This is a genomic window from Turicibacter sp. St.80E1 (assembly GCF_059728495.1).
This window is the reverse complement of record NZ_AP039386.1, coordinates 173,014-230,684: the sequence shown is the minus strand read 5'-3', so window position 1 is coordinate 230,684 and position 57,671 is coordinate 173,014. Positions and strand designations below refer to the sequence as shown.

Genomic DNA, 57,671 nt, shown 5'->3' with positions numbered 1-57,671 from the left:
ACTCCTATCCTCCATTTTTTATTCAACTACCAATTTTGCAGACTTATCCCCATGTAAATAAGCTTGATAACGATTAATAATATCCATCATTTCCTGACGCGTCTTAACCGTTGTAATTAGACGTTTAACATGAGTTGCACCCTCTAATCCTTTAATATACCATGCCATATGCGATCTCATCTCAAGTAGGGCGACCTTTTCACATTTTAAATCAATTAATCTATCCATATGGTCAATAGCTAAGCGTAGCTTTTCATCTGCTGACGGTTCTTCAATTAACTCATCTGTTTTTAAATAGTGTACAATTTGCTTCATAAGCCATGGATTTCCAAGGGCAGCACGACCAATCATAATACCATCTACCCCAGACTCCTCTAACACCTTTTTAGCGACTTCTGGAGAATTAATATCTCCATTACCTATAACAGGAATCGTTTTAATTGCCTCTTTAACATCTTTAATAATTCCCCAGTCTGCTTTTCCTTCGTACATTTGCGAACGTGTGCGTCCGTGGACAGCAACAGCACTCGCCCCTGCTTGTTCAATTTTCAATGCATTCTCAATCGCATAAATATGCTCTTTATCCCATCCTGTACGCATTTTTACGGTTACAGGCTTTTTACAAACATCTACAACGCTTGCGACAATATCATAGATTTTTTCTGGTTCTAATAACAAACGTGCTCCCGCTTCATTTTTAGTCACCTTAGGAACTGGACATCCCATATTAATATCAATAATGTCGCAATCACAATTCGCATCAACATATTTAGCTGCCTCAATAAACGTTTCCTTATCTGCACCAAAAATTTGCATCGATAATGGACGCTCTGCCGGATCAACATATAGCATATCTAACGTTTTTTTATTTTGATACACAACAGCCTTATCACTTACCATTTCTGCATAAATTAATCCCGTTCCCATTTCTTTAATAATCGTACGAAATGCGGCATTACAAACACCAGCCATTGGTGCTAAAACAACAGGATTATCAATTTCAATTTCACGGATTTTAAAACTCATTGTTTCACCACTCTCCCTTTCAAAGGACTCTATATTTTTATAAACGAACATATCTTTAATTCTCATATCCTTACCTTAAACGATAGTCGCCAAGGCTTTGATTCCCCTACCACTTAAAAATCAGCTGTAGCTTCCTTTAGTAGGGCTTTAAAGGAGTTGAACATCTAACAACTTCTTTAGATATCTATTTAAAAGCACTAAAATTATCGACATAAAATCTCAAATCATTATACCGTATCCCGTTTAAAACTTCAAGTCACGTCTATTGATTCACTCTAGACGTCGCATATTAAAAGGAGGATTTATCCAATCCTCCTTTTGTATTTTTGTATGCAAACCGTTATCCCTTCCAAATAACAAAAGCCATATACGCTACATAAAGTGAAATTAATATAACTCCTTCTACTTTATTAATCTTACGTTTAGACACCGCAAATCCATAGGCAATTAGTGAGGTGATCAACATCAAGAACATGTCGAAAAATACGGACGTATTAATCGTAATCTCGTGAATAGTTGATGAAATTCCAAGAACAAAAAACACATTGAATATATTTGAACCAATTACATTTCCAAGTGCAATATCACTCTCACCTTTACGAGCGGCCACAACGGAAGTCACTAATTCTGGTAAGGATGTCCCAATAGCTACAATTGTTAAACCTACCATACTTTGGCTCATTCCGAATGTTAGGGCAATGGCTGACGCCGCATCAACGACCCAATCCCCACCAAGGACAATTCCAACAATACCAATTAAACATAATCCAATACTTTTAGGCATTGAATATACCTTAATCTCTTCTTCTGTCTCAGCCTCAACGCCATTCTTACGAGAAGTTAACGCTAATTCAATCAGATAATACATAAAGATAGCCATCAATAACAACAACATAATTCCATCTGCTTGTGTCAAGACATTATCAGGATAATTATGATATTTCGAATCATATCCTAAAAGAATTAAAACAAATGTCCCTAAAATCGCAAATGGGAATTCCTTCGCGATGATAGATCGCTTAACCTTTAACGGACAGATAAAAGCGGAAACTCCAACTACCACTAATAAATTAAACATATTAGATCCGATAACATTTCCTACTGTAATATCATTTGCACCAGCAAAGGCCCCTGTAATACTTACCGCTGCCTCTGGAGCACTCGTACCAAATGCTACAATAGTTAATCCGATAATCAAGCTCGGTATTTTCAATGTTTTAGCAATCGACGACGCCCCTCCTACGAACCAATCCGCCCCTTTTATTAACAAAATAAAACCAACAATCAACATGATATAACTCATTCATTTCACATCCTTTTTATTATCGATTTAAGAAAATGCTTAATCCGATAAGAATTAAAATAATCCCACCGACAATCTCAGCATAATTACTCAGATATTTTCCGATCTTCTTCCCAAGTAAAACACCGATATAACTGACGATAAATGTAATAATACCGATGATGGTAATAGCTAGAACAATATTAACATCAAAAAAGGCAAAGGTAACTCCCACGACCAATGCATCTATACTTGTTGCAATGGCCAAGATTGTTAAAGATTTTACACTTAATGAGCCTTGATTTTCCTCCTCCTCTCCATCGTGAGAAAATGCCTCATAGAGCATCTTTCCCCCAATCGCCCCTAATAAGATAAGGGCAATCCAAGGTGTAAATGTTTGAATGTACTTCGCAAAACTTTGACCACAAATCCAACCGATTAAGGGCATCAAAGCCTGAAAGCCACCAAAAAATACAGCGACTTTTGCTGCCTGACATGAATTAGAACGCTTAAGACTCATTCCCTTCGCAATAGATACCGTAAAAGCATCCATGGCTAGGCTAACCGCAATAAAAATCAACGTTAAAATTCCCATCCAAAACCCTCCTTTCTATAACCTCTTTAATCCAAGTCGTATGAAAGCAATAAAAAAACGAGATTCATACATAACAAAAAAGTTATGTATGAGTCTCGTCATTTAATATTAAGCCAGAAATTAATTTCGCGATTGTTGACCTAATCACATCAAAGATGCTAACTACTCCCTCATTCTTAAACAGGTTTTAATTAATAACGAGATTAGTATACTATATTCATAGGTTATATTTCAAGAACGACATTCCAATTTTTGAAATGTAATCTTATTATTTACAAACTATTAAAAATTAAACCAAGAATTATAAATTAAAACTCTATTAACACGTAAAAGTAAACTTTTTAAAGGGAGATTTATCTTGGTGCTAGTATAGTTTTATGGACACACTTAAGTTAAGTCGTTACAATAGACTTAATAAAAGGATGTGTCTGTATGAAAAAATATAATAATGAATTTAAATCAATGATTGTTGAACTTTATAAAAATGGACGTTCAGTTAAAGATCTAAGTCGTGAATATGGTGTTTCAGAAGTAACAATTTACAAATGGATTAAACAAATTTCTCCGATTGCCTCGGTAGATGATACAGAAATTACCCTAGAGGATATTAAACGCATGAAGCAAGAAATGTTACGTCTGCAAGAGGAGAATGAAATATTAAAAAAGGCTATGACCATATTCGCGAGAAAGTAAGTCAATCTGAATTATGTCAGTTTATTAATCAACACCATCAGGAACACGATATTAAGCAACTTTGTGAGGTCTTAAGTGTTCCAAGAAGTACTTATTATCAATCGAAGCATCAAACTGAATCAAAATGGGAACGTGAAAATCAGAAACTACTTGAACGTATTAAAGAAATTTATTTTGAAAGTAAGTGTCGGTATGGTGCTATTAAGGTACACCATCAATTGATTAAAGAGGGATTCACTGTTAGCTTGAAACGTGTTCAACGGTTAATGAAATCAAGCGGTTTAGCTTCGATTATTCAAAGAAAATATACTCCTTATAGACAGTCTAAGGAACTTGTTTTAGAACGTAATAACATTCTAGAACAGGATTTTTCGACGACTTCAATTAATCAAAAATGGGTATCCGATATTACTTATATTTACGTTCAAAAAGAAGGTTGGTGCTACTTAGCTTCAGTGATGGATTTACATTCAAAGAAAATTATTGGTTATCATTTTTCAAAACAAATGACCACAGATATTATCGTAAAAGCTTTAAAGAATGCCTATGTTTCTCAAAAACCTAAAGATGAGATTATTCTCCACACTGATTTAGGATCACAGTATACTAGCCAAGAGTTTAAAGACTTAACTTCAGACTTTAAGATGATCCAGTCTTTCAGTCGTAAAGGATGTCCTTATGATAATGCTTGTATCGAATCTTTCCATGCCACTCTAAAGAAAGAAGAAGTGTATCAAACTACATATGTGACATTTGAACAGGCTAGAATGGCCCTATTTCAATATATTGAAGGCTGGTATAATCGCAAAAGGATTCATGGTTCCATTAATTATTTAACGCCAGAAGAATGTGAGCAACTTGCACGACAAATTGCTTAAAAACTTAACTTTTTTGTGTCCAAAATATTGACCTAGATCCAATCTTTTAACAACCGGACGACGTAAATCTAACTTTTTCGTCTACTTAAATATGTATAATAAAAAAATCATAGGGGGGTGAGGCTATGAGCCGTTATCAAAAAAGGCAACAAAAAATTTGGCTTAATCTAATCAAGATGAATCTTTTATCTCTAATCATCGGTGGTAGTATTTTTTATTATTATGAAACACAAACAGTGATTGAGACGCTCAATAAAAAAATTAACCAACAAAACCAAACCATTAATCAACAACATCATGCACAAACATCACTAATTAATGCTAATCACTCTTTACAAGAACAATTAGAATTAGCTCTGCAAACAAAGGCAACATTAGAAAATGAGGCGACGTCTCAAGAAGATCAACTCGTTGCATTAAATGAACAAAATGAACAATTAAACCAAAACATTAGCAGCCTAAGTAAACAACTAGAGGACTTAACAAAGTTAAACGAACAGTATATCTCTGAAAGGCCTCTTAGTGTAAATGAATTAGAAGTTAAATATCGAAACCTCCTTGGCGAGGCCCAGATCAAAGCAAGCGAATTGGAAAATGCTAAAAATGATGTTCAAAAGGAAAGGGATGAAATACAAAACTACTATAATACCCTTAACGAGCATTTTTACGTAAAAGATGATTTAAAGGTTAAATTAGTTGAAACGCGAACAACCGATCAGCATTACTGGTTAGCAGAAGTTGTCGCCTCAAACGAAACACCACTTAAGGGAGCCATGGCAAATAATACTTATAATGGGGAGCGAGAAACCATTTCCTCAATGGCCAAACGTTTAAATGCCATTCTTGCTATTAATGCATCTGGATTTTATGCTAAAACAAATCGTCCGATGGGGGCTGTTGTACGAAATGGAGAGTTAATTAGTCTAGACACCTCTTATACTGAAGAAATTTTATCCTTAAAATCAGATGGCGATTTAACTTTTACAACGATTAATACAGAAGAGGAATTTAAAAACGCTGATATTCAGCAGACATTCACGTTCGGTCCTATTTTAATTCGTGACGGAAAACCTCTTGAAATAAAGGATACTAGTTATCACCCAAGAACGGCAATCGGACAATTAGATGATAATAGATACGTCCTACTTGTTGCTGAGGGACGTATGGAAGGGGCAAAGGGAATGAGCCTTCAAGAGGCTCAACAAATCTTTTTAAATTTAGGTTGTGAAACTGCATATAATTTGGATGGTGGAGGTTCAACAAGTCTTTACTTCCAGGGAAAACTTATCAACACTCCTTCAGACGGAAATGAACGGTCTGTGGTAGATATGATTTACTTTTAAAAGGGAGGTTTTATCTTCAAAGATAAAACCTCCCTTTTAAATTCATCTTAACTTCACTCTATTGAGCCTATCTGCAAGAAAATCACATCTAGACAATATTATCATGCTACCACAAAGTTACTCTCCTAGAGTGTGAGATACTTTTTTAATTGCCATCGCATTAAACTTTTTACTCCATTCGTGGGCTTGCTTTCCTTTAATCTTGTACTGAGGATTAATTTCAGCTAAAGGAATCATCACAAAATCCCTATCAGTCATATATGGATGAGGAACAACTAATCTCTCTGTCATAATATTTTCTTTTCCATAAAGTAGTATATCTACATCAATAACACGCGGACCCCATTTCATCTCACGAATACGACCAAGATCGCTTTCAATTAACTGACAAACCTCTAATAATCCAAATGGGTTTAAAGAAGTTTCGATTTCTACCACGAGATTCATAAAAAGATCCTGTTCCTTATATCCCCACGGTTCCGTTTCATAGAGGGATGAAACACGAGTTATTCCAATCCCCTCATGACGATTTAATAGTTGAAGAGCATCATATAAATATTTTTTTTTATCTCCTATATTAGATCCAAGCCCTAAGTAGGCAATCTGCATCCCTATCACTCCTATCTTGTAACTAAAAGACTGACAGCGGCCGTTCCATTAAAGTTTGTAATAGGCGGTTGCATCTTTCTTACTTCAACTTTTACGTTCTCAATCGTGCGGTAAGTTTGAATTAAACTATTTCCAATTCGATACGCTAACGTTTCCAACAAGTCCACATGTTCACCGTACATAATATCTTCAATAATAGCATAAGCATCTGCATAGTTAATCGTTAAATTTAAAGCATCCGATGCTCCAGCTCTAGCAACACAATTTGTCTTCATCCAAACATCGACCTTAAACTTCTGATCAAATTCATATTCATGGGGACACGCACCATGTCTTGTTACAAATATCATATCATTTAACATAATTTGTTCCATTTTTAACACTCCTCTTTCTATTAGCCAATCAATGCCTCCATTACCCGGGCTGCACGAGCATTTTCAAGAACATCATGCACTCGAACAATATTTATATTCTTACTTACCGCAAAGCAAGTGGCTGCTATTGTTCCCTCTGCTCTTTGATTTACTCCTAACCCCCCTAATAAATGACCAATTGTTCCTTTTTTACTTACACCTAGTAAAATGGGATACCCCAAGTCGTGTAACTCTGTAATTCGTCGTAATAATTCAATATTTCCCTCAACGGTTTTGGCAAAACCAATCCCAGGATCAATAATTATTTTATCTTGATTCACCCCTGCAGCTTTTACTAAATCAATACTCTCCATTATTTCTTTCTTCACGGTTAAAACGATATCCTCATACTCAGTCAATGACCCGCTAACCGCTGTTATACAATTTGTTTTCTCTAAATTTGGTTTACGATTATGCATCAAAACAACATAGGCACCTGTTTGTGCCATCACCTCAGGCATTAATGGATCAAATTTGGCTCCACCGATATCATTAATTATTGTTGCACCCGCTAGGACGGCTTGCCTTGCCACCTCAGCCTTATACGTATCAATAGAAATAGGAACGTCAATTTCAGTAACTAGTCGTTTAATAACCGGAATAACTCGACTTAACTCCTCCTCTAAACGAACAATACTAGAACCCGGACGTGTTGACTCACCCCCAACATCAATAATATCAGCACCATCTAAAACCATTTGTTTAGCTCTTTCCACAATTTCATCAAGCTGTGAATAACTCCCACCATCGGAAAAACTATCCCGCGTAATATTTAAAATACCCATAATTAACGGCTTCTTTTGATTAAATAACATAGTAATCTCCCCTGTTTTTCTATTTAACTTATTTATAAGTATAAGTCATATCAAACGTCAAGTAAATACAAAAAAAGTCGTGTTCTCCAATCACACGACTTTTTCTCTTTTATTTAATTAGCGTTCTCTAACGCTTTAAAGAAGCCTTTAGGATGTTTACAAACAGGACACATAGCCGGCGCTGCTACTCCGAAATGGATATGTCCACAGACTTGACATTCCCACGCAATAGGAGTTGCACGCTTAAACATTGTATCATCTTCAAATTCCTTGGCTAATGTAGCGAAACGTTGGCGATGAGTTTCTTCAATCTTTCCAATAAAATTAAAAGATGCCGCAATCTGTGGAAATCCTTCATCTTTAGCAACTTGAGCAAATGCCGGATAAACCTCTTCATGCTCGTGTGCCTCTGCACGCACCGATGCCATTAAATTTTGCATCGTATTCTCTTGATATAAGTCTACGGGATAATTCGCATCAATTTGAATTTCCTCTCCATTAAATTCATCCATCAAATGTTGAAAAAATATCTTCGCATGCATCTTTTCCTGTTCCGCTGTTAATTTAAAGACATCAGCAACTAATGGATATCCTTGCTTTCTAGCAATACTCTCATAAAAATTATACCTATTGCGTGCTTGAGACTCCCCTGCGAATGCTCGCATTAAATTTTTATGTGTTCCAGTTCCCTTTAACGTTGCCATTCTATCTAACCTCCATTAAGCTTTGAAATATAATTTTATTGTGGAGGATTAGATTTAAAATATTCTAACAAACTAAAAGTTAGGTTTAATTTGCAACCTTTTATTCTAGAACTTATGTTATCTCCTTTATTATTTTCACGTTTTATTTCTTATTTTCCTTTTTCTTGTAAATATTTGCAAATTAATATTAATTGAGAATTAAATTCTTTAACGTAAGGCGGCGTCGTATCCATTTTAGGATATAAATAGATAATCTCGTCCTCAAACATCAAACTGAGTTGACTTTCTTGATTAGATATAAGATATTGACTTTTAATTAAATGATTTAAGTCTCTTGTTATCATCGATACGGTTTCAGCGTCGTAACTCAACCTAATCAACTGATAGTCCGAAGTAAAAATATAAAGGATTAAAGATTTATCCCTACAATATAAATTTTTAGGATAAATGACGGTTTTATGATCAAAAACAAGACATTCATCAATAACCTTTAACAGGTAAATAAGAGCTACAGATTGGGAGTCAATATATCGCATTGAATTTTCCCTTAATTGATTAATGGTAATCATAAAAACCCGCCTTTCACAACAAGATATGTCTTAAAAGGAGGAAAAAGAACACTAGACAATAATTCTTAATAAATAATTATAAATAATGAGCTGTTCCTGATCAATTGGGGTCATAATCATTTCTCTTAAAGTATAAGGAACTTTCACTGCATCACGGATAAACTTCATTCGTTGTTTAGCGACTGCCTCGTAGAATTCCTCTTTATTATGCGTTCTTAAGTAATTTTTTAATGGTAATCCTAACTCTTTTAACTGTGGATACTCTTCATAATAAAAGATAACTAAATCTATTGTTGCAACGTGAGCTCTATCATATTTCATATTTTTAGGATTAAGGAGTTGGGTATAGTAATAATTAAGTTCTGTTACTTTGCTTACATCTTCTCCGTCTTTTGCTAGACGTTTAGCTGACTGACTCATATATTTTTGACTCTGTAAGCTACGAATAAGATGTCGGGATTCTCGAAAATGAGTATTTGTTACATCCTGCGCCATTAACCAGTTATATACACTATAAAAATTAGCTAACTCTAAATACCCTAATCTTGCTAACGACGTCGCAATACGACTTCTCAAATGGCATCGTGCCTTTTGATCCTCCTCATTTTGATATAAAAAGATATACACACTTAATCTTAGCTTTAAGGGTAGATAATCGAGTGGTGTTGTTGGGTACACTCTAAATTTCCCCTGATATATCCATGCTATCCTTTGTATTAAAAATTTATTTAACTCCTCCAATTGGCCATTGTCTTCCACTAATAGCTTATGAAATTCCGAATTAAAAAATTTTTCTAATTCTGTAAAGCGAGTATTTGCTAAAGACATGTACCACTCTGGTAAGACATCTGCACCCTTTAACATCTGATAAGTATATAAATACTTAATATTAAATAAGTAACTCCTACTTTTCAAATCTGCATGTAGCCTCTTAAAACTGTTTAATCGTGTTACACTTGGTTCCTTTTGATATTGATTGAAAAACATTTCAGCACGGTGAATAGCTTTTTGAAATTTCATACTCATCCCTCCATCAGCTAACAGTATCCCTAATATACTATATGCACCGACCCCACCCTTTTTGTTATCTCAATTTAAAAAATAAAAAAAACCTTACAGCTATTAGCTACAAGGTCACTTTATTTCGACGTTAACTTTCCTCTCTATATTTAAAGTGAGACACGCTCTCCTTCCAAACGTGGAAGGATCTCTTTCAACAAATAATCCCTTACCTGTTGCCCAAGGTCTTCACGCTCTAGCGCAAAGTCAATCGTCGCTTTAATGAATCCAAATTTATCTCCAACATCATATCGCTTTCCTTGAAAATCATAGGCATATACCGCCTGACGATCCATTAATCGATCAATAGCATCCGTTAATTGAATTTCACCCCCTGTACCAGGCTCTTGGTCTTCTAACATTTCAAAAATTTCAGGTGTAAGTACATATCTTCCCATAATAGCCAAATCTGAAGGTGCTTCATCAATCCGTGGCTTTTCAACCATTCCTGTTAACTTTACCATTCTAGAATCACCGTTAAACCTTTGAGACTCAGCAGGGTGTACAATCCCGTACTTATAAACTTCCTCATGAGGAACCCTCTGTACTCCCATAATAGAACATCCAATTTTATTATATGCTTGTACAAGTTGCTTTGTAGCCGGATTTTCATCATTGACTACCACATCGTCACCTAATAAGACAACAAAAGGTTCATCTTTAATAAAGGTTTTAGCACATAAAATGGCATGTCCTAATCCCTTTGCCTCCTTTTGACGAACGTAATGAATTTGAACTAAATTAGAAATCTCTTTCACCATCTCTAACATTTCTAATTTTCCCTTTTTCTCTAGTGTATCTTCTAATTCATATGATTTATCAAAATGGTCCTCAATTGGTCGTTTCATAGAACTTGTTACAATTAAAATTTCCTCAATTCCGGATGCAACCGCCTCTTCAACAATATATTGAATGGTCGGTTTATCCACAAGAGGCAACATTTCTTTGGGCTGTGCCTTAGTTGCAGGCAAAAACCTTGTTCCCAACCCTGCCGCTGGAATAACCGCCTTCCTTACTGGTTTCCGCATGAATTCATCTCCATTTCCAAATATCCCATTAATTATATATCTATTATATTATAAATAGTTTTTCCAAATTTTATAACAACAATGTAGGAGGAAATTAGAAAGTTTTTACTAATGCTTTCCCTCACAAAATCAGAAAACGTTCATACACTAAATTAGGTAGTAAATCTACCGAGATTAAATGAGGTGAATTATTTATGTGTGGAAATGGAAATTGTTGTTTTATTTTAGTTTTATTTATCTTATTAGCTATCATTGCTTGCTGCTGTAACGGTGGATTCTAAGCCAAGAATATAAATTTTTTAAGGGTGGTCTAGACGGACCTCCCTTTTTTATTTTATACTCCGCTATCCATCATCGGTATAAAAAGAGTACATCCACTTGCTATTACTCTCTCACAAAATACGTTATTTTTCATACATTAAATTAGGTAGTAATTCTACCAAGACTAAATGAGGTGAACAATCTATGTGTGGAAATGGAAATTGTTGTTTTATTTTAGTTTTATTTATCTTATTAGCTATCATTGCTTGCTGCTGTAACGGCGGATTCTAAGATAAAAAAATAATAACAAAAGGGACCTTATACTAGGTCCCTTTTTCTCTTACCTCATTCATTAAAAAACAACTTCTTTGTAATCACCCTATCAGTATTCATTTTATTTAACTTGAATAAAGATACACGCTTATTGAAGATTAATAGTCTCTTTAAAACCTTACATAAAATTATCCTTGCATCTGCTCAACAACAAACAGGATCCATCGCTCGGACAGTAGCATTACAAAAACTATCATTTACGAAGGAGTATAGTTAATATCCTGATATTCCTACGAATTTTCACGAAAATTACTAGTCCCCTTGTTAGATAAATCTAATAATTTATGTTGCGCACATGCATAACGGGCGCTATCTATCTTATCAACCTTGCTATAATAATAATAAGCCATTTCAAAGTCTTGATTTTTTTCTGCCTCTTGTCCCTGGGTAAACTGAGATTTAGATATCATTACACGTTCTATTATTTCCATTTCTCTTTTTAAGGATGATAGGGGAATTTGGGCATAAGCTTTTTTATAACTTAAAAGTGCTCCCCTTAAATCATCATTTACAAATGATACCTCCGCATTTAACTTATATCTGTATACCTCAACACATCTTGGAACTAGGTTCACACCTATAATAGCCAGAGAAAAAAGAAAAATAAATAATTTATATCGCCATAATTTTTTCATACCTTTTAACCTTACTATCTAGTTCGCCTTTCTAAGCATCGAATTTATATTTCTATCTCTTAACTGTAGACAATTGGATGACTATATCGATAGACTTTAAAACTCCTATTAATCAAAATTCCCCCAAATCTTTCAATACGTCCCTGTAAAAAGTTTCTAAACTTCGAAATTCCTGATTTAAAGAGTTGATACTTAACGTCCTGAAACTCAGGATCACTTAAAATAAATCCAATAAAGTCATCTACATTATCCACTCTCATCAATGACTCGTAATCCCCCACGGTAATTTGTCTAAATGTTTGATTCAGAAATCTTTCCGCAGAAGTTACAGAATTATAATAATACTGATTATCTAAAGACTTTTCTCTTAATGACTGATCAAATTCTGCAAGTAATCGATAGACCGAGGCATAGTAGTCCTCAACTATCTTGATATAATAAAAAACTCCATCATCTTTTAATGCCCTTATTCCCTCTAAAAAAATATCCATTTGTTTTTCTTCACTACGTAAATCCAAATTACTAGAATAAACAATATCGGCTGTTTTACTCTCTATCTCTAAACCTTTTCCACGGTTTAGCATGATATTTATATCTGATGGGTTTACCAACATGCGTTTAATTCGTAAAATATTTTCTAATTGTTCATCGACTAAATATAATTGTTGAAATCGACGGCTTGGATAAAACCCACTTGTCCAATAAGATAACGATAAACATCCTAATTTAACAACAACCTCATTCCCATTCATATCACTATTGTACGTTAACCAAATATCACAATTATGATTGATGCCGTAGCGTTCAAACATATACATCAAGTCATATTTAATCGTTGGATAAAAAAATTCTCGTGATTCCATTTTCTTTAATGAGTTCACGACATGTTTTTCAACATTACAAATCGCATAAGGTATCACTTCCCATCCCCCTTCCTAACATTTATTATTTATAAACACCATTATCCACATTAATTAATCATCTATGTGGATAACTTAGATTCTATTTTTATCAGTTTAATAAGCATTTTATTGATAAAATATAAATTTATCCACAGAGCTGTGTATAATTATATTATAACATAATGTGGAAACAAATAAACAAATTTAATATCATTTTTTACATAATATTATCGATTTTTGAAACTTTACCATTGTTTAAATGTCCATTTTTGTCTTTTTTTATGTTGTTCCTTTACTTTCTAATAACTTATCTACTATTCTATCCTTTAAAAATACTTTCATCTAACTTCTATCAAATAAGTATAGCCCGTACTAGGAAGATAGATTTTTATTATAGAAATGGACTTATATATATTAATATCTCCTTCCTAATTAATTTTAATTCCTCATATAACCCCTCTTATCCGCATATAGTGGTATAAAAAGACTTACATCTAATGAAGGAGGATAATTATGAAATTTCAACTTGTTGATCCATCCTATTGTGTGACGACTGATTTAACCTACCACAAATATGCGATATCTGAAGGAATACATGCCCTTTATCCTAATGCATCTATTAACATCCATAGGTACTATTTTGAAATAGAAGATGAATCATCTCAAATTCTTGCGAATCTACCGTTAATTAATGAAGAAATTGCTGCAAGAGATCCTTACTTAAAGTCCCTATTTGAAAATTCTCCGATAGAAAAAGACAATGAGGTTTTACTATCACCTCTCTTATTCAAAAATGCATAAATTTAATACCACGTCTTCTAGGTTGACATAAGAAATATAATTTTTCTTACTAGTCGACCTTTTTTATAAGACGAATTGTCAATACAAATGCGACAGTTTCTCATGAAATAGCTCGAATGAAGTTTTCCAACCTAAGCATTTTCGTGGTCGATGATTAATGAGGAGGAGGGCTTCATCAATCTCTTTCTCACTAACTCGTGCTAAGTCCGTCTTCTTCGGAAAGAATTCTCGAAGAAGACCATTGGCATTTTCATTACTTCCTCTTTGCCAAGAGGAATAGGCGTCAGCGAAGTAAACAGGAACCTTTAAATCTGCTTCTACTTTGGAATAACAAGCAAACTCTTTTCCTCGATCAACGGTATAAGTTTTAAAGGTGTCTTTAGGGAAATGTTCATATAACTCACTAATCGCTCGGTACATTTCAGATGCTGAGCGATTTTCGATTTTAACGGCGACATAAAATCGTGTTTGACGTTCAATAAATGTAGCTAAACATCCTTTACTTTTACCACGGCTTGAAACAACTGTATCAAGTTCCCAATGACCAAATGCCTGACGTTTTTTTACCTCTTTCGGACGTTGATGAATTGATGTCCCAATGTTAAATCGTCCGCGTGTTTCTCGTGGTTTTCGGCGTTTTCCCTTTTGCCTTAAACAGCTTAAATCCCCTAACAAAATCGTTCCGTCATAAATCCAACGATAAATAGTTTTGAATGAAATAACACCCTTTAAAACCGTATTAGAAATTTGTTCAGGCGACCAGGTTAACTTTAAATAATGTTGGATGGTTTGAATAACTTCTTCAGATTTGGTCTCTGGACGATGACAAACTAAGCGACGTTGCTCGGCTAATTTATCTGCTAGCTCTGCTTGATACGTCTTTTGAGTATTTCGTTTTAGTTCACGAGCAATGGTTGAATGATGACGATTTAATTGCCCCGCAATTTGTCTCGTTGAATAACCCATTTTTGAAAGAACTTCTATACGTGTACGCTCAAATGTGTTAAGATGTTTATAACTCATAAATAGATCTCCTTGTTAAGAATTTGGTGTGGTAACTTCATTCTATAACAAAGAATTCTATTTATGAGCTTTTTTTATTTGTCGCACTTAATATTACAATCTGTCATAATAAAAAAAAGGATCAAATAGTTTAGAAAACTCTCTGATCCCTTTTGATATCATTATCCATGATAAATAAAAAAAACACCCCAAAGGATGTTAATTGGCTATTTGGAGCGGGTGAAGAGAATCGAACTCTCACAGTCAGCTTGGAAGGCTGAAGTTCTACCATTAAACTACACCCGCATTTTTTTATGGCCTAGCGACGTCCTACTCTCGCACTTGCGTACTACCCTCGGCGCTAAGGAGCTTAACTTCTGTGTTCGGTATGGGAACAGGTGTGCCCTCCTTGCCCTTATCACTAGACCTTCTGTCAGATCTTATCAATCTCACAAAACTAGATATCTTCTGCTTACTTCCTTATTAGTTAAGTCCTCGATCGATTAGTATCAGTCCGCTTCATCTGTCACCAAACTTCCACTCCTGACCTATCTACCTCGTCGTCTTCAAGGGATCTTACTTCTTTCGAATGGGAAATCTCATCTTGAGGGGGGCTTCACGCTTAGATGCTTTCAGCGTTTATCCCTTCCACACGTAGCTACCCAGCTATGCTCCTGGCAGAACAACTGGTACACCAGCGGTGTGTCCATCCCGGTCCTCTCGTACTAAGGACAGCTCCTCTCAAATTTCCTACGCCCACGACGGATAGGGACCGAACTGTCTCACGACGTTCTGAACCCAGCTCGCGTACCGCTTTAATGGGCGAACAGCCCAACCCTTGGGACCGACTACAGCCCCAGGATGCGATGAGCCGACATCGAGGTGCCAAACCTCCCCGTCGATGTGAACTCTTGGGGGAGATCAGCCTGTTATCCCCGGGGTAGCTTTTATCCGTTGAGCGACGGCCCTTCCATTCGGTACCGCCGGATCACTAAGCCCGACTTTCGTCCCTGCTCGACTTGTTGGTCTCGCAGTCAAGCTCCCTTCTGCCTTTACACTCTTCGAATGATTTCCAACCATTCTGAGGGAACCTTTGGGCGCCTCCGTTACTCTTTGGGAGGCGACCGCCCCAGTCAAACTGCCCACCTGACACTGTCCCCTGACCAGCTCATGGCCACGGGTTAGAACCCCAGTAACACAAGGGTAGTATCCCAACAGCGACTCCTCCAAGACTGGCGTCCTGGTCTCTTCGTCTCCTACCTATCCTGTACATGTGTCACCAGTGCTCAATATCAAGCTACAGTAAAGCTCCACGGGGTCTTTCCGTCCTGTCGCGGGTAACCTGCATCTTCACAGGTACTATGATTTCACCGAGTCTCTTGTTGAGACAGCGCCCAGATCGTTACGCCTTTCGTGCGGGTCGGAACTTACCCGACAAGGAATTTCGCTACCTTAGGACCGTTATAGTTACGGCCGCCGTTTACTGGGGCTTCAATTCAAAGCTTCGCTTGCGCTAACCTCTCCTCTTAACCTTCCAGCACCGGGCAGGCGTCAGCCCCTATACATCACCTTGCGGTTTAGCAGAGACCTGTGTTTTTGATAAACAGTCGCCTGGGCCTTTTCACTGCGGCTTGCTTTCACAAGCACCCCTTCTCCCGAAGTTACGGGGTCATTTTGCCGAGTTCCTTAACAAGAGTTCTCTCGCTCATCTTAGGATTCTCTCCTCGCCTACCTGTGTCGGTTATCGGTACGGGCACCTAATAAATTATCCCTAGAAGCTTTTCTTGGAAGCGTGACATCAGCTGACTTCACCCTTGCGGGCTTTCGGCATCACAGCTCAATGTTTCGCCATGCGGATTTGCCTACATGACCACCTCACTGCTTACACGTGAATCCATTCACACGCTCAACTTAGCCTTCTCCGTCACTCCTTCAGTTTATTAAGTGGTACAGGAATCTCTACCTGTTGTCCATCGGCTACGCCTTTCGGCCTCACCTTAGGTCCCGACTTACCCAGGGCGGACGAGCCTTCCCCTGGAAACCTTAGGCTTTCGATGGATAGGATTCTCACCTATCTTTCGCTACTCACACCGGCATTCTCACTTCTAACCGCTCCACAGCTCCTTCCGGTACTGCTTCTCCGCTGTTAGAACGCTCTCCTACCACTGACACTTCGTGTCAATCCGCAGCTTCGGCGGTCCGTTTAGCCCCGGTACATTTTCGGCGCAGAGTCACTCGACTAGTGAGCTATTACGCACTCTTTAAAGGATGGCTGCTTCTAAGCCAACCTCCTAGTTGTCTGTGCATCTCCACATCCTTTTCCACTTAACGGACACTTGGGGGCCTTAGCTGGCGGTCTGGGCTCTTTCCCTTTTGACCATGGACCTTATCACCCACAGTCTGACTCCCGATCATATCTATCTGGCATTCGGAGTTTGATTGAGATCAGTACCCCGAGGTGGGGCCATCACCCATTCAGTGCTCTACCTCCAGTAGACTCTTATCGAGGCTAGCCCTAAAGCTATTTCGGAGAGAACCAGCTATATCCGTGTTCGATTGGAATTTCACCCCTAGCCACAAGTCATCCAAGCACTTTTCAACGTGCCCTGGTTCGGCCCTCCAGTCAGTGTTACCTGACCTTCAGCCTGCTCATGGCTAGCTCACACGGTTTCGGGTCTACAACATCGTACTCCTCGCCCTATTCAGACTCGCTTTCGCTTCGGCTCCGTCTCTTCAACTTAACCTTGCACGATATCGTAACTCGCCGGTTCATTCTACAAAAGGCACGCCATCACCCTTTAACGGGCTCTGACTAGTTGTAGGCACACGGTTTCAGGTTCTCTTTCACTCCCCTTCCGGGGTTCTTTTCACCTTTCCCTCACGGTACTGGTTCACTATCGGTCACTAGGTAGTATTTAGCCTTACGAGATGGTCCTCGTTGCTTCCGACGGGATTTCTCGTGTCCCGCCGTACTCAGGATCCCTTCCCTGCTTCACACAATTTCACCTACGGGACTCTCACCCTCTCCGGTTGGCCTTCCCAGACCATTCGGCTATCATGTTCAGTCATTTCTGAAGGTCCTTCTACCCCGGATTACTCCGGTTTGGGCTCCTCCCTGTTCGCTCGCCGCTACTTGGGGAATCGATGTTTCTTTCTTTTCCTCCAGGTACTTAGATGTTTCAGTTCCCTGGGTCTGTCTCCTCTATGGCTATTGATTCACCATACGGTGCTAGCGTATGACCACTAGCGGGTTTCCCCATTCGGATATCCCCGGCTCTTTGCTTACTTACAGCTCCCCGAGGCGTTTCGCCGTTTGTCGCGTCCTTCTTCGACTCCTAGTGCCTAGGCATCCTCCGTGCGCCCTTTATTACTTAACTTTTCTTCTTCAGAAGATATCTAGTTTTCAAAGATCAATTCTTTTTGGTGGAGACTAGGGGGATCGAACCCCTGACCTCCTGCGTGCAAGGCAGGCGCTCTCCCAGCTGAGCTAAGTCCCCATTCTCTTTTTCTTTTTTATGGTGGGCCTAAATGGACTCGAACCATCGACCTCACGCTTATCAGGCGTGCGCTCTAACCAGCTGAGCTATAGGCCCATTCCACCTTAGGAAAATTGAAATTCTCCCAAAACTAAACAGAACGTCTCTTTCTCCATAGAAAGGAGGTGATCCATCCCCACCTTCCGGTAGGGATACCTTGTTACGACTTCACCCCAATCATCTACCCCACCTTAGGCAGCTCCCTCCTTGCGGTTAGGCCACTGACTTCGGGTGTTGTAAACTCTCGTGGTGTGACGGGCGGTGTGTACAAGACCCGGGAACGTATTCACCGCGACATTCTGATTCGCGATTACTAGCGATTCCAACTTCATGTAGGCGAGTTGCAGCCTACAATCCGAACTGAGATTGGCTTTATGAGGTTTGCTCCACGTCACCGCTTCGCTTCTCTTTGTACCAACCATTGTAGCACGTGTGTAGCCCAGGTCATAAGGGGCATGATGATTTGACGTCATCCCCACCTTCCTCCAGTTTGTCACTGGCAGTCTCGTTAGAGTCCCCATCTCACTGCTGGCAACTAACGACAGGGGTTGCGCTCGTTGCGGGACTTAACCCAACATCTCACGACACGAGCTGACGACAACCATGCACCACCTGTATCCATTGTCCCCGAAGGAAACCCTCTATCTCTAGAGGCGTCAATGGTATGTCAAGACCTGGTAAGGTTCTTCGCGTTGCTTCGAATTAAACCACATGCTCCACCGCTTGTGCGGGTCCCCGTCAATTCCTTTGAGTTTCAGTCTTGCGACCGTACTCCCCAGGCGGAGTGCTTAATGCGTTAACTTCAGCACTGAGGTTCGACCCCCAACACTTAGCACTCATCGTTTACGGCGTGGACTACCAGGGTATCTAATCCTGTTTGCTCCCCACGCTTTCGCGCCTCAGTGTCAGTTGCAGACCAGGAAGCCGCCTTCGCCACTGATGTTCCTCCATATCTCTACGCATTTCACCGCTACACATGGAATTCCACTTCCCTCTTCTGCACTCAAGTCAACCAGTTTCCAATGACCCTCCACGGTTAAGCCGTGGGCTTTCACATCAGACTTAATTAACCACCTGCGCGCTCTTTACGCCCAATAATTCCGGATAACGCTTGCCACCTACGTATTACCGCGGCTGCTGGCACGTAGTTAGCCGTGGCTTTCTCATAAGGTACCGTCAATTGATAGTCATTTCCTCCTATCACCTTTCTTCCCTTATAACAGAATTTTACAACCCGAAGGCCTTCTTCATTCACGCGGCGTTGCTCGGTCAGGCTTTCGCCCATTGCCGAAGATTCCCTACTGCTGCCTCCCGTAGGAGTCTGAGCCGTGTCTCAGTCCCAGTGTGGCCGTTCACCCTCTCAGGTCGGCTACGCATCGTCGCCTTGGTAGGCCTTTACCCCACCAACTAGCTAATGCGCCGCAGGCTCATCCATCAGTGATGCCAGGAGCATCTTTAAACTTTCGTCCTATCCGGTATTAGCGATCGTTTCCAATCGTTGTCCCCGTCTGATGGGCAGATCACCTACGTGTTACTCACCCGTTCGCCGCTTCCCACCGAAGTGGTTCGCTCGACTTGCATGTATTAGGCACGCCGCCAGCGTTCATCCTGAGCCAGGATCAAACTCTCCATAATTGTTTGTTTCCTTAGCTTGCGAAATTTCTTTCGCTCATGATTCTTGACGTTCTGTTTAGTTTTCAAAGAACTTCTCTCGCCTTTTGGCGACTTCTTTATCTTACCACATTCGACTTTTTCTGTCAAACATTTTTTATCTTTTTTGTAAGATTTCTTGTCTGCCTCTCTTGGCGACTTTTCTAGTTTATCATGTTCAACCATTTCTGTCAAACACTTTTTAACTTTTTTGTTTTCTTTTTCATCGTCTTTTTGACGACTCATTTATAATATCATTCCGACACAAGATTGTCAAAAGTTTTTTTTATTAATCTTTAGTTAATGTGGGGCCGATTCTTGGCCCCCCTTTACTTCAGTATCCTTTTTGAAAATAAATTAAAGAAAAATCCTTTTTTCACTACCTCTTTTGGCTTAGGTGCATCAATTTCTTCATTTTGATAGACTTTTAATGGATTCTCATAAAATAATTCCTCTACTAATTGCAAATCATGCTCTTTAATTACTTCTAAGGCCTCTTTAATTTTAGGCGACCTACGTTTAGTACTATGGGCATCTGTCGCAATAAAATGAATCATATTATGATCAATAAGCGTCATAACTGTCTTTTGAACTCGTTCCCCAAACAACCCCCTAATACTTCCTACATTAGCCTGACACAAAACTCCTAAATTTAAAAATTTTAATAGAAGATTCGGATTTTCCATTATCATTGGATAACGTTCAGGATGTGCCAAGATTGGTACTAATCCCATCAACCTTAATTCATAGAAAACATCCTCTGCGTAAATTGGTATGTCGTTCATTGGAAACTCAATTAAAATGTATCTTGAGTTATTTAAGGTAGCAACTTCACCTTCTCGCACTAGTTTAGGCAGATCCGGGGTAATATAAATTTCATGACCAACCGATAAGTTTAACAAAATTCCCTCTTTATATAGACATTTATTCACTTCTTGAACTAATCCTTCTAAGTGGTTTTTATTAGATGAATCATTATATTGGATATAGTGAGGGGTACAAATAATATTTTTTATTCCTTGACTGGTAGCAATCCGAGCCATTTCTAATGTTTCATCCATATCTTTTGCACCATCATCTATACCCGGTAAAATGTGACAATGAAGATCGATCATTTTATTTTCTCCTCCCTTTATCTATTACTTTTTATTATAGCATTTCCGTTATCAGCCCCTTTAGATTTTACATTAAAATGTGACTTATATCATATTTTTTATTCTATTTATCTGATAAAATTAGTATACCATTTAGGAAAGGATTGAAATTTATGCAAGAAATGATTTATATGAAGTGTGGTTGTGAATTTAAGGATGGACAGGCCGTTGCAGATAAAGTAAGAATGAAAGGATTTGCAGATCGAGAAATGCCTCAACCCGCTACCATTAATTGCAGCTGTGGAAAGAGTTATACTAAGACTAAACTAGTTGATAACTGCCCGAACTGCCAAATGACATACGCGGTTACGCCCTGTTCTGCTGACGATCATAAATACATTGTCCCCGCGGGAATTAATTATTAAAAACATCGGGTCATATCGCCCGATGTTTTTTTATTTTATATGCTTTTCAATTGCGCTCTAACAACAAAGCGTTGCGGCGTAGGTCCCATATAAATGAAAGGATAACATGTAACAAGTGTAATGGTCGGCTCCTGAGACTTTTCATAAATATATGGATCGTATGGATCCACAATCTGAATTTCTTTAACTTCAAACACCAACGTACTCTCTACCCCCTGAATCGTAATGTGGTCACCCACCTCAATATCTTTTAATTCCCATAGCACATTCTCCCTATGCCCATATAGAACAGAGTTTCCTATAGCACCCGGAAGAACCGTTAATTCATCTAACCCTATTCCCTGACTTAATTCCTTATCAGTTGTTCCTACATGGATGGGAATTTTTTTTTCATTATTACCTAATTGTAAAATTCCAATAATTCCATCCGTGCGCTCCGCTTTTTCCTCTTCTGGTGTTTTATCCTCTTTGACATCCTCCCACTTGTCTAAGGCCATGTTTATCCCCTGATGAACTTCTAAAATTGGATATACAGCATATACACAACACAATGTTCCCACAACTATGAGTACGGCAGAGACCCATTTTCTCAATACTCATCCCTCCTCTATATAATAAAAGAGAAACAAAAGTTTCTCTTTTATTATTGATTAAACTTCAAATTGTCAAACGTGACAATAGTCTTCGTTTTATTCTTTCCATCAATATACTCAATTTTTACTGGATCGCCTTCATAACTAATTGGAAGTTCTGCCGATATCGTTCCAGATCCCATTAATAACAATTCAGGATGCTCCTTTAAAAGAATCGTATAATAGGTATTTCCATCCGTTTGACTTGTCCCTATTCGCTCAATTGTTGCTTCTATAGTCTTATGTTCTCCAAGTGATGAGTCTAATAAACTTCCTTGAGTTCCAAATACTAATTTTGCATAGTTCGTTCTAGCCTCATCCAAAGTTTCTCCTGTCCCTACCTTTGAATAATCTTTCACATTAACAAAAGCATATTGTTTCACCAAGCCCTGGTTATCCTTTAAAGTCGTAAAATATGTAGGCTCATTTTCAATATTTAACAAGACAGGAAAACTAGCCTCATATCCTAAATGTTGCACCTTTCCTTCAGCGGATTTCATAGCAGCAGTTTCAGTTGCCCCTGCTATTTTATAGAAAGTTGTTTCCTTTGTTCGAGTGTTAGATAACATAAACCCTACTGTTGATTCATCCGATCCCGATGAAGTCATTCCTGTATAAAAATACCATTCACCATCAATAAACATGTAATTAGTTCCTGGCGTCGTTTGAATGATATCCTTTTTAGCAAATAAAGTATTCATAAAGCCGTTTTTGTACCATCCCCAGTCATTTATTTGATTGATAACAAAGGATTGTGGTTGAATTCGATCGATCCATTTTGGGGCATCTTCTACAGAATATTTATTGGTTTCACCGGTTTGTGCATCTACAACAACAACCCCTGTTGCATCTGATCCCCCATGAATTCCAACCTTTTTGGTGTAAGTAGTCACCACCCAGTATGGACGTCCACTATCATCTAATTCAAATGAATAATCGGTTAATCCACTAAACATATTCCCCTCAAAATAAACTTTACGACATATATCTTGATTAAAATAGGCTGAAGGTAGATACTTCAAGTTAATTGGATTTCCCTTTGAATCTTCTTGTACTAATCGTACATCTTGGGCATCTGTAGCTGAAACCATAATGTACCCTGGTGTTCCCTCTCTATTAGTAAACCATTTAATAATATCGATATGTTCAAGCGGGGCAACCCAGTATAAAGAATCCTTTATACTAATCAGTGTATAATCACCTACATAAACCTGTGATCCCAATCCGACGTCTTCGCCTAGCTTTTTATCCCCTAGTCGTCTAGCGTAGGCCTCATCGACAGTAGGAATCTTTTTTAAATCCATTTCAGGTATTTCCTGTTCAAACTCTTTCGTCTCAATATCCCCAATCAGATTTCGATATTGTTGACTTAAAAAAAGTGGCAGAGATGATACCTGATATCCCAAATAAATGAGCAATAACAGAATGACACATCCTTTAACCTTTTTACCCGGGAAATGAATCGGTTTTCCCTTGACCGCATCCTGAAAGATATAACGAACATCTTCGTAAAAATATGCAATGCATACAATAATAGCTAGACCAAAAAATAAATTAAATCCCTCTTCAAACTTAACATTTAAAGGAACTAGCAAGATATAGTCCGCTATAAAAAATAAAATTACCAAAGGGATAACGGTAACTAAAATATTCTTTAACCTCTTCACTTAACTCACTCCCTCTCATATAATGAGCCTATTATACCAAAGAGCATTCACCAATACCATAGTTTAGGTAAATTCTTCTTTAGTATTATTTACGCATCCAATTGAAAAATCTAAAATAAGAGAATTAACAAAAAAATCTGACATCCATTTTTAAAATCTACACTAATCCCTAACCAATCATCCCGCTAATAAACCTACTTCATCTAGATTCTAATCCTAATAGTAGAAACTAAAAAAAACCAGCGATCGCTGGTTTGGGGTTAAGAATTTAATTATATAGATAGTGCTATGATTTTAGTGTCTTTTAGATTTGTCATTTTAAATTTGACGGGCTTAATGTTAGTTTTATTTTATTTGAGGAGTACAAAACTAATTTATTAAATAAATATCATCGTGATAAGTTATTTAAAGTCATATATCAATAATATTTATAAATCTATTTTTCACACTACCCTAATATTCTTAACAATTAATATTATACTATAAAAATATTCATTATTGTGAAAAAAAACAAAAACTTTGTGATTTTTTTATATATACATCAATAAGAGGTAGATCTTAATCTACCTCTTATTGATTTACTTCTCGATTGCCCCTAATACCTCATCTACCATTTTAATTGTTGAATTAAATCCACCTGTTGCTGTGTACCAAATAGCGGCATCTAAATAAACAATATTATTATTTTGAGCGGCACTTGTTGAATTAATTAACTCATTATCAAGTGTACCTTGGGCATTTGAATCTCCACCAACAACAGCACCTCGGTCAATAACAAATAAGTAATTAGGATTTATATTTGAGATATATTCAAAAGATACTTTTGAACCATGTGTCGAAGATTCTCCTAAGTTTTCATCTGCTTCTTTAAATCCGAAATTTTGATGAATCATTCCAAAGCGTGAATTAGCACCATAAGCACTAACTGCTCCCTCATTTGTTAAAACAACTAAAGCATTTAATCCTTGCTCACTTACTTTCTTATTCAAATCCTCAATTTTTTCGTTAACCTCAGCTAATCCCTTTTCAACAATATCTGTTTTATCAAAAATATCGGCAAGTACCTTCATGTTTTTTTCAAAAGAGGCTAAATAATCTTCACTATCTAATCCCATGTAAAGCGTTGGCGCAATTTTGCTTAATTCTTCGTAATAGTCTGCCTGACGCCCTGAGATAATAATTAACCCTGGATTCATTTCATAGATTTTTTCTAAATCTGGTTCCTTTAATCCTCCAACATTCACATATTCATCCGATTCAAATTTTGATAAATGACTAGGAATAGCACCCGATTTAGGTAATCCTTTAACTTCTACCCCCATATAATCCAACGCATCTAAAATACCAAAATCAAATACAACGATGTTTTTAGGATTTTTTTCAACAACCGTCTTTCCGTACTCATGGGTAACTTCTACTGTTTGTTTCTCAGTTTCCTTAGGATCTTTTGCTTCTTGATCAACGGGCTGTGAGCACGCCACTAATGATACAACCCCTATTCCTGCAATAACATTCATAAATAACTTCTTAAGCCTAATCTTCATTTTTTATTTTCCACCTTTTCCTTAATATATTTTAAACTAATAATAAACACATATTTTTTTATTATTAATCTTTTGAACATTAAATTCCATTTCATATAACTTACTTAATATCGATTCCTTCATAATTTCATCTCTAGTTCCTGATATGACAACCTCACCCTCCTTTAGAGCGATAATTTCATCAGAGTAACAAGAGGCAAAATTAATATCATGGATCACAATAACAACTGTTTTTCCTAATTCATCGGTAATCTTGCGTAATATTTTCATAATCTGCACACTATGCTTCATATCTAAATTATTCAACGGTTCATCTAAAAAGATATAATCCGTATCTTGTGCCAAAACCATTCCAATGAATGCACGTTGTCTCTGACCACCACTCAACTCATCCAAAAATTTATGTTGGATATCTCCTAATTTCATATAATCAATCGCTTCATCAATTTTGTTGATATCTTCCTGAGTTAAATTACCCTGGCTATGTGGAAAGCGACCAAATGAAACTAAATCCCTTACACTTAAGCGGACATTTAAATGATTACTCTGTTTTAAAATACCTATTACCTTAGAAAGTTCCTTTGTGTTCCAATGGGAGATTTCTTTTCCTTCAATAAATACTTCACCCGCATCCATTTTGAGTAGGCGACTCATCATCCCAAGAACCGTACTTTTCCCAGCCCCATTAGGTCCAATAAATGACGTAATTTTTCCTTTTTTTATACAAAAAGAAACATCATTCACAACCGGCTTTGAGTTATACTTTTTCGAAATTCCTTTAACCTCAATCATGCACGCTCCTCCTTTAATAAGATGTAAATAAAATATAAACCACCTATAAAATTAATAATTACCCCTACCGTTGTACTAAAGTGAAAGACTCTTTCCACTAAAAACTGTCCACCAATCAGCGCTGCTAAACTTAAAAGAATAGCAGTAGGAACTATTACGCTATGACGATAATCCTTCACCAACTGATAAGCCAAGTTGGTTACTAAGATACCAAGAAAAGTAATAGGTCCTACAAGTGCAGTAGAAACAGAGACTAGAATTGACACGATAATTAAGATTTTTTTTACCATATAGTCATAGTTAATTCCAAGATTAACGGCTTGCTCTTTTCCTAATGACATAACATCTAACTTTTTAAAATCTTTACAAATGCATCCAATTGCAACACTTACTATAATAATTGAAATCATTAACAGGGAAGACTGAACATTATTAAAACTTGCAAACATTTTATTTTGAACAATGAGAAATTCATTCGGATCCATTACCATTTGCATAAAAGAAGACAGACTACTGAATAATGTCCCGAAAACCATTCCAACCATTAAAAGAAAGAATAAGTTCGTCCCTTCTCTTTTAAACATCATTTTAAAAAGGAATAATGAAAAAATAATCATCAATGCAGCAGAGAATAAAAAGTTAATATTAGACCCTGCAAGTGCAATATTGAGTGACCCAAAAACAAAAACAATTAACGTTTGGAACAAGTTATATAAAGAATCTAAGCCCAATACACTTGGCGTTAATATTCTGTTATTCGTTACGGTTTGAAAAATAACTGAAGAAAGTGCAATCCCACTTCCCGTGAGAGCAATAGCTATTAGTTTCGGTACCCTTAAAGATAAAGCATATTGATAAGAGTTTGGATTTAATCCATACATCAAAAACAAGAAACTACTAACAACAACTAAAACAATTAAAATAATCAATACCTTATGCCGACGCATTTGAACCCCTCCTCATCAGCATGTATAAGAAGATTATACTTCCGATAACCCCAACGGTTAAACCGATAGAAACTTCGTATGGATATATAACGATTCGTCCAATCACATCACAGGCTAATAGAAATAAGGCTCCCATCAAAGCTGTATGCCAGAGACCACGTTTTAAATTATCTCCTAAATACATCGACACCACATTAGGAACAATTAATCCAATAAACGGGATCGATCCAACCGTAATAATAATCACAGATGTAATCAGAGCAATAATTGTTAATCCAACGTTTACTACCCACTTATGATTTAAACCTAAATTTGCTGAAAAATCTTCTCCCATTCCTGCAATCGTAAATTTATTGGCATACAGAAACGCAATAAAAACCAAAGGAATACTAAGATATAACAGTTCATAATTTCCTTTCATAATATTCGTAAAATCCCCTTGAGCCCAAGACGAAATATTTTGAACTAAATCGAACTGATAAGCAATAAAGCTAGTAATTGAATTCACAACATTTCCAAGCATCATCCCGATTAAAGGAATAAACAAGGAATTTCGGAACTTTACTTGCTTCATAATTCCCATAAAGAGAAATGTCCCTAGCAATGAACAAATAAAGGCAAACACCATTTTATGAACCAGTGATGCCCCGGCAAAAAAGACCATCGCAATTAACATTCCGAGTTTAGCAAAATCCATTGTAGCCGCCGTTGTCGGAGAAACAAACTTATTCCTTGTTAATTGTTGCATAATTAAACCGCAAATCCCCATTCCAACCCCGGTCACACAAACACTCAATAGACGTGGAATACGACTAATAAAAAGGATATATAATTGTTGAGAATCTCCGTTCAAAATGGAGGATAACGTTACGTCGCTTGCACCTATAAAAACAGAAATAACCGATAGCACTCCTAATAAAATGATTAAATACCTCTTCCTCATATACTCCCCTCTTCCTAAATTAACATTTACTATTTATATCCTTTATGATATAATTCACACATTGAAATTGATAATCGTTATCAAAAGATCTATTTATAGTATACCATTATTTATACATAATCGCTAGTTATAACTTTTATTTTTCAATCACATTTTATCGACGTTATTAGGGGGATTAAACATGCATCATACAGAGTTAATTAATCATAGCACAGACAGTACATATGGTCATCAAGTGTATCAGTACATAGAGAAACGGTTTTCCACGACGTTAAAATTAGACGATGTTGCCCGTCACTTTAATTTAAACAAATGTTACTTCTGCTCAGTTCTAAAAAAGGAAACAGGAATGACATTCACCCAAATAGTCAGAGAAATTCGCGTTGAAAAGAGCAAGCTCCTTTTAACAAATAGTAATCTTTCTACACTTACAATTGCGTTAACCGTAGGGTTCAATAATCAGAATTACTTTAATATGTCATTTAAAAAGTTAACAGGAATGACACCACTCGAATATAGACGACTCGCCCATCAAAATAAAAGAGCGTAAACATCCATTTGTTTACGCTCTTTTTATTAATCTATTAAAAGTTCTCGCAGAATTCTACCATCTGCCTCATTCATTTTAAATCCTAAAATTGCCGCACATGTTGGAGCAATATCAACGACTTTAGCAACTGAAATTTCTTTTCTAGGTATAATTCCAGGACCGCTTAAAATTAAACACGGTTGCTCTCCCTTGCTTGGAATATGTCCGTGTGTTCCACGACTTACCCGGTAATCGTTATTCATAATTGGATTTTGATAGTCAGCTTGGAGATTGAAACCAAATGATGCCCCATCTTTCGCCTCTAAAACGAATGTAAAATCCCCGTCTAAATGATAAGTCTCTTTAACTTGTTCACGTGTAAATATATGTTCAATATGCAATAACTCACGATTCTCATTTAATAGTCTATAGACCTTCTCTTCTAATTCCTTATCATTCTTATCTTTTAGGTAAACATGGGCTGAGATGGCACTTGATTGAATGTATGCCTTCCAATCAACAATATCACCATTTTCATCTAAACTTAATAATCCGTTTTCAATTAGTAATTTATTAGGATTTATACTCATATCGATATCTAATTGTCCATGATCGGAACAGAATACAAATGTTGTCTGTTCATAAACCCCTTGAGCCTTTAATTCATCTACCACAATCGCTAACATGTCATCCAAGTACTTATATGCATCTACTAATTTTTCTGAAAAAACACCGTATGAATGACGATAGTGATCCGGCAATGTCATGTGCATTAGGATAACCTCAGGTTGATAACGATTAATCACATATTTTGAGGCTAATGCTGAAAACTTATCTGTCGAATAATAATTTGGTAACGTCCAAGCCTCCGCACAATAATCCCACATTTCCTGCGTTAACACATCATTTGAATTTTTACGGATTTCAAATTCTTGCTCTTCTTTTGGATAATGAATTCCGGCACGTTGAACAACATAATCCACATCGGCACCAATTAAAGTTGGCCAACTATTAATAAATACTTTATATCCATTTTCATTGGCTAATTCCGGAAGAATCTGAGCTTTATTTTGATCGCGTCGCTCATACCATGGTGCATTTTTAACTAGCGGAGTAAACACCTCATTAGTAATAACTCCATGTTTTTGTGGATATGTTCCTGAAACAATAGACGCATGTGCAGTATACGTCATTGAAGGATAAACTGTCTCTACCGATTTTACAATAGAGGCTTTCTCTAAAATCGGAGAAAAAGTAGGTAGTTTTTTTAATATTTCAATATCTTTTCCAATCATTGCGTCAAATGAGATTAGCAATAACCTTCTTTTCATTATAATCACTCACTTTTCCTGTTGCTTTATACAATATCTGTTCAACTACAATAATGGCATAAAAACTTAAAATTGTCCAATCTTTAACGTCACACATCTCTCTCATCCTGCATAAACTAAAATAGAAAGATTAGAATGGGGGAGATACCTTTGAAGGTCATGAACACTATTCTTCTATTATTCACCCTATTACTTATTCTTATCAGTCTATTAACCAACGCATCAGACGATACACCTCAATCAACAAGTAATAACACCGACTGTAATATCCAATTATCTGAGCCTAAAAATTTTAAAAATTTAATAAATGATTTATATCCTATGTAAAAGGAAGCCCCTTAACTAATATTAAGGGACTTCCTTTTCTTATTAATATCCAAACATGATTTTATAAATAACATAAAACCATCCTAATAAACCGTGAATAATCGCCCATAAAATAGAATGGTTTGAATTAAAAGAAACCACGACAGCAATCATCATTCCTAAATTGTAGCTTTTACCTAGAGTTGTTAAGGCGCCCTTTCGAAATTGATGACGATAGTCCTCTCGAAGTTCTGCCCTTAATTCCTCTTTCAATTGGTCACGCCAATAATCTTTCTGTGAATGATCACTTCCATCACTAATAATCTCTGCATCCACAACCTCTACAGGTTCATTGTATTGCCCCATTACATTTCATCCTTTATTATTTTGTTTTTAACTTTTCTAATTCCTCTGCCGTAAAATGGTGGCGTTCCATACAGAAGTAGCAAACAGCCTCAGCGCCATTATCTTCATCAATCATTGCCTGAATTTCATCATTCCCTAAACTCATAATTCCACTCTCAAATCTTTCCTTTGAGCAATTACATTCAAAGCGAACTTCTTGATGTTCTAATATACGAACTTCCTCACCAAATATAGCCTCTAACATTTTTTCAGATGTATATCCCTCATCAATCATTGTAGAAACTGGTTTAATCGTAGACAATGCTGTTTCTAATTTAGTCAATGTTTCTTCTGTTGCCCCTGGCATGACTTGAAGGATAAATCCTCCCGCCGCACGAACCGAATTATCTGGTTCAACAAGCACACCAACCCCTACTGCAGAAGGAACCTGCTCTGAAACTGCATAATAATACGTAAAATCGTCACCGATTTCTCCTGTCTGTAATGGAACCTGCCCAGTAAAATAATCTTTTAACCCTAAATCCTTAGTTACTGAAAGTTGCCCATCAGTACCAACAGCCATTCCTACATTTAACTTTCCAGAATCGTATTGAAAATGAACCTCAGGGTTAGATGCGTATCCTCTTACACAACCTTTTGAATCAGCGTCTACGATAATAGATCCAATCGGTCCATTACCGTTAATACGAATAGTAATTTTTTCATCACCTTTTAGTTGGCTTCCCATCATTGCTCCAACCGTTAGTGTTCTTCCTAACGCTGCTGCTGCAGTTGGCCAACATCCATGACGTCGACGTGCTTCTTCAACTAAATGAGTTGAACTAACAGCAAATGCACGAATTTGATCGTCAAACGCTAATGCTTTAACTAAATAATCTTTCATTGACAATTCCTCCTGATCAATAATTATTGCTTAGGAAATTTTTAAATATAACTTATATTAGCCATTTTACATGAAGAAAATCATTTTGGAAAGTTAAATTAATGTTCCACCTAATCAAAACTAGGCTATTCCCCTTATATTATGCTTATTATACGATATTTAATAATTCCTTTCCTCAAATACATCTGAAGAAAAAGAGTTTCCCCTATGAGTAAACCCCGAATTTAAACTTACAATAAACACGACTAATAAAAGTGATACTTAAAATTTTTAATACATTAGTGCCGCTCATATCTTATCTTTCCGGTGAGTGAGATTATACTTATTTAGGGTGAGACGAACCCTCTTAGTTCCCTATTCACAACGCCTAAAAAAAACACTCTTAATAAAAGAGTGTTTTTTTAATCAATAACAGGTAATTTATCATTCGATAAAGTTAAAGTTGATTTTAATTTATAGTTACTATCGCGGACTAATTTAAACTTATTTTGCTTAGCACTTTCTTTTTCAGAATTAACATTATAAGCAGTTTCTTCTAGTCTACCTTTTTCAACTAACTCATCGATTTGTTCTTTTGTTAACGTTTCATATTCTAATAAGGTTTCGGCGATTAACTTCACCAAATCCTGATTTGATAATAAAACTTGTCGGCAACGATCATAACATGAACTAATAATTTTTTGAACTTGCTCATCAATTTGTCTAGCCAAATGATCCGAGAAATTCTTATCTTTATTATAATCACGGCCTAAGAAAACATTTCCGCTACGTTGTTCGTATTGAATAGGTCCTAAGTCACTCATTCCATATTCAGTTACCATCGCACGTGCAATTCCTGTAGCCTTTTGGAAATCATTATGTGCCCCTGTCGTTACCTCATGGAACGTAATCTCTTCTGACACACGACCTGCTAATAAACCAGTAATGCGATCTAACAGGTCTTGTTTTGTTTGTAAGAATGTTTCTTCTTCCGGTAACATTAAGGCGTATCCACCAGCTTCACCACGTGGAATAATTGTAACCTTATGAACAACTTCTGCATTCTCTAACTTAATACCAACAACCGCATGTCCTGCCTCATGATAAGCAACAACGCGACGTTCTTTTTTAGAGAATACTTTTGATTTTTTAGCTGGCCCCATCATAACACGATCCGTTGCTTCATCAATATCATGCATTTTAATCTGCTTACGATTTTCACGAGCCGCTAATAAAGCTGATTCATTTAATAAATTTTCTAAATCCGCACCACTAAATCCTGGAGTTCGGCGAGCAATATCTTCTAGACGAACTTCTGGAGCCAAACGTTTATTACGTGAATGAACTTTTAAGATTGCCTCACGACCTTTAACATCTGGACGACCAATTGTAATCTGGCGGTCAAATCGTCCAGGTCTTAATAAAGCGGGATCCAATACATCTGGACGGTTAGTTGCAGCCATAACAATAATTCCTGAATTTGGACCGAATCCATCCATTTCTACAAGCAATTGATTTAACGTCTGCTCACGTTCATCGTGTCCGCCACCCATTCCGGCTCCACGTTGACGCCCTACCGCATCAATTTCATCAATAAAAATAATACATGGTGCTGTTTTTTTGGCAGTTTGGAACATGTCACGAACGCGACTCGCCCCTACCCCTACAAACATTTCTACGAAATCAGAACCTGAAATCGAATAGAATGGAACTCCTGCCTCACCAGCTACCGCTCGGGCAAGTAATGTTTTCCCTGTTCCAGGAGGTCCTACTAAAAGAATACCTTTTGGAACACGTGCACCCATTTCATTATACTTAGCCGGGTTTTTAAGGAAGTCAACAACCTCTACTAACTCCTCTTTTTCTTCATCATTTCCGGCTACATCATCAAATGAAATTCCTTCCTGTTTAGATAACTTAGCACGGCTTTTACCGAAATCAAAGGCTTTATTATTCCCTCGCTGAGCTGATCTAAACATGAACATGATTACACCTAAGAATAAGACAGTTAAAATAGCATAAGATAAGAAACTCCATACCTTACCAATCGTTGAAGCCACAGTATTCTCTAATTTAACATCCTTTTCAAGTGCTAAATTACTAATTTTCTCATATGACTTGTCAGCTACTACAATCGTATATGGAACCTCTTTTTCTTCAACCTTCATTTTACCTGAAATATTCCACAAGTTTTTATTATCCTCACCGTCAACCGGACGGGCCTCCATGGAAATAACATTTCCATTTTCAATATTGCTAATAAATTCATTATAGGTTGGTTGTTCAATCACCGGCTGTTGTGGCTCCATGAAAATGAACCCATATAAACCTAAAACGATAATAAACAATAGAAAATAGATTCCAATACTTTGCGGACCTTTTTTCTTAAAGCTATTTTGCTTTTTGAAACTATTAATCTTATCTTTTGGATTAATTGGCGGCATTGTAGCACCCCTTTCTTATTTCATGTAAACTTCCTCTTTAAGAATACCTACATACGGTAAGTTACGATAATATTCATCATAGTCTAACCCGTATCCTACAACGAATGCCTTAGGAATTGTAAATCCAATATATTTTGGCTCCATCTCAACGACACGCCCTTCAGGTTTATCAAGCATTGTAACAACCTCAACCGAAGCAGCACCTCGATGTTTTAATAATGCTATCACTTTTGTTAATGTGAACCCTGTATCTACGATATCCTCTACAATAATGATATGACGATTTTCCACTGAAATGTCTAAATCCTTTAAAATTTTTACCTGTCCAGAAGAAGTTGTTCCACCATGATAGCTTGATACATCCATAAACTCAATTTGAATCGGCATATTCATATGCTTCATTAAATCTCCAATAAATGGGATTGATCCTTTTAATAAGCCTAATAAAATAGGTTTCTTGCCTGCATAATCAACTTCTAACTCTTTTGCTAATTGTGCTGCCTTCTCTTCAATTTGTTCAGTAGTAAATAAAATTTCTTTAATATCGTTACGCATCTTCTTCATTCCCTCCGCGATGTTTATAAACAATTGTCATTGTTTTACCATTTGACTTATGGCAACAAAATGCCGATTTTTTCAAAAGTGGTACCCAAAGAATCTTATCATTTGAATCAACCACAATAGGCCATGTGTCTCTCAATAACCGAGGAACCTTACCCTCTATCATTATTTCCTTAATCTTTTTCGAACCTGATCCATTCATTAATTGAATACGATCTCCGGGTTGACGAGTACGAACTTTTAACGGCAATTCTATTTCATTATAACACAAATGGACTTCGTTAATGCAAAATTTTTCCGGTTTTTCATCGACTTTGTTCTCGCTTACTTTCAGAATATCTCCATTAGGCAACACAACACTATCATTAAGGGATAGCGTAAACTCGTATTCCTCTGAACTAGTCATATCTTTAGAAAAACTAACCTTATCATAGGCCACAATACAGCGAATCTGATGCGGTAAAAATAAGGTTAAATTAGGCTTAGGATTTCTTATAAGTTCTAAAACTTTTTCAATATGAATATGTTGAATATCTTTAATTACAAACTGTTGCAAAATTCGCTTGATTAAACGTCTCGATAAACTTGGAGGCAACTGTTGAATAAAACGACGAGAAAGCCAAACATCGTTACCTTGTCGATATGTATTCTCCATTAGTTCATCAACTTGTTGACTAAAATATATTTCATCATCATTTAACTGCTCACCTATAACATTTAAATGTTCATATACAGATGGGCTTTCCTTTACGAGTTCGGGAACAATATACTTACGAATACGGTTTCTCGTATAGACGTCACTTTGATTAGATTCATCCTCACGGAATTTAACCCCCTCCCGTTCACAATACCCATAAATCTGTTTTTTAGTAACACGGATTAACGGACGAACCACTTTTAAATGTTGACTAACCCTTTTAGCCTTAATCCCTATAAGCCCATTGGGACTTTCGAAATACAACAATCGTTGAATTTGTGTCTCCAGTTGATCATCGGCATGATGGGCTGTTACTAAACAATCCGCTCCATACTTCTTAGCGACTGATCTAAAAAAATTATAACGTTCTTTTCGAGCGTATTCATGAAAGTTTTCCGTTGTCCCCCCCGGGGGTAAATAATAAACCTCATACGGTAATTGATAGTTAGTTGCAATCTTTTGGACTAATAACTCGTCTAAATCAGCATTTTTTCTTTTCTTATGATTCACATGCGCAACAACTAAGGATAGTTGATAATTAGTAGCGTAATGCTTTAAAAAATGAAGCAGTGCCATCGAATCTGCCCCGCCAGATACGGCCACGATGACCCGCTCCCTTTGGTCAAATAAATCATATTTTTTTATCGTCTCTAATACGACCTTTTGCATTAAATGTCAAACTCCTTATACAACAAAATCTTATTTTTTATTATATCTCTTTTAAAATAAAAAAAAAGTGTCATTACAAGTTTCATACACTTTTTATCCATTATGGAATGCCAATAATAAAAAGCGATTAGAAATTATCTAATCGCCACTGTAATAAAAATTTTAATGATATATCCTCACCCTAAAGGGGGAATTGATTGAAGAATAAATATAACTATTTGCGCATATAATTGTATTAATTCTTTTAAAAATAAACTTTAAATGATTCAACCTGATCCTTCATTTTACGGATCACCGAATGCGGCTCTGCACCCAGTAAAAACGATATCCTTATCGTAAATTTTATTTAATTGTCAACTCGAACACGGCCCTCTAATACCAAAGGCACTCTTATACTTCCTAAACACTTCGATTTCTTTTTTAACACATTTTATTTCTCTTATCCGAACACGGCCCTCTAATACTAAAGGCACTCTTATACTTCCCAAACACTTCGATTTCTTTTTTAACACATTTTATTTCTCTTATCCGAACACGGCCCTCTAATACCAAAGGCACTCTTATACTTCCCAAACACTTCGATTTCTTTTTTAACGCATTTTATTTCTCTTATCCGAACACGGCCCTCTAATATCAAAGGCACTCTTATACTTCCTAAACACTTCGATTTCTTTTTTTACACATTTTATTTCTCTTATCCGAACACGGCCCTCTAATATCAAAGGCACTCTTATACTTCCTAAACACTTCGATTCACTTATTAAATCTCTTTTTCTGTTTTATTAAAGATCTATCCAAGAAGTTTACTCCAGCAACAGTTATTTATTAATTCAAATATACACTTTCATTTTTCTAGCATATTGGCTGCCACTTTTACTATATCGAATTAATAAACCTTCTGTCTCAAATGGCTTCTGTTATTTTCACATTAAACGCTTGTAAAAAGCTTTTTATCGCCTGTTTTGTCCCTTTAGATTCGTAAATCTAATTTACACGGACTAACATTAAAGAACTTCCAAGCCAACCTGACCTCGATTGGCTTTATTTACACATCTTTTCGCACACATTTCGAAACTTCCCGGTTAACCAGCTCCGACCTTGGTTAACTTTTTTTGCACATACTTTTTTTAAATCTTATGACTCGCCAATCAACTCTAACCCTGATCGACTTTACTCACACACTTTTTCGCACACACATTTTTTAATCCTATTACTCACCAATCAACTCTGACTCTGATTGACTTCACTCACACACTTTTTTCGCACACACTTTATTTCTTAAATCTTATTACTTACCAACCAGCCCTGACTCTGATTGACTTCACTCACACACTTTTTTCGCACACACTTTGTTTTTAAATCTTATTGCTTACCAACCAGCTCTGACTCTGATTGAATTCACTCACACACTACTTTTTGCACACACTTTATTTTTAACTCTTATTACTGATCAATCAACTCTGACTCTGATTGACTTTACTCACACACTTTTTTCGCACACACTTTGTTTCTTAAATCTTATTGCTTACCAACCAATTTTGAATATTATTGATTTCATTCACACACTTTTCTTAAACTAACTGACTTCATTTTAAACACTTTAAAACTTCCTGGTTAACCAGCTCCGACCTTGGTTAACTTTAATCATACACTACTTTTTCACACACACTTTGTTTTTAAATATTATTGCTTACCTATGAGCTCTGACCCTGATCGACTTTACTCACACACTTTTTTGCACACACTTTGTTTTTAAATCTTATTTCTCGCCAATCAACTCTGACCTTGATCGACTTCACTCACACACTTTTTTGCACACACTTTGTTTTTAAATCTTATTGCTTACCAACCAACTCTGACCTTGATTGACTTCACTCACACACTTTTCTTAAACTAACTGACTTCATTTTAAACATTTTAAAACTTCCTGGTTAACCAGCTCCGACCTTGGTTAACCTTTTTTGCACATACTTTTTTAAAATCTTATGACTCGCCAATCAACTCTGACCCTGATCGACTTTACTCACACACTTTTCCTAAATAAACTGACTTCATTTTAAACATTTTAAAACTTCCTGGTTAACCAGCTCTGACTCTGATTGACTTCACTCACACACTTTTCTTAAACTAACTGACTTCATTTTAAACACTTTAAAACTTCCTGGTTAACCAGCTCCGACCTTGGTTAACTTTAGTCATACACTACTTTTTGCACACACTTTGTTTTTAACTCTTATTTCTCGCCAATCAACTCTGACCTTGATCGACTTCACTCATACACTACTTTTTGCACACACTTTATTTTTAACTCTTATTACTGATCAATCAACTCTGACTCTGATCGACTTTACTCACACACTTTTTCGCACACACATTTTTTAATCCTATTACTCACCAATCAACTCTGACCCTGATTGACTTCACTCACACACTTTTCTTAAATAAACTGACTTCATTTTAAACACTTTAAAACTTCCCGGTTAACCAGCTCCGACCTTGGTTAACTTTAGTCATACACTACTTTTTGCACACACTTTGTTTTTAACTCTTATTTCTCGCCAATCAACTCTGACCTTGATCGACTTCACTCATACACTACTTTTTGCACACACTTTATTTTTAACTCTTATTACTGATCAATCAACTCTGACTCTGATCGACTTTACTCACACACTTTTTCGCACACACATTTTTTAATCCTATTACTCACCAATCAACTCTGACCCTGATTGACTTCACTCACACACTTTTCTTAAATAAACTGACTTCATTTTAAACACTTTAAAACTTCCCGGTTAACCAGCTCCGACCTTGGTTAACTTTAGTCATACACTACTTTTTGCACACACTTTGTTTTTAACTCTTATTTCTCGCCAATCAACTCTGACCTTGATCGACTTCACTCATACACTACTTTTTGCACACACTTTATTTTTAACTCTTATTACTGATCAATCAACTCTGACTCTGATCGACTTTACTCACACACTTTTTCGCACACACTTTGTTTCTTAAATCTTAGTGCTTACCAACCAATTTTGAATATTATTGATTTCATTCACACACTTTTCTTAAATAAACTGACTTCATTTTAAACACTTTAAAACTTCCCGGTTAACCAGCTCCGACCTTGGTTAACTTTAGTCATACACTACTTTTTGCACACACTTTGTTTTTTAATCTTATTACTGATCAATCAACTCTGACCTTGATCGACTTCACTCACACACTACTTTTCGCACACACTTTGTTTTTAAATCTTATTACTCGCCAACCAGCTCTGACTCTGATTGAATTCGCTCACACACTTTTTCACACACACTTTGTTTCTTAAATCTTATTGCTTACCAACCAGCTCTGACTCTGATTGAATTCACTCACACGCTTTTTCGCACACACTTTGTTTTTTAATCTTATTTCTTACTTACCTATCAGCTCTGACTCTGATTGGCTTCACTCACACACTACTTTTCACACACACTTTGTTTCCTAAATCTTATTGCTTACCAACCAATTTTGAATATTATTGATTTCATTCACACGCTTTTCTTAAATAAACTGACTTCATTTTAAACACTTTAAAACTTCCCGGTTAACCAGCTCCGACCTTGGTTAACTTTAGTCATACACTACTTTTTGCACACACTTTGTTTTTTAATCTTATTACTGATCAATCAACTCTGACCTTGATCGACTTCACTCACACACTACTTTTCGCACACACTTTGTTTTTAAATCTTATTTCTCGCCAACCAGCTCTGACTCTGATTGAATTCGCTCACACACTTTTTCACACACACTTTGTTTCTTAAATCTTATTGCTTACCAACCAGCTCTGACTCTGATTGACTTCACTCACACACTTTTTCACACACACTTTGTTTCCTAAATCTTATTGCTTACCAACCAATTTTGAATATTATTGATTTCATTCACACACTTTTCTTAAATAAACTGACTTCATTTTAAACACTTTAAAACTTCCCGGTTAACCAGCTCCGACCTTGGTTAACTTTAGTCATACACTACTTTTTGCACACACTTTGTTTTTTAATCTTATTACTGATCAATCAACTCTGACCTTGATCGACTTCACTCACACACTACTTTTCGCACACACTTTGTTTTTAAATCTTATTTCTCGCCAACCAGCTCTGACTCTGATTGAATTCGCTCACACACTTTTTCACACACACTTTGTTTCTTAAATCTTATTGCTTACCAACCAGCTCTGACTCTGATTAACTTCACTCACACGCTTTTTCGCACACACTTTGTTTTTAAATCTTATTGCTTACCAACCAGCCCTGACTCTGATTGAATTCACTCACACACTTTTTTCGCACACACTTTGTTTTTAAATCTTATTACTGATCAATCAACTCTGACTTTGATCGACTTCACTCACACACTTTTTGCACACACTTTTCCTAAATAAACTGACTTCATTTTAAACATTTTAAAACTTCCTGGTTAACCAGCTCTGACTCTGATTAACTTCACTCACACACTTTTTCGCACACACTTTTTCGCACACACTTTATTTTTAAATCTTATTTCTCGCCAATCAACTCTGACCCTGACCGACTTTACTCACACACTTTTCCTAAATAAACTGACTTCATTTTAAACATTTTAAAACTTCCTGGTTAACCAGCTCTGACTCTGATTAACTTTACTCACACACTACTTTTTGCACACACTTTGTTTTTAACTCTTATTACTGATCAATCAACTCTGACCCTGATCGACTTTACTCACACACTTTTCCTAAATAAACTGACTTCATTTTAAACATTTTAAAACTTCCTGGTTAACCAGCTCTGACTCTGATTAACTTTACTCACACACTACTTTTTGCACACACTTTGTTTTTAACTCTTATTACTGATCAATCAACTCTGACCTTGATTAACTTTACTCACACACTACTTTTTGCACACACTTTGTTTTTAACTCTTATTACTGATCAATCAACTCTGACCTTGATTGACTTCACTCACACACTTTTTTTGCACATAATTTGTTTTTAATCTTACTACTTACCTATCAGCTCTGACTCTGATTGACTTCACTCACACACTTTTTCGCACACACTTTATTTTTAAATCTTATTTCTCGCCAATCAACTCTGACCCTGATCGACTTTACTCACACACTTTTTTTGCACATAATTTGTTTTTAATCTTACTACTTACCTATCAGATCTGACTCTGATTGGCTTCACTCACACACTTTTTTCGCACACACTTTATTTTTAAATCGTATTTCCCGCCAATCAACTCTGACTTTGATTGACTTCACTCACACACTTTTTCGCACACACTTTGTTTTTTAATCTTATGACTCGCCAATCAACTCTGACTTTGATCGACTTCACTCACACACTTTTTGCACACACTTTGTTTTTTAATCTTATTGCTTACCAACCAGCTCTGACTCTGATTGGCTTCACTCACACACTTTTTCGCACACACTTTGTTTTTTAATCTTATGACTCGCCAATCAACTCTGACTCTGATTAGCTTTATTTTTTGATTATTATTTATTGGCATAAATATTTTTCATTCGAACTTAGTCCTTACAGATCTTTTATCTCTGTTTTAACACTTTACATAAACTTCTCTTTTTGTTCCTCACCGGCTCCGACCCCGGTTTTCTACACTAAACTTTGTTTACACTTTTACCAATTCTTACTTCTAATCTAATCTCTTTTACACTTGGGTATTCAGCTCTGACCCTGATTTACCTCTTTTAAACAACTTTTTATCTCTGTTTTAACACTTTACATAAACTTCTCTTTTTGTTCCTCACCGGCTCCGACCCCGGTTTTCTACACTAAACTTTGTTTACACTTTTATCAATTCTTACTTCTAATCTAATCTCTTTTACACTTGGGTATTCAGCTCTGACCCTGATCTACCTCTTTTAAACACTTTTTTATCTCTGTTTTAACACTTTACATAAACTTCTCTTTTTGTTCCTCACCGGCTCCGACCCCGGTTTTCTACACTAAACTTTGTTTACACTTTTACCAATTCTTACTTCTAATCTAATCTCTTTTACACTTGGGTATTCAGCTCTGACCCTGATTTACCTCTTTTAAACACTTTTTTATCTCTGTTTTAACACTTTACATAAACTTCTCTTTTTGTTCCTCACCGGCTCCGACCCCGGTTTTCTACACTAAACTTTGTTTACACTTTTACCAATTCTTACTTCTAATCTAATCTCTTTTACACTTGGGTATTCAGCTCTGACCCTGATTTACCTCTTTTAAACACTTTTTTATCTCTGTTTTAACACTTTACATAAACTTCTCTTTTTGTTCCTCACCGGCTCCGACCCCGGTTTTCTACACTAAACTTTGTTTACACTTTTACCAATTCTTACTTCTAATCTAATCTCTTTTACACCTGGGTATTCAGCTCTGACCCTGATTTACCTCTTTTAAACACTTTTTTATCTCTGTTTTAACACTTTACATAAACTTCTCTTTTTGTTCCTCACCGGCTCCGACCCCGGTTTTCTACACTAAACTTTGCTTACACTTTTACCAATTCTTACTTCTAATCTAATCTCTTTTACACTTGGGTATTCAGCTCTGACCCTGATCTACCTCTTTTAAACACTTTTTTATCTCTGTTTTAACACTTTACATAAACTTCTCTTTTTGTTCCTCACCGGCTCCGACCCCGGTTTTCTACACTAAACTTTGTTTACACTTTTACCAATTCCTACTTCTAATCTAATCTCTTTTACACTTGGGTATTCAGCTCTGACCCTGATTTACCTCTTTTAAACACTTTTTTATCTCTGTTTTAACACTTTACATAAACTTCTCTTTTTGTTCCTCACCGGCTCCGACCCCGGTTTTCTACACTAAACTTTGTTTACACTTTTACCAATTCTTACTTCTAAACTAATCTCTTTCACACATTGGGAATTGAAGATAACCCCAATTATCCCTTGGGATTACCCCCTTCCACCTTCTCTTAAAAACATCTATCGCGCAGACCCACCTCTAACAACGGATGCACGCATAAACACACATAATTATATAGCGTTTATTTACTTAATAATGGGTATTATTATGATGCATATTGGGCTTGGGAAACTCCCTGTCGCTTATATTCCACCACTAAAACCATCATATCATCTCTAATTTTTCCTTTATGTTTACTAACTGTTGTTTGTAAAATATTTTTCGCCATATGTTTAGGAGGTATTCCAACCTGCCCTAAAATCATATGTTCCAAATCAGTAATATCCGGATATTGTTCGACAATACCATCACTACACATAATTAATATATCATCTTCTTGTAAATCTAACGTAACGTGATCAACATCTTGATCGCTCATAACGCCGACTGGAAGTTGCGCTAAATTAATTAATTCAATCTGATGATCTCTTATAAAGAATGTCGGTGTTGCCCCCTTTTTATAGAAGGTAGCTCTTTGACGCTCCCGATCAATCATACAGACATCTAACGAAAAGAATCTTTCGTTCGCATTGGAATGTTGTTTTAATTGCTGTAACGTCTGGATAGCCGTTTTAATTGGAATATTAAAACTTAACAAACATTTCAAAATTTTAAGGGCTTCCGAACTCTCCTTATGAGCTAGTTCACCATTCCCCATTCCATCACTAATCGCAATAAACGTTTGACCGTTCGTGAAATTTTCATAAATATAACTATCTCCTGAAACCTTATTTCCGTCTTTTCCAACATAGGAAACCGCATGATCAATTTTAAATTGATTAGAGGAATAAATCTTTATTTTCGTCTGCTTTCCTTTAGTCTTCTCAACAATTAAACGAAGTGGCTCATTCGTAATCCCTTCAAGTATTGCCTGAATAGACAACAACGTTAACTCTTTCGGGGGCGAATTAATCACTAAATCCATTTTGATGAGTCTTGGATAAAGACTTTTAATCTTAATATCCGAACACCTCACATTAATTCTTTCCAGCTCTTCCTTAATACGGTTGAACTGCAGTTCAAAGTCATGACGATCGTACATCATTGACTGCATCATATTGTCGATTGCCAATCCGATACAATCTAAAACCACGTCAACTCTGATTAACTGACCCTTACCTATAAAAGAACGCAAAGATTTCACTAATTGTTGAAAATTAACTAACTGATTAAATAACTGACTAATCGTATAAATATTCAACCGATCCTTACTTTCTCTCTTTGGCTTAGGCGAAAATGTTTGCTTCATTTTCGTTACGAGTTCCATGCTTCTCTCTCCTCCTAATGGCCTTAACTAATTGCTCCCTCCCGTGGGCTCAATTCGTACCCCTATATTACCACTCATCAACTAGAGATTTTGTCACTTTCTTGGAATCATTTAAACTTTTAAAAGACACAATTTTTACATCTTCGGCACATCTATTGAAAATAAACCAGCTATTCTACCTTCTTTTACACGACTCGGCAGCATAGTGCTATAAACTTTTAAAAACTTTTATGTAAAAGTGAATAAAATTAGATTTACAAACATAGCCCTATTTGTTCACCTCTATTTCCTCTTAAATAACACACACAACTGAAGAGAAAAGTTTGAATATTCCCTCAACTCTATCTCTGACTAATACCTTCGACTATTCGATTAAACCTTAGCTAAAAATGCATCTCCCCTCTATTGACACGTTTTTTTAAAAGAGTTATATTGTGTATATAGAGTATATACAATATAACAGGAGGTGATTAGTTTATTTATGGAAATAGTCATCAGCAATACCAGCAAAAAACCGATTTACGAACAAATTACTGATCAACTAAAACAACACATCATATCTGGGGTTCTTCAGGAAGGGGATGCCCTTCCTTCCATGCGCGCTCTCGCTCGCGACCTTCACATAAGCGTTATTACGACGAAGCGAGCATATGAGGACCTTGAACGTGCAGGATTTATCGAAAGTATTGTTGGAAAAGGAAGTTTTGTCACTCAACATAATAAAGAATTATTAAAGGAAGAAAAACAACGACAAATTGAAGAACACTTCACCCGTGCCATTGAATTAAGTAAACAGTGCGACATCTCATATGAGGATTTAGCTGAGATTTTAAAACTTTTATATACTGAGGAGGAATAAAAATGGAAAATGCGATAGAAGTTAGAGGGCTCTCCAAAAAACGAGATGGATTTTTCTTAAACAATGTAAACCTAACCGTTCCTAAAGGCTATATTGTCGGATTAATTGGGGAAAATGGAGCCGGAAAAAGCACAACGATTAAGGCTATCTTAAACCTAATCGATAAGGATTCTGGGACAATCAAACTATTCGGTCAAGATTATCAACAACATGAAATGTCGATTAAACAAGAAATTGGAATCGTCTTTGATGATTGCCATTTTCCTAAACAATTAACCCCAAAAGATTTAAATCTCATTTTAAAAAATATCTATCTAAAGTGGGATACTCACTTATACCTTGACTATCTCAATCAATTTAAACTCCCTTTAAACAAGCCGATAAAAGATTTTTCACGGGGGATGAAAATGAAATTATCACTCGCTACTGCATTAGGTCACCGTCCTAAACTTCTTATTTTAGACGAGCCGACAAGCGGACTCGATCCAATTGTTCGAAATGAAATTCTCGATATCTTTTTAGACTTCATCCAGGATGAAGAACATTCCATCCTAATTTCATCACATATCACAAGTGATTTAGAGAAAATCGCCGATTATATCACCTTTATTCATGAGGGAGAAATCGTCTTCTCTGACTCTAAAGACCACCTTCTTTATGATTACGGACTTATTAAATGTCAAGAAAAGGACTTTTGCTCGATTGACCCAGAAGATATCGTCAACTATAAAAAGCATCCTTATCATATGGAAGTACTTATCAAAAATAAAAGAAAATTAGAAAATAAATATAAAGCATTAACGATGGATTCAGTCTCTATTGAAGATTTAATGCTTTTACATATTGGGGGGCGTAAATGATGAAAGGGCTAATTATAAAAGATTTCTTAAACTTAAGAAACAACATTAAAACGATGTTGATTACCATACTTATCTATTTATTATTCTTTATTTCCTATGATCCAAGCTTTTTAAGTGGGCTGTTAATTATGATTTTTTGTTTGCAAAGCCTAAGTACTTTCTCCTACGATGAGTACGCGAATTGGGATGTATTCGCCCTATCACTTCCTATTTCACGAAAAGAACTCGTTCTTAGTAAATATATCGTCTTCGCTATCTTCCCGATCGCCGGAACAATTCTTTCAGAAATAATAGTCACTGGGATTTGTCTTGTGAAAGGCATCCCTATTAGTGCAGAACTTTTTATATCCGGCATTGCCATTTTATTTACAGCGGAATTACTGATCTTATTTTTACTTCCATTTGTCTTTAAATACGGAATTGAACGCGGCCGTATGATGATGATGGTTATCAGTTTTAGTCTATTTGGCGGGATTGTTTTATTAGGTAAGTTTTTAAAAGGAATATTGACTCCTCAACGGATCACTCATTTAGAAACATTACTTCCCCTTTTACCGTGGATTGGAATCATCACTCTACTCATCGTTGCCTACTTCTCTTATCAATTATCCTCTCGAATCGTTTTAAAAAAAGAATATTAAAAATTTAAAAGGCGTACATCCCATCATGTACGCCTTTTAAGTTATACAAAAAACTCATTCCAAACGGAATGAGTTTGATATCTATGCTAAACAAGTATCGTTAGTTAGAACGACGACGCTGTGTTTTCATGTTCTTTTTAAGAGCCGATTGTTTCTCATCGCTATCCTTTAAAAAGTTAGTAATTGCTTTATCTAAGTCTAAAGCTGGACGAGCTGGCTTTTCTGGGCGTGCTGGTTTCATTGAAAGGTTAATTTTCCCTTCTGGTGTCACCTCTTTAACGCGCACAGTTACTTCCTGACCCACGCTGACAACATCTTCAACTTTTTCTACGAATTTCTCAGATAACTCACTAATGTGTACAAGTCCTGATTTTCCATTTTCTAACTCCACAAATGCACCAAACTTCTTCACACTCGTGACTTTACCATTTAACTTTTGACCAGCTGTGATTGACATAAAAATCGACAGTCCTCCTCATAATTTTTATAATTTTAATTTTAGTTATTCTTGTCCTTGCGGAAGCTTAAATAATATCTCGCCTTCCTCAGATTTAAAATATTTCTCGCGCGCAAGCTTAGCAATGTAATCCTCATTTTCAAGTTTGCTTATTTCGTTGCGATAATATTCCTCTTTCTCAATTAACTCATCATATTCTTTTTCATATGCAGCTAATTTTTCCTTAGCTTCAGTAAGTTTGGCTAAACGACTTGTATATAGGCAAGCCCCAACGACACAAAAGAATCCTATAATAAGGCTAAGTGTTAATACCCGACGATAAAAAAGCTGTTGTCGCCTTTTTCGATTATTCTTCTGTACTAGAGTTAACTTTCTTTCTGCCACGTCGTCGTTTCTCCTTTTTTTTCTTCTTACTTGATATAGATTTTCCTAATTTAGCTAAAGGCGTATAAAATAAAAGCTTTAAAATTCTAAGAAACAACATTATTATATCAGAAACAAGCTTGTAAATAAACATAATGGGGGAAATTACTAAGATATTCACCACTTTTTTTATAAAGTGTGCAACTGTGAATAAACTCTCCCCTAACATTTCAAGATCCCGGTGCAACGGCTGTTTTAAGAACTTAAAGTATATGATAGCCCCAACGACTAAGAAAAGCAAAATATACAAATGGAAGATTCCTTCATTAACATTATATATATAGATAAAGGTAAGAGGAATTTGGATTAACCAATACATCACAATAATCACCCATTGTATGGAATGATTAAATAAAATCTCTTTAACGATGTAAGTAAAATCTAACGTTACACCGATAAAAATTCCATACAATAGGACATGAACCATTAGTTGAAATTGGACTTGTAAACTCATTATTTAAATAATTTGCTAAAGATTCCTTTTGAGTCTTCACCAATCATGTCTAAATCGTCGTATTCATAACCGGTAATATAACCCATAATCGATAGCTCTCCCTTTTCAAGATCAAGATTCTTAAGCTCTAAATCCATTCCTCTCACTGTTAAAATCCCCATTGTTGTATCAATCGTAAACAACTCACTATCAAAGCTTAATAACTTTTTAATTCCACTAACATCCATTAACTTCCTTTCTTTCATTGATACCTGATGGTAACCCAATAGCGTGCTTGGCTTTTGCTTCATGTACGACTCTTTCTCATAAATGTTCATATTCTTATCCCTCCGTTATCTGTTTTATCACTAGAAACTTATGATTGTTCTAAGCGAAATATAACTGGGGGAAAGAAAGACCTTGTTTCTACTTCATATTTTATGAAATCCCCCTCCCATTCGTTAATAAAATCGACATCTTTTTTCTTTTCTCCTCTTTCTTAGGAGTCAAGATGGCGAATTAATTCTTTTATTAAGATTTGAGTGATAAACTCAAAGCACATCACCAATAAAATAAGCACAAAACTCCAAGCAAAAACAGCGGGCATATTTAAATAAGTCTTCTCGTAGTTTAACTGACGACCAATTCCTATAGAGGTCTGAGCCATTACTTCCCCCATGACCATGACTTTAAATGATAATCCGATCGTTGCTTGAACCCCACCACTTAATTCTCTCATTAATTGTGGATAATAAAGCGCCCTAAATTTTTCATACGGGGTCGCACCAAACAATAAGCAAACATCTAATAAATCAGAATCTACATGGTTCATTGAGCTCTCTATCATCTCATATAAAAGGGGGAAAATCACACAGGCCATAATCATAACAGGCCCCCGTTCCGCCCCAAACCAAATTAATAAAATAATGGTGATTGAAATAGTAGGTAACGTTCTTAAAAGCGTTATAAATGGCGCTAAAAACAAGCGAAGCGCCTTAAAATAGCCCACAAGAATACCTAGTAATAAACTAATGATTAACACACCTGTAAAAGTAAGAACTGTCCTCCTAACCGTCGAAAGTACGGTCACAGTGAACATTGGATCAGACACAATCTCATAGGCTGCCTCAAAAACACTTATTAATGATGGTAAAATAATCGGTTGATGAACACATTGTACGAATAACTCATAAATGAGTAAGACACCTAAAATCCCCATTAATCGATACCCTTGCTTCATAAGTATGCCCCTCCCTCTTTTTCTATCTTACGGGGAAAAAATAAGGAAAATACCGTTCAAATAAAAAAATAGGTCACTACGGAAGCGACCTATTTTTAAAAACTTAAAAGTTATCCACATGATGAATTCACAAAAGTCATTGACATTAAGTTAGACAACAAAATGCAGTATAACTTTTAAATATTTATGACCCTTACTTGGCAAGTGGTATTTCCCTTGCATCCTTTGTCGGCTACCAAACCGAGTTTCAAGTAATCGTCAATAATAATATATGCACACTCAATTATTTTATACCTATTAATTCGCGAAATAATAGAAGTCATCGTCCGGCATCGAACCGCCAATTGTAGCTGGATTAAATTCAAACAATTTTTTCAAATAGACTTCAATCTCTTTCTTTGAATCGGCTGCTGTTTTAAACCTTAAATTTGACTGTGGCGTCGACTGAACAATAATATTTTCCGGCATTTCAAGTCCTGTTTGAATAGCTTCTTTAGCCATTTCGTCTGTTGATTCATTTGCGAATGAAACACTTGCCTCCACTTGGGCTAATAACGGTTCAATAACCTCTTTATGATTCTCAATTAAATCTTTATGAACAAATAAACTTGCTTGTGGATAAGAACTTACCCCATAAATTTCTTCCCACTGTTGTTGAAAATCAACAACGACATTTACATTCTCACTCTTTGTTTTTAAAACCGATAATGAAGGTTCTGCGATAACTGCAAGATCCGTTTCACCCGCTGCAAACATCGATTGAACATCTGCAACACTTGGTAAATACTCAATTTCTACCGAATCAAGTAGCCCCTTTTCCTTTAAAATGCACTGTAGCACAATGTCTGGTGTACTTCCTTGGCCAAAAGCCGTAATCTTTTTACCTGCTAAATCATCAAAATTTAATTCTTCTTGACTAATTAAATATAAATTTCCCCACACTAAAGTGGCTACTAATTGATAAGGCACTTCTTTTTGATAAAGCGTAGCTCCTAAATTAGTGGGTGCAACAATCACCTGTGAGCTCCCTGATGTAAAAGCTGCAGCTAATGCATCACTTCCTTGTGTATAAGGCGATACGGTATATTCCACATGATCTCCAAGGGAAGGTGCCGTTGCCTTAAAGTGCGCCATTGCCATGGCTGTTGATCCACTCGGAACTAACATATCAAATGAAACATTTTCAAATTGTGGAGTCGTCTCTATATTCTGCTCCTCATTTTCGGTTTGTTGCTCTACCTTTTCCTTTGTTTCATCTTTCTTATTCTCATCTACCGTTTGATTCGCGCAGCCGACGATTCCAAACAGCAATAGGAATATTGCTAAAAACTTTTTCATTTAAAATTCCTCCCATATGCTTGATTACCTCCGATTATATCTTACGTCCTACGATTTATCCGTAAAAAGCATGAGTCATTTTTCGCATACGAACAAGGGATTTCATCAAATGTTGTAACAATTTTAACAAATGGATAGGAACCTATCAAAAATAAAAAAACGATGTTCTCCCCCATTCCTAAATAACGAGAGATTTACTCATATTTTTTAAAACTATTTTTTATTTGTCGCTTTATATAAGAAAATGAAAGGCTTTTATTTTCTTATATAAAGACATTTGTTATAATGTTAGTGAATTTTCTGTACGATTGGAGATACAAAATGAACTATGTTGCATTCAATCATGTTTTTAAAACTTATCCCCGTTCAACTAAGGCGGTTATTAATGATTTTAATCTCTCAATTTCTAAGGGAGAATTCATCGTCATCGTTGGTCCTAGTGGAAGTGGTAAATCAACGTTGCTTGAACTTATTTGCGGATTTGAAAAAATGACTTCTGGGGATATCTTAATTGAGGGAAGACGAATTAATGAAACATTACCAAAAGATCGAGATGTTGCAATGGTCTTTCAAAACTATGCCCTGCTCCCCCATCTTAGCACTTACGAAAATATCGAATTTGGGATGAAATTACGCAAACTTCCAAAAAAGCAGCGCGAGGAAAAGGTACGCTGGGCGGCCCGTATTCTTCAACTCGAAGAATATCTCGATGTACTTCCAAAAAATCTTTCCGGTGGACAACGGCAACGCATCGCTATTGCACGCGCAATCGTCAGAGAGCCGAAACTCTTCCTAATGGATGAGCCGCTTTCCAACCTAGACGCCAAATTGCGTGAATCGACTGGTAATGAGATTACCCAATTACACCGGCGACTAAACGCAACAACCATCTATGTCACCCATGATCAGACGGAAGCCCTGACCATGGCAGACCGAATCGTTATTTTAAATGAAGGGATTATTCAACAGATCGGTACTCCTGTTGAGATTTACACGAAACCAGCCAATTTATTTGTAGCAACCTTCATTGGGAAACCGCGCATTAACCTTTTTAATGTGACGTATCACACCCACCACCTCATCTTATCTAATCATATTTCACTCGAGGTCGGATCTCGATTCTCCCCTCTTACAGAAAACGGGGAATATCTTCTAGCCCTTCGAGCCGAACACCTTTATTTAGATACGACGAATGGGATTGAAATGAGGATTCAAAAAGTTGAGTATCTTGGAAGTGAGGTTATCCTCCATCTACAAAAAGATGACTTGGTCATGACAATGAAATCTTATCAAAACTTAGATTATAAAACAGGGGCATTCATTAAAGTCAGCTTTGACCTAGCTCACGCTCATGTTTTTAATAAAACAACACATGAAAGGATTGAACTTAACCATGAACAAAATTAAGCTACTACTCGTCAGCATGACGTTACTCTCATTGACGGCGTGCCAAACAAAACCGAAGGTAGAAGAGGGAAAAATCGGTGGAACATTAACAGTTGTGACTTCTCGTCCTGATGCTGCCGAACTATTTGAAGAGATTGAAGAGGGATTTAAAAAGAAATATCCTGAAGTTGAAGATATTATTTGGGAGTCTTCAAGCGACTATGATGCTGATATCATGAAACGAATGAATACAAAAGATTATGGAGATGTTTTGTTTGTTCCTTTCTCAATGGCAGGAACACCAAGTGAATATGAAAACTACTTCTATCCGCTTGGAAAAGTAGAAGACTTAGAAAAAAAATATTTAGATGTAACTGAGGCTGTGTATAACGATACAGTCTACGGTTTACCTGTTTCAATTAATATTTTAGGCTTTGTCTATAACGAAGACGTTTTAAAGAAAGCTGGCGTTGAAAGTATGCCAACCTCAACAGATGCTTTACTTGAAACTTGCGATCAAATTGAATCAAAAACAGGGGCAACATGCTTTTACACTAACTATAATACCTCTTTAGGAGTTTGGGCAGGTGCCTTATCTTCATATGGGGAAAATTATAAAGAAGCCGCACTTAACGGTAATCCATTTGATGAAGGTCAACCGATTCGTGAAGTAATGGATTTATTCTACAAATTAGCAGCTGGTGGATATATTGAAGAAGATCCGATTACAGGCGACTATAACCAATCGCTTCAATTATTAGCGGACGGAAAAGTGGCCATGATTATGCGCGCCTCTCAAGACTTAGCAACTATTCAAGCGCTCAATGATTCTGAGGATAACATTAAATTGGCTCCATTCCCAACCACTTTAAACGGAACAACAAGTGTTCCAGTTGGAGCCCCTGGGGTCATTGGAATCAATAAAAATACAGAAAACTTAGCAACGGCGAAAGCATTCTTAGAATACTTTATTTCTGCTGAAAGTGGTTATGCAGAAGATTTAGATGGGGTTCCAGTCATCATTGAAGAATTAAACGATGATCAACGTGCTTTATTTGAAGAGGGGACAATTGTAAAAACTGCCTCAACTGAAGATGCAGCCATTCAGGAACGTTATAGTGCTGTTGCCGGGGAAGTCGGAATCGCCCGCTTAACAGATGTTTTACAAAAGGTAATCAATATCGGATTATATCCAGAACAAAACCAAAGTTATGAGGACTATGTTAAAGAGTTACAAAACGCTTGGGATCAAGCACTAAAAAATCATGAATAGTTCCTTACATAAAAAAGAAAGAGTCCTTATTGGGCTCTTCCTTTTTATTCCCCTATTATTACTGATTACCTTTGGCTTTTTACCTTTACTTGAAATTATCTCCTACAGTTTCACCTCATGGAACGGAATTAGCTCGCAAAAACCGTGGGTAGGGTGGAATAATTACGTGAAAGTACTAACAAGTCCTCAATACTTTCAGGTTTTTATAAATAACCTTTACTATTTTGTCTCTGGACTCCTGCAAATTTTAATTGCTTTATATCTCGCCATCCTTTTATCCTTTAAAGTCAAATTCAAATCATTTTTTAAGGCGAGTATTGTTTTTCCTACTCTCATTAGTGGCGTCGCCATTTCTATGATGTTCCGGCTCTTTTATACACCAGGTGGCCCCTTTGATACCCTTTTAATCACCCTTGGTCTAGAGAAGCTCATCCATTTTTGGCTCGGAGACCCTCGTTACGTCAACTATACATTAGCCGGAATCTCTCTTTGGCGTCATACAGGACTCCGCTTCTTAATGTTTTATGCAGCCATTCAAACCATCCCCAAGGAATACTATCAAGTAGCCGAAATTGAGGGGGCAACAACCTTTCAAAAAATTCGGTACATTATCTTACCCAATATCCATACAATCCTAAAGATTAACTTTATTCTATTAACAGTCGGGGCCGTTACAGCATTTGAAATTCCGATGATTATCACGAATGGTTCAAATGGAACCACCACCTTCTTACTTCAAACACTAAAAACAGCATTTGAACAAAAACAACTAGGACTTGCTGCAAGCATGGCTGTTGTCATGATGCTCGCCCTTATTTTACTAACCTCACTTCAAAAAAAATTATTTAGGAATGATGATTATGATTTTTAAACGTCTACTACAATCAATCTTGAAATATTTTAGTTTAATCTTGTGGACATTCATTGTCTTCTTTCCACTACTCACCGTCTTTTTTGGATCGTTCAAAACTTACAGTGAGTTTATGTCCACGTCTGGGGTAACCCCACCCGTCAGCTTTTTAAATTTTGAAAATTATTATATCGCTTTAACCAAAGGAAAAATGTTGACAGGATTTTTCAATACTTTTATTCTGATTCTTGCAGGTGTTAGTGGGAGTATCTTTATCGGTTCGATGGTGGCGTATGTTATTAACCGATTTAACTTTAAAGGAAAAAAGTTAATTCTATTTATGTATCTCTTTGTCTCCATTATCCCTATGGAAGTCTCTCAAGTTTCAACCTTCAAAATTATTGCGTCCCTCGGGCTATATAACACACGATTAGCCCCGATTTTACTCTATCTTGGGGCTGATGTCTTGATGGTTTATCTTTACTTACAAGTTCTTGAAAAAATTCCACGAGAAATTGATAAAGCAGCGATGTTAGAGGGGGCATCCTATTTTCAAATTTATAGGAAAGTCATCTTTCCTCTTTTAAAACCAGCGACAGCAAGCATTATCATGCTAAAGGTTATTTCGATTTATAATGATTTTTACATTCCACACCTTTATATGCCCGGTGAACATTTAAATACCATCTCGACGGCCTTATTTAACTTTATGGGCCCTCATCGCATTGAGTGGAATGTGATTAATGCGGCAATAATTTTAAGTTTAATTCCGATGTTGGTCTTCTTCCTCATTTTACAAAAACAAATTTATACTGGATTGACAGCGGGAAGTATTAAATAAAGGAAGTGTATTATGAAAAGAAAAAATTTTTTACAACGTGCTTATACAGTCATGGAGATTAGGACTGGATTTGCTACGGGACTACCTGTCCTAAGTGGGGGATTATTTGGCGCCTATTTAGCCGGACACTTAAAAATCATCCCGCTTTTGTTAATGTTCGTCACTGGTTTTTGCTTAAATATCGTGGCAAACGTTGCAAACGAAATTCGCGCTTATCTAAAAAGCGAGGAAAACGAAGAGACATTCACTCATCATCTCGGAAGTGAGGGACTTGTGCGAGGAGATGCAACGGTTGTGGATACTTTAATCGTTCTCTTCTTTTTCCTTGGCATCAGTGGACTTTCAGGAATAACCCTCGTCTTCGTGACCAAAAACCTAACGATTTTAATGATTGGGATTTTAAGTGCATTTGCGGCAATTGGTTACTCTCTTGGTCCGAAACCTTATATTATCTATCCCATTGGGGAACTCGTTTCAGGGCTTTTTGTTGGGGCAATTAGTACGTTGATTTCGGCTTACTTACAAACAGATCATCTCAACCTTCCTATTGTTCTTTATTCTGTTATCCCCATGATCATGACGGTGTTTTTAATGTCCACCAATAATACCTCAGACATTGAAAAGGATCGAGGGCACCGTGTAACCTTACCTCATGTTATTGGATTTAGAAATTCAATTAAGCTGATTATTCCAGAAGCCCTTCTTATGTTGATCGCCTGGACGACACTTTATCTCATTGGGGGAATTACTCTACTCATGTTTATCAGTGGAGTTGTGATTTTTTATTACTTTGGATATATTCGTTGGTATAAAGATTATTATCAAATCCAAGCCCCTTACAAAGAGATGGGACGCGAATTTGGTCCAAGACCTTTATTATTGATTTATAGCTTTAATCTTATATTATCCACAGAATTCTTTATTTACCTCATCCAATCTTAAGGAGGACTCATGATGACTATTCATTTAACATTAATCAAAAAAAATCCCCTGACGCTTCAAGTCTTACTTGCTCAAAAATTGGGACTGTTTCAAAAACATCACGTATCAGTCAACTTATCCACAACAGAAGATTTTTTATTTGATGGAAATAATCCTTTCTTCTGTGGAACATCGGATGCGATGGTCGGTGATACAACTTTCTTCTTTTATATGCTTAAACGTGGAAAAGATGCCGTTATCACCTCAGATTTAACACGTACCATCCACTTAGTCGCTGGGCGTCACCCGATTCAAGATCTTTCTCATCTAAAAATTGGGGCTAATCGGGCGGGGCTTCTCCGACTTTTTTTAGAAACAGACTTAAAAGAAATGATTCCTCATGCGAGTATTACATGGATTAATAATTCCTATGAACGACTTGCTGCACTGGATAAAGGAGAAATTGAAGCCCTTGTGGCTATTGATCCCTTTGTCACAGATGTCTTAGAAACAGGTGGAAAAATTTTATGGAGCTTAGCCAATAGCTCACACAACTGGGTCATGTGGGCCTTTGATCGAACCTTTTATGAACAAAATCAAGGGGCTGTGCATAACTTCTATCAGGCATTAGAAGACACAACAAACCTATTTAACCAGGCCTCACCTAATCAACGCATTCAGTGGGCGAAAGACTGTGGATATCCTGAAAAACTAGCCTCTCGATTCGCCACTTTCACCTTTGAACCCTATCACCCTTACGCTGTGGAAGACTTTAACCTTTGTCAAAATTGGATGTATAAAAACAAAGAAATCGACCAATTTTACGATCCTCATCAGTGTATCGTAAATCCATTTAAAAAGCCTGCGTCTTGTTAAAGACGCAGGCTTTTCTTTTAATCAATAAATAATGCATCATATCGTGGACCTTCTTCCCACTCTAAATACCCCGCTTGGAAAGGATAATCTTGACCACGGAATGGGTGAAACTCTATAAATAAACCGTGTGGTAATTCAACCCTTAAAGGGAACTCATAATCTATTTCCAACTGCTTCGCTCTCTCATTATACCCAAAGGCAACAACTCCATACTGAAGCGGCAACTGATATCGATCGCTAAAGCTCATAACCTCCAAGTAGTTCTCTCCTTCTTGAATAGGAACGGTCAGTCCAGCCACCTGATAAAAACGATTAAAACTTGTTTCATGGTAAATACGAAAACTTAATTCCCCCTTCTCCTTAGAAAGAGTCGCATAAAATCCGTCAAATTCTTTTGAGACATTCGCCTGTGCATAAGTTTCTTCAAACGTTTGATAGGAGATTGTCTCCTTCAGAAAAACACCGAGGGCACACGCTAAAAAGACCGCCGCTAAGGCCACGGTTGATTTTAAAAAGGTAGGCATCAGTCTTCCATTTTCCTCGATCTCTAAGCGTGTCAGGTCATCCCACTTTTTAAACCTCTTGAACATGAATACAACAACCGCATAGGCCATCCCCCCAATCACGAAACCTAAAGCGTTCAATAAAATATCATCAACGTCAAAAAAATTCACACTTGTGAGTAGTTGTAATGATTCTATGATTGTCGATAACAAGACTCCATAACTAAATAATCGCCACCATTTGCGAGATGACTTAAACAAGAGGCAACTGAAAAAGCCAAGCGGAACTGTGACAAGCAAATTCCCCACCACGTTATACCACCCATTCTTAAGGGTTATTCCGATCCCCAGGGTTAAATCCCTTGGATCCAAAAGAACCGCACTTATTCCTTTAAAGGGAATAAGATTAGCTTTAGTTAAGGCATACGATAAATCAAATGTAAAGGTGCTCGCCTTCAATAAAGTAAGAAAAATATAGATAAGTAAAAAAAGCATGGCTATAAAAACGACGATTTCCCTCACCCAATGGATAGACCGAGACTTTCTTAAATACCTGATACGTGTTCCAAAAAGGA

48 protein-coding genes, 3 tRNA genes and 3 rRNA genes (1 of these 54 running past the window's edge) are annotated in these 57,671 nt (G+C 36.5%); 13 read left to right on the top strand and 41 right to left on the bottom strand.

Annotation, left to right across the window (positions count from 1 at the left end; genetic code table 11):
• Positions 1 to 18: 18 nt before the first annotated feature.
• The 3 genes from dusB to AC6I0I_RS01040 all read right to left on the bottom strand — a co-directional run bounded on the left by dusB (position 19) and on the right by AC6I0I_RS01040 (position 2,903).
• Entirely contained in the window at positions 19 to 1,026 is a 1,008-nt protein-coding gene (dusB, locus tag AC6I0I_RS01050) for a tRNA dihydrouridine synthase DusB (RefSeq protein ID WP_161832566.1), read from the bottom strand.
• A gap of 340 nt (positions 1,027 to 1,366) precedes the next feature.
• Positions 1,367 to 2,329, bottom strand: a complete 963-nt coding sequence (locus AC6I0I_RS01045) for a calcium/sodium antiporter (protein ID WP_161832567.1) — start codon at positions 2,327 to 2,329, stop codon at positions 1,367 to 1,369.
• Positions 2,330 to 2,348: 19 nt separating this feature from the next.
• Positions 2,349 to 2,903 (bottom strand): manganese efflux pump MntP, encoded by a 555-nt coding sequence (locus tag AC6I0I_RS01040; protein WP_262953714.1) that lies wholly within the window; start codon positions 2,901 to 2,903, stop codon positions 2,349 to 2,351.
• Positions 2,904 to 3,335: 432 nt separating this feature from the next.
• On the opposite strand from AC6I0I_RS01040, the gene AC6I0I_RS01035 reads away from it, so the two are divergent.
• A protein-coding gene (locus AC6I0I_RS01035) for an IS3 family transposase (RefSeq protein ID WP_262953963.1) occupies positions 3,336 to 4,474 on the top strand; the annotation gives its coding sequence in 2 pieces (ribosomal slippage) (positions 3,336 to 3,561 and positions 3,561 to 4,474; 1,140 coding nt in all).
• 125 nt (positions 4,475 to 4,599) lie between these two features.
• Entirely contained in the window at positions 4,600 to 5,817 is a 1,218-nt protein-coding gene (locus AC6I0I_RS01030; protein WP_262953472.1) for a phosphodiester glycosidase family protein, read from the top strand.
• A 117-nt stretch (positions 5,818 to 5,934) separates the two neighbouring features.
• On the opposite strand, the gene folK is transcribed toward AC6I0I_RS01030, so the two are convergent.
• From folK to AC6I0I_RS00985, 9 genes are all read right to left on the bottom strand, one after another.
• On the bottom strand, positions 5,935 to 6,426 hold the full coding sequence (gene folK / locus AC6I0I_RS01025; RefSeq protein WP_161832570.1) for a 2-amino-4-hydroxy-6-hydroxymethyldihydropteridine diphosphokinase: 492 nt from the start codon (positions 6,424 to 6,426) through the stop codon (positions 5,935 to 5,937).
• Positions 6,427 to 6,437: 11 nt separating this feature from the next.
• Complete coding sequence (gene folB, locus AC6I0I_RS01020; RefSeq protein ID WP_161832571.1) at positions 6,438 to 6,800, bottom strand: dihydroneopterin aldolase; 363 nt, start codon at positions 6,798 to 6,800, stop codon at positions 6,438 to 6,440.
• 20 nt (positions 6,801 to 6,820) lie between these two features.
• Positions 6,821 to 7,654 carry a dihydropteroate synthase gene (gene folP / locus AC6I0I_RS01015; protein ID WP_262953473.1) on the bottom strand — a complete coding sequence of 278 codons (834 nt, stop codon included), beginning with the start codon at positions 7,652 to 7,654 and terminating at the stop codon, positions 6,821 to 6,823.
• A gap of 113 nt (positions 7,655 to 7,767) precedes the next feature.
• Positions 7,768 to 8,358 (bottom strand): rubrerythrin, encoded by a 591-nt coding sequence (gene rbr, locus AC6I0I_RS01010; protein ID WP_262953474.1) that lies wholly within the window; start codon positions 8,356 to 8,358, stop codon positions 7,768 to 7,770.
• A gap of 149 nt (positions 8,359 to 8,507) precedes the next feature.
• Positions 8,508 to 8,927: a DUF3908 family protein gene (locus AC6I0I_RS01005; protein ID WP_161832574.1), complete on the bottom strand. Its 420-nt coding sequence runs from the start codon at positions 8,925 to 8,927 to the stop codon at positions 8,508 to 8,510.
• Positions 8,928 to 8,978: 51 nt separating this feature from the next.
• Positions 8,979 to 9,947, bottom strand: a complete 969-nt coding sequence (locus tag AC6I0I_RS01000) for a hypothetical protein (RefSeq protein WP_161832575.1) — start codon at positions 9,945 to 9,947, stop codon at positions 8,979 to 8,981.
• A gap of 149 nt (positions 9,948 to 10,096) precedes the next feature.
• Positions 10,097 to 11,014, bottom strand: coding sequence for a UTP--glucose-1-phosphate uridylyltransferase GalU (gene galU, locus AC6I0I_RS00995; protein WP_161832576.1), 918 nt, complete (start codon positions 11,012 to 11,014; stop codon positions 10,097 to 10,099).
• Between the two features lie 824 nt (positions 11,015 to 11,838).
• Positions 11,839 to 12,243, bottom strand: a complete 405-nt coding sequence (locus AC6I0I_RS00990) for a hypothetical protein (protein WP_161832577.1) — start codon at positions 12,241 to 12,243, stop codon at positions 11,839 to 11,841.
• Between the two features lie 59 nt (positions 12,244 to 12,302).
• On the bottom strand, positions 12,303 to 13,163 hold the full coding sequence (locus AC6I0I_RS00985) for a hypothetical protein (RefSeq protein ID WP_161832578.1): 861 nt from the start codon (positions 13,161 to 13,163) through the stop codon (positions 12,303 to 12,305).
• Positions 13,164 to 13,658: 495 nt separating this feature from the next.
• On the opposite strand from AC6I0I_RS00985, the gene AC6I0I_RS00980 reads away from it, so the two are divergent.
• The gene (locus AC6I0I_RS00980) at positions 13,659 to 13,946 is read left to right on the top strand and encodes a hypothetical protein (protein WP_161832579.1); all 288 of its coding nucleotides are present in this window, start codon (positions 13,659 to 13,661) and stop codon (positions 13,944 to 13,946) included.
• A gap of 78 nt (positions 13,947 to 14,024) precedes the next feature.
• Here the strand turns inward: AC6I0I_RS00980 and AC6I0I_RS00975 are convergent, their stop codons facing one another.
• The 14 genes from AC6I0I_RS00975 to AC6I0I_RS00910 all read right to left on the bottom strand — a co-directional run bounded on the left by AC6I0I_RS00975 (position 14,025) and on the right by AC6I0I_RS00910 (position 28,178).
• On the bottom strand, positions 14,025 to 14,969 hold the full coding sequence (locus AC6I0I_RS00975) for an IS30 family transposase (protein WP_338617489.1): 945 nt from the start codon (positions 14,967 to 14,969) through the stop codon (positions 14,025 to 14,027).
• A 211-nt stretch (positions 14,970 to 15,180) separates the two neighbouring features.
• Positions 15,181 to 15,254 (bottom strand) — tRNA-Gly (locus AC6I0I_RS00970).
• An 11-nt stretch (positions 15,255 to 15,265) separates the two neighbouring features.
• Positions 15,266 to 15,374: ribosomal RNA gene (gene rrf / locus AC6I0I_RS00965) — 5S ribosomal RNA — on the bottom strand.
• Between the two features lie 57 nt (positions 15,375 to 15,431).
• Positions 15,432 to 18,325, bottom strand: a 23S ribosomal RNA gene (locus AC6I0I_RS00960).
• A gap of 44 nt (positions 18,326 to 18,369) precedes the next feature.
• A tRNA-Ala gene (locus AC6I0I_RS00955) sits at positions 18,370 to 18,445 on the bottom strand.
• A gap of 19 nt (positions 18,446 to 18,464) precedes the next feature.
• Positions 18,465 to 18,541, bottom strand: a tRNA-Ile gene (locus AC6I0I_RS00950).
• 61 nt (positions 18,542 to 18,602) lie between these two features.
• Positions 18,603 to 20,119: ribosomal RNA gene (locus AC6I0I_RS00945) — 16S ribosomal RNA — on the bottom strand.
• Together the 16S, 23S and 5S rRNA genes with 3 tRNA genes alongside form the textbook arrangement of a ribosomal RNA operon.
• A gap of 344 nt (positions 20,120 to 20,463) precedes the next feature.
• Positions 20,464 to 21,249 (bottom strand): tyrosine-protein phosphatase, encoded by a 786-nt coding sequence (locus AC6I0I_RS00940; protein ID WP_161832882.1) that lies wholly within the window; start codon positions 21,247 to 21,249, stop codon positions 20,464 to 20,466.
• A gap of 439 nt (positions 21,250 to 21,688) precedes the next feature.
• The gene (locus tag AC6I0I_RS00935; RefSeq protein WP_262953703.1) at positions 21,689 to 22,246 is read right to left on the bottom strand and encodes a class D sortase; all 558 of its coding nucleotides are present in this window, start codon (positions 22,244 to 22,246) and stop codon (positions 21,689 to 21,691) included.
• A 50-nt stretch (positions 22,247 to 22,296) separates the two neighbouring features.
• On the bottom strand, positions 22,297 to 23,952 hold the full coding sequence (locus AC6I0I_RS00930) for a hypothetical protein (protein WP_262953704.1): 1,656 nt from the start codon (positions 23,950 to 23,952) through the stop codon (positions 22,297 to 22,299).
• Between the two features lie 578 nt (positions 23,953 to 24,530).
• A complete protein-coding gene (locus AC6I0I_RS00925) occupies positions 24,531 to 25,496 on the bottom strand; it encodes a siderophore ABC transporter substrate-binding protein (protein ID WP_161832886.1) in 966 nt (321 codons plus the stop codon).
• Positions 25,497 to 25,532: 36 nt separating this feature from the next.
• The gene (locus AC6I0I_RS00920) at positions 25,533 to 26,288 is read right to left on the bottom strand and encodes an iron ABC transporter ATP-binding protein (RefSeq protein WP_262953705.1); all 756 of its coding nucleotides are present in this window, start codon (positions 26,286 to 26,288) and stop codon (positions 25,533 to 25,535) included.
• Positions 26,285 to 27,235 (bottom strand): iron chelate uptake ABC transporter family permease subunit, encoded by a 951-nt coding sequence (locus AC6I0I_RS00915; protein WP_262951134.1) that lies wholly within the window; start codon positions 27,233 to 27,235, stop codon positions 26,285 to 26,287. The genes AC6I0I_RS00920 and AC6I0I_RS00915 overlap by 4 nt, the downstream gene beginning before the upstream one ends.
• Positions 27,222 to 28,178, bottom strand: a complete 957-nt coding sequence (locus AC6I0I_RS00910; RefSeq protein ID WP_161832889.1) for an ABC transporter permease — start codon at positions 28,176 to 28,178, stop codon at positions 27,222 to 27,224. The genes AC6I0I_RS00915 and AC6I0I_RS00910 overlap by 14 nt, the downstream gene beginning before the upstream one ends.
• Before the next feature lie 181 nt (positions 28,179 to 28,359).
• On the opposite strand from AC6I0I_RS00910, the gene AC6I0I_RS00905 reads away from it, so the two are divergent.
• Positions 28,360 to 28,728 (top strand): helix-turn-helix transcriptional regulator, encoded by a 369-nt coding sequence (locus tag AC6I0I_RS00905; protein ID WP_262951136.1) that lies wholly within the window; start codon positions 28,360 to 28,362, stop codon positions 28,726 to 28,728.
• Between the two features lie 26 nt (positions 28,729 to 28,754).
• On the opposite strand, the gene AC6I0I_RS00900 is transcribed toward AC6I0I_RS00905, so the two are convergent.
• The 8 genes from AC6I0I_RS00900 to AC6I0I_RS00865 form a co-directional block, all read right to left on the bottom strand.
• Positions 28,755 to 30,038, bottom strand: a complete 1,284-nt coding sequence (locus tag AC6I0I_RS00900; protein WP_161832891.1) for an alkaline phosphatase family protein — start codon at positions 30,036 to 30,038, stop codon at positions 28,755 to 28,757.
• Positions 30,007 to 30,135 carry a hypothetical protein gene (locus AC6I0I_RS00895; protein ID WP_255421510.1) on the bottom strand — a complete coding sequence of 43 codons (129 nt, stop codon included), beginning with the start codon at positions 30,133 to 30,135 and terminating at the stop codon, positions 30,007 to 30,009. Before AC6I0I_RS00895 ends, AC6I0I_RS00900 begins: the two co-directional genes overlap by 32 nt.
• 272 nt (positions 30,136 to 30,407) lie before the next feature.
• Positions 30,408 to 30,710, bottom strand: coding sequence for a CAAX protease family protein (locus AC6I0I_RS00890; protein WP_161832892.1), 303 nt, complete (start codon positions 30,708 to 30,710; stop codon positions 30,408 to 30,410).
• 16 nt (positions 30,711 to 30,726) lie between these two features.
• Positions 30,727 to 31,593, bottom strand: coding sequence for an Hsp33 family molecular chaperone HslO (gene hslO, locus AC6I0I_RS00885; RefSeq protein WP_262953706.1), 867 nt, complete (start codon positions 31,591 to 31,593; stop codon positions 30,727 to 30,729).
• A gap of 401 nt (positions 31,594 to 31,994) precedes the next feature.
• Complete coding sequence (gene ftsH, locus AC6I0I_RS00880) at positions 31,995 to 34,016, bottom strand: ATP-dependent zinc metalloprotease FtsH (RefSeq protein WP_262951138.1); 2,022 nt, start codon at positions 34,014 to 34,016, stop codon at positions 31,995 to 31,997.
• A 15-nt stretch (positions 34,017 to 34,031) separates the two neighbouring features.
• Positions 34,032 to 34,580: a hypoxanthine phosphoribosyltransferase gene (gene hpt / locus AC6I0I_RS00875; protein ID WP_432766965.1), complete on the bottom strand. Its 549-nt coding sequence runs from the start codon at positions 34,578 to 34,580 to the stop codon at positions 34,032 to 34,034.
• Positions 34,564 to 35,943, bottom strand: a complete 1,380-nt coding sequence (gene tilS, locus AC6I0I_RS00870) for a tRNA lysidine(34) synthetase TilS (RefSeq protein WP_161832895.1) — start codon at positions 35,941 to 35,943, stop codon at positions 34,564 to 34,566. The genes hpt and tilS overlap by 17 nt, the downstream gene beginning before the upstream one ends.
• A gap of 7,091 nt (positions 35,944 to 43,034) precedes the next feature.
• Positions 43,035 to 44,195, bottom strand: coding sequence for a SpoIIE family protein phosphatase (locus AC6I0I_RS00865; protein ID WP_161832236.1), 1,161 nt, complete (start codon positions 44,193 to 44,195; stop codon positions 43,035 to 43,037).
• A gap of 481 nt (positions 44,196 to 44,676) precedes the next feature.
• Between AC6I0I_RS00865 and AC6I0I_RS00860 the strand changes: the two genes are divergently transcribed.
• The 3 genes from AC6I0I_RS00860 to AC6I0I_RS00850 are packed head-to-tail and all read left to right on the top strand — an operon-like array spanning position 44,677 to position 46,555.
• The gene (locus AC6I0I_RS00860; protein WP_262953471.1) at positions 44,677 to 45,054 is read left to right on the top strand and encodes a GntR family transcriptional regulator; all 378 of its coding nucleotides are present in this window, start codon (positions 44,677 to 44,679) and stop codon (positions 45,052 to 45,054) included.
• Between the two features lie 2 nt (positions 45,055 to 45,056).
• Entirely contained in the window at positions 45,057 to 45,914 is an 858-nt protein-coding gene (locus tag AC6I0I_RS00855; RefSeq protein WP_161832234.1) for an ABC transporter ATP-binding protein, read from the top strand.
• Entirely contained in the window at positions 45,911 to 46,555 is a 645-nt protein-coding gene (locus AC6I0I_RS00850; RefSeq protein WP_262950333.1) for an ABC-2 transporter permease, read from the top strand. The genes AC6I0I_RS00855 and AC6I0I_RS00850 overlap by 4 nt, the downstream gene beginning before the upstream one ends.
• A gap of 100 nt (positions 46,556 to 46,655) precedes the next feature.
• Here the strand turns inward: AC6I0I_RS00850 and AC6I0I_RS00845 are convergent, their stop codons facing one another.
• From AC6I0I_RS00845 to AC6I0I_RS00820, 6 genes are all read right to left on the bottom strand, one after another.
• Positions 46,656 to 47,012, bottom strand: a complete 357-nt coding sequence (locus AC6I0I_RS00845; RefSeq protein WP_161832232.1) for a S1 RNA-binding domain-containing protein — start codon at positions 47,010 to 47,012, stop codon at positions 46,656 to 46,658.
• 45 nt (positions 47,013 to 47,057) lie between these two features.
• Entirely contained in the window at positions 47,058 to 47,396 is a 339-nt protein-coding gene (locus tag AC6I0I_RS00840; RefSeq protein WP_161832231.1) for an FtsB family cell division protein, read from the bottom strand.
• Positions 47,359 to 47,889 carry a spore cortex biosynthesis protein YabQ gene (gene yabQ, locus AC6I0I_RS00835; protein ID WP_161832230.1) on the bottom strand — a complete coding sequence of 177 codons (531 nt, stop codon included), beginning with the start codon at positions 47,887 to 47,889 and terminating at the stop codon, positions 47,359 to 47,361. Before yabQ ends, AC6I0I_RS00840 begins: the two co-directional genes overlap by 38 nt.
• Positions 47,889 to 48,206, bottom strand: coding sequence for a sporulation protein YabP (gene yabP, locus AC6I0I_RS00830; RefSeq protein WP_161832229.1), 318 nt, complete (start codon positions 48,204 to 48,206; stop codon positions 47,889 to 47,891). Before yabP ends, yabQ begins: the two co-directional genes overlap by 1 nt.
• A gap of 161 nt (positions 48,207 to 48,367) precedes the next feature.
• Entirely contained in the window at positions 48,368 to 49,108 is a 741-nt protein-coding gene (locus AC6I0I_RS00825) for an ABC transporter permease (protein WP_161832228.1), read from the bottom strand.
• A 297-nt stretch (positions 49,109 to 49,405) separates the two neighbouring features.
• Complete coding sequence (locus AC6I0I_RS00820) at positions 49,406 to 50,446, bottom strand: ABC transporter substrate-binding protein (RefSeq protein ID WP_161832227.1); 1,041 nt, start codon at positions 50,444 to 50,446, stop codon at positions 49,406 to 49,408.
• A 321-nt stretch (positions 50,447 to 50,767) separates the two neighbouring features.
• Between AC6I0I_RS00820 and AC6I0I_RS00815 the strand changes: the two genes are divergently transcribed.
• The 6 genes from AC6I0I_RS00815 to AC6I0I_RS00790 all read left to right on the top strand — a co-directional run bounded on the left by AC6I0I_RS00815 (position 50,768) and on the right by AC6I0I_RS00790 (position 56,593).
• A complete protein-coding gene (locus AC6I0I_RS00815; RefSeq protein ID WP_161832226.1) occupies positions 50,768 to 51,853 on the top strand; it encodes an ABC transporter ATP-binding protein in 1,086 nt (361 codons plus the stop codon).
• Positions 51,840 to 53,105: an ABC transporter substrate-binding protein gene (locus tag AC6I0I_RS00810; protein ID WP_161832225.1), complete on the top strand. Its 1,266-nt coding sequence runs from the start codon at positions 51,840 to 51,842 to the stop codon at positions 53,103 to 53,105. The genes AC6I0I_RS00815 and AC6I0I_RS00810 overlap by 14 nt, the downstream gene beginning before the upstream one ends.
• Positions 53,106 to 53,271: 166 nt before the next feature.
• A complete protein-coding gene (locus AC6I0I_RS00805) occupies positions 53,272 to 53,976 on the top strand; it encodes a carbohydrate ABC transporter permease (protein WP_202618770.1) in 705 nt (234 codons plus the stop codon).
• Positions 53,966 to 54,796, top strand: a complete 831-nt coding sequence (locus AC6I0I_RS00800; RefSeq protein ID WP_161832223.1) for a carbohydrate ABC transporter permease — start codon at positions 53,966 to 53,968, stop codon at positions 54,794 to 54,796. Before AC6I0I_RS00805 ends, AC6I0I_RS00800 begins: the two co-directional genes overlap by 11 nt.
• A 12-nt stretch (positions 54,797 to 54,808) precedes the next feature.
• A complete protein-coding gene (locus AC6I0I_RS00795) occupies positions 54,809 to 55,738 on the top strand; it encodes a prenyltransferase (RefSeq protein ID WP_161832222.1) in 930 nt (309 codons plus the stop codon).
• Between the two features lie 12 nt (positions 55,739 to 55,750).
• A complete protein-coding gene (locus tag AC6I0I_RS00790) occupies positions 55,751 to 56,593 on the top strand; it encodes a substrate-binding domain-containing protein (protein WP_161832221.1) in 843 nt (280 codons plus the stop codon).
• 17 nt (positions 56,594 to 56,610) lie between these two features.
• Here the strand turns inward: AC6I0I_RS00790 and AC6I0I_RS00785 are convergent, their stop codons facing one another.
• On the bottom strand, positions 56,611 to 57,671 hold the 3' portion of the coding sequence (locus tag AC6I0I_RS00785; protein ID WP_262953470.1) for a VanZ family protein. Its footprint extends 34 nt past the window's final position; 1,061 of the gene's 1,095 nt are visible here — the last part of the coding sequence; the start codon falls outside the window, past its right edge; it ends in the stop codon at positions 56,611 to 56,613.

What these genes read in the sequence shown, in the direction of transcription:
- AC6I0I_RS00845 (WP_161832232.1), bottom strand. Translation starts at nt 47,012, where the DNA reads ATGTCAATCACAGCTGGTCAAAAGTTAAATGGTAAAGTCACGAGTGTG.
- yabQ (WP_161832230.1), bottom strand. Translation starts at nt 47,889, where the DNA reads ATGAGTTTACAAGTCCAATTTCAACTAATGGTTCATGTCCTATTGTAT.
- AC6I0I_RS00905 (WP_262951136.1), top strand. Translation starts at nt 28,360, where the DNA reads ATGCATCATACAGAGTTAATTAATCATAGCACAGACAGTACATATGGT.
- AC6I0I_RS00820 (WP_161832227.1), bottom strand. Translation starts at nt 50,446, where the DNA reads ATGAAAAAGTTTTTAGCAATATTCCTATTGCTGTTTGGAATCGTCGGC.
- dusB (WP_161832566.1), bottom strand. Translation starts at nt 1,026, where the DNA reads ATGAGTTTTAAAATCCGTGAAATTGAAATTGATAATCCTGTTGTTTTA.
- AC6I0I_RS00890 (WP_161832892.1), bottom strand. Translation starts at nt 30,710, where the DNA reads ATGGGGCAATACAATGAACCTGTAGAGGTTGTGGATGCAGAGATTATT.
- AC6I0I_RS00920 (WP_262953705.1), bottom strand. Translation starts at nt 26,288, where the DNA reads ATGATTGAGGTTAAAGGAATTTCGAAAAAGTATAACTCAAAGCCGGTT.
- galU (WP_161832576.1), bottom strand. Translation starts at nt 11,014, where the DNA reads ATGCGGAAACCAGTAAGGAAGGCGGTTATTCCAGCGGCAGGGTTGGGA.
- folK (WP_161832570.1), bottom strand. Translation starts at nt 6,426, where the DNA reads ATGCAGATTGCCTACTTAGGGCTTGGATCTAATATAGGAGATAAAAAA.
- ftsH (WP_262951138.1), bottom strand. Translation starts at nt 34,016, where the DNA reads ATGCCGCCAATTAATCCAAAAGATAAGATTAATAGTTTCAAAAAGCAA.
- AC6I0I_RS00925 (WP_161832886.1), bottom strand. Translation starts at nt 25,496, where the DNA reads ATGAAGATTAGGCTTAAGAAGTTATTTATGAATGTTATTGCAGGAATA.
- AC6I0I_RS00855 (WP_161832234.1), top strand. Translation starts at nt 45,057, where the DNA reads ATGGAAAATGCGATAGAAGTTAGAGGGCTCTCCAAAAAACGAGATGGA.
- AC6I0I_RS01005 (WP_161832574.1), bottom strand. Translation starts at nt 8,927, where the DNA reads ATGATTACCATTAATCAATTAAGGGAAAATTCAATGCGATATATTGAC.
- AC6I0I_RS00895 (WP_255421510.1), bottom strand. Translation starts at nt 30,135, where the DNA reads ATGTGTGACGTTAAAGATTGGACAATTTTAAGTTTTTATGCCATTATT.
- AC6I0I_RS00790 (WP_161832221.1), top strand. Translation starts at nt 55,751, where the DNA reads ATGACTATTCATTTAACATTAATCAAAAAAAATCCCCTGACGCTTCAA.
- AC6I0I_RS01045 (WP_161832567.1), bottom strand. Translation starts at nt 2,329, where the DNA reads ATGAGTTATATCATGTTGATTGTTGGTTTTATTTTGTTAATAAAAGGG.
- yabP (WP_161832229.1), bottom strand. Translation starts at nt 48,206, where the DNA reads ATGAACATTTATGAGAAAGAGTCGTACATGAAGCAAAAGCCAAGCACG.
- AC6I0I_RS00860 (WP_262953471.1), top strand. Translation starts at nt 44,677, where the DNA reads ATGGAAATAGTCATCAGCAATACCAGCAAAAAACCGATTTACGAACAA.
- AC6I0I_RS00815 (WP_161832226.1), top strand. Translation starts at nt 50,768, where the DNA reads ATGAACTATGTTGCATTCAATCATGTTTTTAAAACTTATCCCCGTTCA.
- AC6I0I_RS01000 (WP_161832575.1), bottom strand. Translation starts at nt 9,947, where the DNA reads ATGAAATTTCAAAAAGCTATTCACCGTGCTGAAATGTTTTTCAATCAA.
- AC6I0I_RS00850 (WP_262950333.1), top strand. Translation starts at nt 45,911, where the DNA reads ATGATGAAAGGGCTAATTATAAAAGATTTCTTAAACTTAAGAAACAAC.
- AC6I0I_RS00990 (WP_161832577.1), bottom strand. Translation starts at nt 12,243, where the DNA reads ATGAAAAAATTATGGCGATATAAATTATTTATTTTTCTTTTTTCTCTG.
- AC6I0I_RS00910 (WP_161832889.1), bottom strand. Translation starts at nt 28,178, where the DNA reads ATGAGGAAGAGGTATTTAATCATTTTATTAGGAGTGCTATCGGTTATT.
- AC6I0I_RS00940 (WP_161832882.1), bottom strand. Translation starts at nt 21,249, where the DNA reads ATGATCGATCTTCATTGTCACATTTTACCGGGTATAGATGATGGTGCA.
- rbr (WP_262953474.1), bottom strand. Translation starts at nt 8,358, where the DNA reads ATGGCAACGTTAAAGGGAACTGGAACACATAAAAATTTAATGCGAGCA.
- AC6I0I_RS00810 (WP_161832225.1), top strand. Translation starts at nt 51,840, where the DNA reads ATGAACAAAATTAAGCTACTACTCGTCAGCATGACGTTACTCTCATTG.
- AC6I0I_RS01040 (WP_262953714.1), bottom strand. Translation starts at nt 2,903, where the DNA reads ATGGGAATTTTAACGTTGATTTTTATTGCGGTTAGCCTAGCCATGGAT.
- AC6I0I_RS00915 (WP_262951134.1), bottom strand. Translation starts at nt 27,235, where the DNA reads ATGCGTCGGCATAAGGTATTGATTATTTTAATTGTTTTAGTTGTTGTT.
- AC6I0I_RS01030 (WP_262953472.1), top strand. Translation starts at nt 4,600, where the DNA reads ATGAGCCGTTATCAAAAAAGGCAACAAAAAATTTGGCTTAATCTAATC.
- folP (WP_262953473.1), bottom strand. Translation starts at nt 7,654, where the DNA reads ATGTTATTTAATCAAAAGAAGCCGTTAATTATGGGTATTTTAAATATT.
- AC6I0I_RS00975 (WP_338617489.1), bottom strand. Translation starts at nt 14,969, where the DNA reads ATGAGTTATAAACATCTTAACACATTTGAGCGTACACGTATAGAAGTT.
- hpt (WP_432766965.1), bottom strand. Translation starts at nt 34,580, where the DNA reads ATGAAGAAGATGCGTAACGATATTAAAGAAATTTTATTTACTACTGAA.
- AC6I0I_RS00800 (WP_161832223.1), top strand. Translation starts at nt 53,966, where the DNA reads ATGATTTTTAAACGTCTACTACAATCAATCTTGAAATATTTTAGTTTA.
- AC6I0I_RS00795 (WP_161832222.1), top strand. Translation starts at nt 54,809, where the DNA reads ATGAAAAGAAAAAATTTTTTACAACGTGCTTATACAGTCATGGAGATT.
- AC6I0I_RS00980 (WP_161832579.1), top strand. Translation starts at nt 13,659, where the DNA reads ATGAAATTTCAACTTGTTGATCCATCCTATTGTGTGACGACTGATTTA.
- hslO (WP_262953706.1), bottom strand. Translation starts at nt 31,593, where the DNA reads ATGAAAGATTATTTAGTTAAAGCATTAGCGTTTGACGATCAAATTCGT.
- AC6I0I_RS00865 (WP_161832236.1), bottom strand. Translation starts at nt 44,195, where the DNA reads ATGGAACTCGTAACGAAAATGAAGCAAACATTTTCGCCTAAGCCAAAG.
- AC6I0I_RS00825 (WP_161832228.1), bottom strand. Translation starts at nt 49,108, where the DNA reads ATGAAGCAAGGGTATCGATTAATGGGGATTTTAGGTGTCTTACTCATT.
- tilS (WP_161832895.1), bottom strand. Translation starts at nt 35,943, where the DNA reads ATGCAAAAGGTCGTATTAGAGACGATAAAAAAATATGATTTATTTGAC.
- folB (WP_161832571.1), bottom strand. Translation starts at nt 6,800, where the DNA reads ATGGAACAAATTATGTTAAATGATATGATATTTGTAACAAGACATGGT.
- AC6I0I_RS00900 (WP_161832891.1), bottom strand. Translation starts at nt 30,038, where the DNA reads ATGAAAAGAAGGTTATTGCTAATCTCATTTGACGCAATGATTGGAAAA.